Consider the following 43,829-nt stretch of genomic DNA (forward strand, 5'->3'; position numbering starts at 1 on the left):
GATGACCTCTGCGAGATGCTCGCCGAGCAGACGCCGGCATGTGGCCGCGCGCGAGAGGCCCTGCTCTCGGGAGGCGCCTTCGATGTCTGGGAGGGCCTGGTCCCCGCCGACCGGCACTTCCACGCCTACCGGACCCGCAGCCGGGTCGCACAAAGGCACGGGCAGGTGACCCTCGGCCTCGATGAGACGGTCGACATCCGCGAAGGCGCAGGGGACAAACTTCTTCGCAGCGGCTTGATCAGGTCGGCAGATCGGGTATGGACGTTCACGCTCTTTCTCAACGCCGCCGCCACGACGGTGCTGGCCTGTGCTGGCGTCGCCCGCACTTCACACGACGGGTACTGACGGAAGCTGAACGATCAGCTGGCCAACTACAACGCTCAGTGGCCAAGTAGAACGCTCAGTCACACGGGTGACCTGTCTCAGCGAAGTTTGGTGAGTCTCATCGAAGTGTGACCATCAGGGTGGAGCGGTTTGTCCTGGCCGGGTACAGACGTCATGATCGCGGGATGGCTGAAGAGATGGTTGTCGAGAAGACCTGGCGGCTCATGCTGGAGGGGCATCCCACGGCGCGACGGGGAGAGCCCGCAGTCATAGAGGCCGCCTATGCCGAACCTCGGCTGCGGGCCTTGTTCCCGTTTCCGAGCCACGGGGCGCTCACCTTTCACCGCAACACGCAGTTCCCATGGAGCAACGACCTGCCGTTCATCGTCGGCGACGCGCAATCGTGCATCGTGTACGCGCCACTGGGTGCGTCGCCGCGTGTCTTGGGCGAGTCACTCACACCGAATGAGGCGGCCGCGTTGGTGGTGGCCCACCTGCCGCACGACTGCGGGCCAGCCTTCGATGGACCGTGGCCCCCAGCGGAGAGCTCCACCAACTGAACCAGCCGCAAGGCAGCAGCCGCCGTTCCGGTCAAACTTCGATGAGACGGGTCAACAGGACAGGGTCGATGAAGGCGTGGGCACTCGCCGAGGAAATCGAACACGTGTTTCACTGGTGGGGTGAGACCACCGTTCCGCTTCCCCGAGGATCTGATCACGCTCCGACGGGCGTGGCAGCAGACGTACGCCGAACTCGCGCAGGTCCCCACCGGGGCCGGTACGACCGCGCTGCGGCGTCGGCTGATCGCCCTCTCCGGAACGCTGTGCACCCATCCCCACTGGGCGGCCCCCGCCGCCTGGCGGACCGGCGGCGTCGAGCTGCGGCGCGCCGCCCACACCTCGATATCGACAGAAGGGGAAGGTGCAGCATGAGCGAGCAGACCACTACCAAGCCCCGCCCGCAGGTCGCCACCTGGGCAGCCGGCCAGACCGGCCCCTGCGCCCGGTGCCACACCTCCACCTGCCGCTACGGGGTGGGCGGGAACCCGCTCTGTGCGCCCTGTAAGCAGGCCCGGCAAGAGCTGCTGGCCTGCTCCTGACCGTGTCCGATGCCTCTCCGTCGGCCCCGATCACTTTGGTCCTGCCCGACGGGCAGGCCATCGAGCGGGTCCGGCTCTACGAACGCCAGCAGCTCGACTCCGGGCTATGGATGTACCGCATCGGCGTCCCTCTGTGGCAGACGGCCGCCGGGGGCGGCGTCGAGCCGGCCGAGTACGGCACCTGGGTCACCTCCGAGCAGCTGCGCCCCCTCCCCGGGGTCGATCTGGGCGGCATCCCGGCCCACCCGCGCACCCGTACCTCGGCGCCGACCCGGTGGGCATGGCTGCTCGACGGCCGCACCCACGGCCAGCCCGCCACCGTCCACGCCGAAGGCTGCTCCGGCGCCACCGACCGCGCACACCCGCTCGGCACCACTCAGGCACTCGACGTGCTCGCACGCCCCGGCACCGTCGCCTGCACCGTGTGCGACGCGGCCGAGGCCCTGCTGCCGATCCTCACCCACGGCAACTACTCTGACCCCGACGGGGCCCAGACCGTCGGGGACCCGCTGTAGTCGTGGCGCACGTAGCCGCGGCCGTCGCCGTGCCAGTCCAGGAACAGCACCGAGTCGCCGAGCGCGGCCGCGCCGGCCCGGTGGCTGATGGTCGCGGTCCGGTAGGTGCCGGTGTGCTTCCCGCTGGACGTGCTGTCCTCCAGCCGCGCCTCCAGCTGGGGAAAGTCCCGCTCGGCCAGCACGGGGTCGGTGCCCTCGCGGGACTGTTTGATCTGCACCCGCAGCTTGGCCCCGTCGAAGATCGTCGGGGTCGTCCACGGGGTAGAAACTCGCCCCGTCCCAGCGCACTTCGGCGTACGCGTACACGGTGCCTGTGGACCAGGTCCGCGCCAGCCAGCCGCGGGCGCCACCACCCGAGGACCGCCGGGCCCGTCACCGCCGCCGCGACCCCGGCGGCCGACAGGACACCGGTGCCGGCGGCCGCCACCGACCACCAGCCGCTCCAGGCCGCCACCACGGACGCCGGGACGACCAGACGAACCGACGCACGGGCCACGCCAGGCCAGCAGGATCACCGTCCGGCGCCGGCCGCGATGGTGCGCAGCACCATGTGCTGCTGCTTCCCAGGGGCATCCCGGGCTCCGGCGGCGAGCTCGGCGGCCGTACGGTCACGCACCACCTCCTCCCCCGCGCACCACCAGCTGGCCGACGAGGAGGGGTCACTGGGCTTGATGTCTCGGCCAGCCAGTAAGCGCACCAGCACCGCGTCCCCGGCCCGCCGCGGCTCCGACACGTCGGACCGGCCAGAGCGGGCCCGGTCCTTCTGCCGCTGCTGCGCCAGCGCACCCGCCACGAATGCCGACCATCACGGCCGGCGCTGCCGCCTTCGCCAGTTCCTCGGCCGCCCACGCCCACAGATCCCCGTACACCCGCCGCCCCGCCCTTCCAGCAAAAGGACAGACCAGTCCTCATTCAAAGCAACGAGGGCAGACCGCAGCAGAAACCCCCGTGCGTCGAGGCGACCGGGGGTTTCCGTGTACCAGTCAGGCAGCCTTACGACCGACGGCTCGTGGGCGCGAGCCGGATATCACCGCGGCGCCTGCCTCATGTCTGCACGGCATACAGCATGTTGGACCCGTCGGAGAGGTACGCGACTCCGTCGGCGACCACCGGCGAGGACGCCGGGCTGTTACCTAAAGGGTGGACCCAGTGCTGTAGCCCGGTATCCGCCTGCAACGCGAAGAGCTGAAAGCCGAAGGCGACGTAGACGATGCCGTTGGCCACCACAGGCGAGAGCACCTCATTCAAACCGATTTCGTAGGACCAGCGTTCGCGTCCCGTGGCCGCATCAACCGCATACAGCTTGGGCATCACGTCCCTATCTGTGATTTTCGCGACCCTTGCGCTTGCGAGGTAGACGATGCCATTGGCCACCGCTGGCGACGAGCGCAAGCGGGCCTTGGTGTGGAATGACCAGCGCTCCCGCCCGGTATCCGCGTCCACCGCGTGGAGCTTGCCGTTGTCACTGCCGACGTAGACGACGCCGTCGACCACCGCAGGCGACGAGCGCACCTTCCTGCCCGTGGCGAAGGACCAGCGCTTCTCGCCGCTCCTCGCGTCCACCGCGTACAGCCCACCGTCGTCACTGCCGAAGTACACGATCCCCTCGACCACCGTCGGCGACGAGCGCACCATTCCACCGGTGGTGAACGCCCAGTGGGGCTCCCCGGTTTCCGCGCTCACGGCATGGAGCCCGCGGTCGTCGCTGCCGACATAGACGACTCCGCCGACCACCGCAGGCGACGAGCGCACCGTTCCACCGGTGGTGAAGGACCAGCGCTTCTCACCCATCCTCGCGTCCACCGCGTACAGCCCACCGTCGTCACTGCCGAAGTACACGATCCCCTCGACCACCGCCGGCGACGACCACGCCCTGCCGCGGGAGGTATAGACCCAGCGCTGCTCCCCACTCGTCACATCCACCGCATACAGGGCGCCGCTGCTGCAGTAGACCAGGCCGTCGGACGCGGCTGACCCCCGGTACCTCTCCCTAGGGGTGGCCCAAAAGCCCGTGGGGGTGCAGGCGTAGGACCACTTCCTCGAACCGCGTAGGCGCCGGCCGGGCCCCCCAGGCACGGTGGCCCGTGTGTCCGGCACGGGCGAGGGGGGATCGTTCCGCTGAACGAGCTGGGCGATCTGGTCAGGCATCCAGCTTGGCTCTGTGAGCAGAAGTGTGGGGCGGAGGGGCTGCCCCTTTCCGTCCTTGCCGCGAGAGCCGGTCAGCTGGTCGAGCAGTGTGGCCACGGTCGGACGCTGATCGGGCTCCTTGGCCAGGCAGGCGGCGACGACATCACGAAGTTCACCAGGGAGGGCATCAAGGCTGGGCTCTTCCTGGACGGTACGGATGCACAGCGCGGTCGAGCTGCCAGAACCGAACGCGTTGACGCCAGTGGCCGTGTAGGCCAAGACCGCTCCCAGGGCAAAGACATCGCTGGCCGGGGTCACCGCCCGGTCGAGGAGCTGTTCCGGAGACATGTAGCCGGGGGTGCCGATCAGCACGCCGGCCCGGGTCAACGTACTGGCCTCCATGGCGACCGAGATACCGAAGTCGATGATCCTCGGTCCGTCCGCGGCGAGAAGCACATTGGACGGCTTGAGATCACGGTGGATGACCCCGGCCGCGTGGATGACCTCGAGTGCCTCAACCATGCCAGCGGCCAGGTCGAGCACCGAGTGAAGTGGCCATGGACCGTGAGCGGCGAGTGCCTCACCGAGGGAGGGGCCCGGCACATAGACGGTCGCCATCCAAGCTGGCGAGCCGTCCGGGTCGGCGTCGATCACACCGGCGGTGAAGGCGCCATTGACCCGTTGAGCCGCCGTCACTTCTCGCTTGAAACGTCGCCGGAACTCGCCATCCCCAGCCAGCTCCGGACGCACTACTTTCACGGCAACCGGGCGCCCGCCGGGCGAGCGCCCGAGGTACACCCGGCCCATTCCTCCGGAGCCCAGACGCGCCACGATCTTGTAGCGCCCCACCTGCTGCGGGTCCTCCGGGCCCAATGGGTCCAACGCTCCCACCCCACACCCCCTTCAGGCTCCCCCTTGGGAGCCGCTGTCCGACCCCGCCACCACTTCCACACAAGACGCAGTCCGTTGCCTGGTATATCCCTGACGGTGTGCACATCAAGCGATGAAATTGTTGGCAGCAGCCGCACGGTGTCTCCCCCTCCGAGTGCTGTCTCACACCTGCCCTCGACCCGCCCCGTGGGCCCTACGGGCGGGAGATCTGGAGGCACTCGGCATAGACAAGCCCCCCCCCTGCAGCGTTGCGCAGGGGGCCGGATGGTTCGGGTGGGTGGTGGTGTCACCAGCCGTGGATGAAGGCGGCGGCCTCGGCGGCGTTGTCGGCGACTCCGACGGGCAGCCATTCGCCGGACTCGTCGTCGAGCTCGAAGAGGACGCGGGGGGGCGTCGGGGGCGAGGTGCGCGGCTCGGCCGCGAGCCGCCGGGTCCAGGGGTTCGGCGCGGCGGCGTCCTGTGATCTGCCTGTCGGACTCGCGCTGGCGGTCAGGGATGCGCCCGCATCCGCAGCGCGAAAGCCATCCGCTGGGGCGGACGCTTCCTCACCGACGCAGCCTGACCCCAAACCGGTGAACCTATGCGGTCAGAGCACTAGAGCTGGGCACGGCAGCCAAGAAGCGGGATCGGCTGCGGCCGCCGCAGTTCTGGTCCTACGGTGGCCAGGTCAGCGCGAGCATGCGTCAGGTGCAGGTACGTAGGGGTGGGTGCGGTGGATATTCCTCTGGTGGATGCGGTGGCTGCGGTACGCGACGAACTGCTGTCGGCGGCGGCTCAAGTCGGCGCGGATCCTGGGGTGGTATTCGCGGTGGGTCCGGTAGAGATGGAGTTCGAGGTCGAACTGCGGGCGGACGCGAAGGCGAAGGCCGGGTTCAAGCTGTGGGCGGTCGGGGCGGAGACCGAGGCCGGCCTCTCGCGCGGCCGTACCCACCGCGTCTCCTTCACTCTCACCCCCAAGCGTCCCGACGGCGGCGACCTGCTCGTCAGCTCCGCGCAGGAGCGCCCGGAGGGGCCCGGCGACGTGTCGGGGCGCATCCCGGACTGACGGTGGCGCGGTCCGGTCGGCACGACCGGACCCAGGCGGGGTGGTCGGGACCAGGTGTCGGGACCGGGGTGGGGTAGGAAGTGGAACAGCTGAGGGTGACCGCGGTGACCGGGCCGAAAGGCCCGGGGTCGGGGTACGCGGTCGGGGGCCGCCTGGTTCTGACCTCCGCGCACGTCACCGGCCCGGCTGGTGGCCGCGTGCAGGTGTTCCACCCGGGTGGCGGCGGCAGCGCGGGCGGAACCGTGGTGTGGGCCGGGACGCCGGGCGGGCGTGACGACGCGGCGCTCGTCCTCGTCGATGGCTCCCCGCACTGGCGGCCGCCAGCCGCGCCGGTCCTGTGGGGGCGCCCTGACACCAAGCGCCCGGGCACCTCCTGTGAGACCTGGGGTGTGCCGGACGAGGCCCAACGCCCAGGCAGGCCGGTCGAAGCCGCGCACTTGCACGGGGAAGTGAACCCCGGCAGTGGCTTCGTCGGCAACCAATACGTCATGGACCTGCGCACCCCCGCCGCCGGATGGCCGGGCGACGGAACCTCGCCCTGGTCGGGCCTGTCGGGGGCGGCTGTGTTCTGCGACCGCTACCTGACCGGTGTCGTCGCCTCCGACCGCCAGCACTCCGACCACAGCCGGCTCAACGTCGTCCCCTCCTTCGTCCTCCACCACGACCCCGCCTTCCGTACGGCTCTGGCCGATCATGGCGGCGGCCCGCAGGTTGCGCTGGAGGCGGTGGAGTTCCAGGACCTCGCCGACCCCACCACCCGGCCCGCCGCTCGGCCGGCCCTGGTGACACCGGCGGCCCTGCTGGAGGCCGGACGCCACCCCCGGCACCAGCCCGTTCAAGCTCCTGCTCCTGGCCCGCACCGCCGGCGACTGGTGGCAGCAGGCTGCCACCTCCACCCGCCAGGCCGAGGACCATCTCGCGACCGCCCGCACCAACCTCCTTACCCCTCTGGAAGACAAGCCCGACCGGCGCGCCGGCCACTACCTCGACGCCGCCCGCGCCCTCGCCACCGCACTCCCGGCTGTCCCAGGCCTCGCCGGCCACGACTGGACCGCGGCCGCCACAGCCCTGCAGCCGCCACGGCACCTCGGCGAAGACGACGCCTACGGCAACGCGCTCACCCTCCACATGACCGCCCTCGCCGACCTCCTCGACACCGCACGGACCGAACCCGCGGACAGCACCGCAGGAGAAGAGGACGTACGGGACGTCGAGGACCGGCTGCTCGGCCACGAAGCCCGGTACTGGCAGGCCAGCGCCGCGGCCCGCAGCCTCACCCCCGGCCTGGGCATGGACACGCTGAAGACTGCGCTCGCAGCAGCCCACCTCACCGGTGCCGCCGACCGTGAACACGCCGACGTCCTGTGGCAGCGTCTGCCCGCGCTCGCGGACCAACCCCGCGACCGCCGCAACCAGGTCACCGCCTGGCTCGCCGCCCTCTACCCCGCCACCACGTCGCGCAACGGTCCACCGTGGGGCGCCCTGCAACCCGACCGCCTCGCCGAACGCCACACCGGCCGCACCCTAGACGCCGACCCGTACCTCGCCGACCAGCTCCTCGACGGAGTCGGCGGCACCCAGGCCGAACAACTCCTCACCGTCTACAGCCGCGCCGCCGCTCACCCCGCCTTCCGAGGCAGGCTCGACACCCACCTCACCGACCTCTGTATTCGCCACCACCGGCAACTCAGCCCGCACATCGTCACCACCGCCACCCGCACCGACCACCCCACCCCACTCACCAACGCCCTCGACACCATCACCACCGACCCCGCAACCACCCTCGACGACCTCAACGCGCTGCACGGCCGATTCCCCCGCACCAGCCACCGTCTCGCCACCACCGCCGCCCGCCTCGCCACCACCCTCACCCGCCGCTACCGCTCCCTGGCCGAGGCGAACCCCGACGCCTACCTGCCTGACCTCGCCAGCGCCCTCAACAATCTCTCCGTCTGTCTGGGTGCGGTGGGGCGGCGCGACGAGGGACTGGCCACCGTCCAGGAAGCCGTCACAATCCGCCGCTCCCTGGCCGAGGCGAACCCCACCGCCTACCTGCCCGACCTCGCCAGCGCCCTCAACAATCTCTCCGTCCGTCTGGGTGCGGTGGGGCAGCACGACGAGGGCCTGACCGCCGCCCAGGAAGCCGTCGATCACTACCGCTCCCTGGCTGGGGCAAACCCCACCGCCTACCTGCCCGACCTCGCCATGACCCTCAACAATCTCTCCGTCCGTCTGGGTGCGGTGGGGCAGCACGACGAAAGCCTGACCGCCGCCCAGGAAGCCGTCGATCACTACCGCTCCCTGGCCGAGGCGAACCCCGACGCCTACCTGCCCGACCTCGCCAGCGCCCTCAACAATCTCTCCATCCGCCTGGGTGCGGTGGGGCGGCGCGAGGAGGGCTTGACCGCTGTCCAGGAAGCCGTCACAATCCGCCGCTCCCTGGCCGAGGCGAACCCCGAGCTCTTCGGACCAGCCCTGCAACAGTCCCTGGACACGACGGCCTGGCTAGAAGGGCTCGAACCGTAAGCCCGGAGTCGGTCGCAAGGCGATCACCTTCTCAGGGAGTCAGGTGGTGCCCCCGGGGCGCCCTCCCCGGGGGTGCTCCGCTGCTGCGGCAATGGCGTCGACCAGCCTCCAGAGCGGGAGCAGCGGGGGCGACATGGAGCAGCAGGTAGGCGCTTCCACCCTCCAGGGGTGTACCAGTTTCCCGACGTAGACGGTGTCATCCGCGTCGGGCACGGCGGCCCGTACCCACTCCTCGGTTCGGGGGATCCACGCGAGGCTGGCGGCGAACTCCAGCTCGCCCTGGTGGGGGATTCAGCGGCGTTCTTCGTGCGCGGCGAGCAGGGTCGTGGCGTATCGCTCCACTACCCGCCATGCGAGGTCGGCGGGTCCCATGTCCGTCTTCCCCCGGCTGGGCTGGCCGGAGTGGCAGGGCTAGCGCAGGTCGACCCGGCGGGGAATTCCGGAGGCCGGGTGGAAGGTGACCGGAAGGATCGGAATCGGCGAGGACTGGGTCTTCGCCCGGGCACGGGTGGCAGTGCGGGGCGGCCGCAACCAGGCGGAGCGCCCTGGCACCGGGCATGCGGGAGATCGGGGTCTTCACCGGTGTCGAACGACCGTAATTCCCACTGGTGAGGTGGATGCCGTCCTCCCCGTGGAACCTGACGAAGACGCAGAGTCTGTGCCAGCTCTCCATGTCCTCCACCGGGGCCCCTGTGCTCCCATTCCAGATCCACGGCATCGGCCCTGTGCTTGGTCGCCGTGGGGAGCAGTTCCCCGCTACGGGTCTCGACCACGGCTGAACACCGGTTGGGCCCCGGGTCGGGCCCAACCGTGTTCCGCGCCGTGGCATCTCGGGTTCAGGCCAGCCGGGATCCGAGGCGGAAGCGCATCTCCCCTGCGGCACGGCGTACCTCCTCGGGCTGACCGTCATTGTCGAGTACTCCGAGGAGGACCATCAAAGCCCTCGCCTCGTCCCCGCTGATCAGCTTCAGGCGCGGCTCGGTGACCCCGTCGAGGAGCACGTCCAGCATCTCGTCCATGCCCGGAACAACGCCGGGCCGGCTGGGGCGTCACCCCGACCGGCCCAACACCGTGACGCCCCAGAGGACCTCGTAACCGCGTGCCGCGTGCGGGGGGCCGTCTCTGCGCCGCCGGCGTCCTGCGCTACACGGCTCCCGCCTCCCCGGTCAGCTCGTCTCCTCCTCCTCGTTGTCGGTGCGGGCGGCGTTGCGGGCGCGCCGGATCTCCAGGCCGACGCTGAAGGCCGAGGCGAGGATGGTAAGGATGTCGGCAGCGGCGGACAGGGTGTCCATGGGTATCTCCCCCTTGGGTGTCGGCACCACGGTGGTGCGGCACGGAGCAGACCTTGGGGGCGAGTTGGGTTGTACGGACCCCGTGGGCCGAACAACGCAGGTAGATTCCGGACAGGACGGCCGTTGTCCCGAACGGACCGAACCGGGGACCAGCAGATCGGCTCAAGGGGTGCGGGTGGCGGGGAAGAAGCCGGGACGTAAGTGGCGCGATCTGCCTACGACCACCGCTCCGGAGGTGCGCCGGCTCGCCGAGTTCCTACGCGCCCGGGTGGACGAGTCGGACAAGACACTCAGAGACCTTGAGCCTGCGGTCCAGAACTCGTCCTCGGTGATCAGCACATATCTGGGCGGGAAGATCCCCACCCAGCGTTTCGTCACCGCCCTGGTCGCCGCGACGGCCCCGCCGCAGTTGCGGGAGAAGCACACCGGTGAGGCGCTGCGGCTGCTGGAAGCCGCTCTGCATCCACCGCGCCGCCCGGCCGGCGGCCCGCAGACCGGCTCTGTGCCGGGGGCAGTGATAGACGTCGCTGCGGTCCAAGCCCAGCATCTGGAAACCTACGCGCATCTGACGCGGGCGCTGGAGCAGCACAATGAGGTGCGACAGGCAGCCGCGAACTCCGAAAAGCTGGTGTGGGTGCTGTACGGGATGGTCGGCAAGCTCCAGGAGCGCGTCATCCATCTCACCGAGGAGCGGGACCGTTTGGGCGAGGGGTCCGAAACCTCCGAACGCAAACTCACCCGGGCGCTCGGACAGCAGGACCGGGCCGAGCGCGAACTCGCCCGGGCCCGGGAGAAGCAGCGCGAGGCCGAGGAACTCGCCGCCCGCCTGCAGGAGAAGATCGACCAGCTGACCGGGGAACTCGCCCGGCTCCGCCCCGACACCCTGGAGCAGCTGCCCGTACTCGTTTCCGTCCCCGCCGGGGATCCGCCGGACGGCGAGGACCCCGAGGGCGACGATATCGAGGCCGCGCTGGCCAGGGCTTCGGCCGTGAACGACAACGACAGCGACACCGTCGCCCGGATCACCACCGCACTCGAAACAAGCGCCGTCCCGAACAACGCTGTGACCAGCCCGAACGCCATGAACAACTACGCAGCCACCCTCGCCTCCCGCCATGAGCAGGCCCGGATGATCGGCCGGGCCGGAGACCCGCAGACCGCACGGGACCTCCACTTCGACCTCGTCACCGACGCCACCCGCGTCCTCGGCCCCGACCACCCGGACACCCTCCAGGTCCGCAACAATCTGGCGCACTGGACCGGCGAGGCCGGAGACCCGCAGACCGCACGGGACCTCTTCACCGACCTCATCCCCGACGACACCCGCGTCCTGGGACCGGACCACCCGGACACCTTGTTCGCCCGCCACAACCTGGCGCACTGGACCGGCGAGGCCGGAGACCCGCAGACCGCACGGGACCTCCACTCCGACCTCATCCCCGACCGAACCCGCGTCCTCGGCCCCGACCACCCGGACACCCTCGCCTCCCGCCATGAGCACGCCCGGATGATCGGTCTGGCCGGAGACCCGCAGACCGCACGGGACCTCCACTCCGACCTCGTCACCGACCGAACCCGCATCCTCGGCCCCGACCACCCAAACACCCGCATCTCCCGCCACAATCTGGCGCACTGGACCGGCGCGGCCGGAGACCCGAAGACCGCACGGGACCTGTACTCCGACCTCGTACCCGACAACACGCGCGTCCTCGGCCCCGACCACCCGGACACCCTCAATGCCCGCCATGAGCACGCCCGGATGATCGGTCTGGCCGGAGACCCGAAGACCGCACGGGACCTCCACTTCGACCTCGTACCCGACGACACCCGAGTCCTCGGCCCCGACCACCCGGACACCCTGATCGCCCGCCACAACCTGGCGCACTGGACCGGCGAGGCCGGAGACCCGCAGACCGCACGGGATCTCCTGACCGACCTCATCCCCGACGTCACCCGTGTCCTCGGCCCTGACCACCCGGACACCCTCGCCTCCCGCAATGAGCACGCCCGGATGATTGGCCGGGCCGGAGACCCGCAGACCGCATGGGGCCTCTTCACCGAGCTCGTCACCGACCGAACCCGCATCCTCGGCCCCGATCACCTGCACACCCTGATCGCCCGCCACAACCTGGCGCACTGGACCGGCGAGGCCGGAGACCCGCAGACCGCACGGGGCCTCCTGACCGACCTCATCCCCGACGTCACCCGCGTCCTCGGCCCCGACCACTCACGTACCCTCCTCGCCCGCCAGGCGTTGCTCCACTGGGGTAGTCGGGTCTGACAGCCGGGGCAGCGCCCCGTGCTCGGAGAGCCCCGGTCCAGGGGTCAGCCGTCGAGCAGGCCCGCCGTAGAGGCCCCACTCATCGAGGCCGCCGTAGATGCGAGCTTCAAGGCATTGAGGTGCTCAAGGCTGACGGCCTCACCGCGGTAGAGGGCGATGAGTGAGTCCGCGCTCCGCCACCGGGTGTCAGTCATGCGCTGAATCTCAGGTACTTGCTCGTCCCCGTCGAGGTCAAGGGAGGCGACGGCCTTGCCAGTGATTCTCGTGATGGTCTTGGCCCAGCGTCTTGCATGGGTGGCCAGGGCCAGCGATTCCACCCTCCCGTCCGTACTGGCATGCAGCGGTGCCCAACGGGACGCGTGGATGCCGGACTCGCCACCGGGTCCGATGACGAATCCGTATCTTCCGCCGGAAGCCACAGGGTGAGGAATAGCGCGCAGCTGAAGTGCCGCCTCTCCACAAGTAGAACCAGAATGCGAGGGGGGTAGTGGCCGTCTGACATGCGCAGTCGCCGTGCGCTGCCATGGTTTGGTGCCGCCGCCGTGGCGATGATCGCGGCGGGGATCACGTGCCCCCTTACGACTGTGCTTCTGAGAGGCCACAGGTGATGCGCCAGACCTCGCTGGGGCCGATTGCCCTGGAGTCGGTGCGGACGGGCTCGCCTGGGAGGCTGCCACCGCCGTTCACACCGGTGAGGTAGTAGCCGTTCCAGGTCCTGATGGCGTACAACCCCTGCCCGCCGGTCGGCACCAGCGCAAACAGTTCCCAGTCGCGGACCGCTGTACGGTCCGCGTACATCGCTTTGGACGACAACCCGCCGCCGCTGACGGCTCCGATGTAGTGACCGTTCGCCGTCTTGATTCCGTAGTTGACGGTCGAGGAGTCGTTGCTGGGCGCGGCCACGAGTGTGAAGCGCTCCCACGTGCTGGGGACCGTGGCGCCGAGTTGCAGCGCGTTCATTTCAAGGCCCCCGCTGTTGACGGCCCCGAGGTAGCCACTGGTGGAGTTCGACTTGATCGTGCAGTACGGCGACGTGTCGATCACTGCGGTGGTTACCGGTTGGGCCGTGTCGCTGGGGTGATGTGACTGCGCGGCCACGGCCCAAGCAACGCCGCCCGCGACCAGGCACCCGATGGCGAACGTTGCCGTGAGTTTCAGGGCGCGGGCGCGGATCTTCGGTTCTGAAGGGATCTCGGGGTCATCGGGTGACACTCGCACGACGGGGTCGGCCTCGTCGGGCGGCGGCTCAACCGGCGGGGTTGCCATCAGCGTCTTCTGGGCTTCCCGTCCGGCCAGCAGCGCCTCGGCCTCCACGAGGGTCAGCCGCTGGTCCGGGTCCTTGTCAAGGAGTCCCGTGATCAGCGTCGTGAGCCGGCCAGCGTTCACCGGGGCTGGCGGCTGGAAGGCGTTGACCGCGTTGATGGTCGCCATCAACGAGTCTCGACGGAAAGGGGACACGCCCTCGATGGCCTGGTACAGGGTCACACCCAGGGACCACAGGTCTCCCGCTGGTAACAGCTTGTCATCGAACCGCTCGGGAGCCATGTACTGCGGGGCGCCGACCACGGTACCGGTGAATGTGATCTTGGTGTCCGTCTGGTGCTTGGCGATGCCGAAGTCGGTGAGCCAGATGTGACCGCCGTCGTCGATCATGATGTTGTCAGGCTTCACGTCCCTGTGGATGATTCCGGCCCCGTGGGCGGCCCGTAGGGCCGCAAGCACGCCTTCGGCGATGGCGACGGCACGCTCGACCCCGATCGTCCCGTCGCGTTCCAGCACTGCAGCCAAGGATCGGCCCCTCACCAAATCCATGACTATCCACGGTACGCCGTCATGCACGACGACATCGTGAATCGCCACGATGTTCGGGTGGGAGCGCAACGCGACCGCGTGCTGGGCCTCCTTCTTCGCATACGCGAGCGAGACGTGAATCTGCTCGGGAGTCGCCTGCGGGTCCAGGGTGACCTGTTTGAGGGCGACATCAACCCCTAAGTTGGTGTCACGGGCATGCCAGATCTCTCCCATCCCGCCCGCAGCGATGCTCCGGATGAGGGCATAACGCCCGCCGATCAGAACACCCTCGGATACATCCCCCACGATCCCCACCCCTTAGGTATAGAACGCTCACAGGGTAGTCATCGCGGGCCCGTGCGGTCCCGTCCACGTCAGCTCCTCCGCCGGCGTTGCCGACTTCCTCCAGCATCGGTCCGGGCGTCACCCCGAATGCGATGCGATCCTTTGCCCCGCCCAGACCAAGGGGACGCGTAGCACAACGCTGGAATACCGCCTCTTCACCAGTACGGGGACTGCGTGGAGGCGGCCGAGTACGGCACGTGCGTCACCGCTGAGCAGCTGCGGACGGGGTCGCGCCGTGCGGCGATGGCTAGGTAGTGGGGAGGAGGTCGGCGACGAGGACGGCGAATTCCTCGGGGTCGAGGATGCGGATGCCCAGTTCTTCGGCCTTGGTGCGCTTGGAGCCTGCCTTCTCGCCCGCCACCACGAGGGTGGTGCGCTTGGACACCGACGACGATGCCTTGCCGCCGGCCCGCTCGATCAGCTCGTTCATCTCGTTCCGGGACAACACCGCAAGGGCGCCGGTCATGGCCCCGGTCACCACGACGGCCTGTCCAGCCAGCGGGCCGCCCGCCAGGTCCTCGGCGTCGTTCCCGTCGGTCGCGGGCTTCTGCGGCTCGGTGACCTGCGTGCCGACCTGCTGAGCCTGGAGCCTGTCGAGGAGCGGAACGAGTTCGACGAGCTCGGCCGCAATGACGCGGGCCTTTTCGGTGCCGATGCCGTCGACCCCGGCCAGCATGTCCGCGTCGGCTGCCCGGATCGCGGCCATCGAGCCGAAGTGCGCGGCGATCCGGCGGGACATCGTGCGCCCGGTGCCGCGGACCCCGAGGGCGCAGAACACGCGGCTCAAGGCAGCCCCGCGGGCGGTTTCGATCGCGGCCAGGAGGTTGGCGGCGCTGGTCTCACCCATCCGCTCCAGACCGAGGAGCTGCTCGCGGGTCAGTGTGAACAGGTCGGCGATGTCCTTGACCAGGCCGGCCTCCACCAGCTGGATCGCGCGTGTGCCGCCGAGGCCTTCGATGTCGAGCTGGTCCCGGCCGGCCGCGTAGATCACCGAGGCCACGGTCTGGCAGCTCCGGCCGCGTACGCACCGCCACCGCTGCTCTGAGGTGTCGATCGCGTCGCCGCAGCGGGGGCATTCCTCGGGGAAGGCGATCGGGATTTCGGCGCCGGTGCGCTGGTCGGCCAGCGGTGCCTCGACGCGGGGGATCACGTCGCCGGCCCGGTACACGAACACCTGGTCGCCGATCATGAGCCCGCGGCGGGTGATGTCGGAGGGGTTGTGGAGCGTGGCGTAGGTGACCGTCACCCCGTCGATGATCACGGGCTCCAGGACGGCGCGCGGGGCGATGATCCCGGTCCGGCCGACGTTCCACTCCACCGCCAGCAGACGCGTCACCTTGTGTTCGGCCGCCAGTTTCCGGGCCACCGCCCACCTCGGGGCGCGCGAGCCGTTGCCGGCCTGGCGCTGGTCCTCGGCCGTGTCGGCCTTGACGACGACGCCGTCGATCCCGAACGGCAGGTCTGCTCGCAGGCCCGCGATCATGTCGATACGTTCCTGCACCTGCTGCACAGTCTCGCATCGCGTCGGGGCGGCGGCCGTGCTGGCGGCCGTGTTCGCGCCGAGCGCGGCCAGGTTCTCCAGCAGGGCGACGTGGCCGAGGTCGTCCAGGCCGATCGCGCCGTAGGCGAAGAAGGTCAACTCGATCCGGTAGGGGCGGTCCTTGGCCCGTAGGGTGCCGGCCGCTCCGCTGCGAGGGTGCGCGAACGGTGTGGCCTCGTGGGCGAGCCGGATCCGGTTGGCTTCCTCGAACTGCGCGGTCGTCAGCAGCACCTCGCCGCGCAGCTCGACGTCGATCGGCTGGGCGAGTACCGGCGGCAGACCTTGGACGGCGTCGGCGGCGTGGGTGATGTCCTCGCCGGCCAGGCCGTCGCCGCGGGTGAGGACCTGAACGAGCCGGCCACCCCGGTACCGGGCGGCCACCGCGAGCCCGTCGAGCTTCGGCTCCACACACCACCCGGCCACAGGGCGCCCGAGCCGCCGTTCCAGCCCCGCGGCCCACTCGGCGAGCTCGTCGGCGTCGAAGACGTTGTCGAGGGAGAGCATCGGCACCGAGTGCGGCACATCCCCCTGCACCGCCCCGCCCGCCACCTTCCCGGTCGGCGACTCGGCAAGCACCTCGTCCGGGTGCGCATCCTCGTAGGCCGCGATGGCGCGCAGCAGCCCGTCGTACTCGTCGTCACCGAGCGGGGTGGTCCCGTCGCCGTAGTACGCGGCCGACGCCGCCACGGCAGCAGCCACGGCCTCCACATAGGCGGCAGGAGAATTCAGGGCACTGTTTTCGGTCATGAAGGTCATCATCCTGCCCCGCACTGACAACGCCGCCAGTGCGTCGGTTCAGCAGACACGGACGACCGTGGCCACTGCGTGCCGCGTCGTCCCGCCCGCCACTTCGGCCACCAGGCCGGCGGCGGCCTGCTGGTACGGCCCTCCGTCCACGGTGCGGGCCCCGCGCTACCGCCTGCCGCCCTACGGTACCGGGAGTGGGGGTTCAGCGGCGGTGGGGCGGTTGTCGCCTGGAGGGGAATATCGGTGACAGTCCGCAGCTCGGCGTCGGGCGGCCGGTGTAGTGGGAAGTCGAGGCACTCGACCCCGCCGAACTCCAGCGCCTGTCCTCGCCGCTGTCGCTCCCTATGTCGATCAGGCTGTGCTCGATCGCGGAGGAGGAACTCCAGCGGGGCTGGCTCAAAGCATTCACCGAGGAGCGGCAGGCCGGGCGGCCGCGAAGTGGCTGACCGCCTGCCGAGGAGAGCAGGGGTACGTCTCGCCGGACTCAGCTCCGAGACCGCCGAGGACGGTTGGGGCGGTGCGGGCGACGCTGTCCCGGTACGGGATCAGGTGCGGCCTCAGGTGATGAGAAGCCGCCCGGCACCGCGGCGCGCTGCGCCGGCTGCTCCACGGAAGGGGCCGTGGAGGTGGGGCGAGCTGGCTTGCCCGTGGCCAGGATGGTGATGTGTGGAATGTGCCGGGCGCAGGCCTGGCAGACCTCTGCCAGGGTCCAGACCTGGCCGACGGCCGGGTTGTGGACGAGCACCAGCAGGCTGGTACCGGCGCAGTGGACGGCGGTTTCGTGGAGGGTGCACTGAGCGCTGCCGCAGCTGCAGGCGGCGTTAGGGCGGGCGCTGGCGAGGCGTCCGTGGGCTTTGACGTGCTCTGCGGCAAAGCGGCGCATGCTCGCGGCGTCCTTCGAGCGGGGCGGCATCTTGCACTCGGCGGTGCTGCAGGTGACGGACACGGTGTGGTCGGGGTGGCCGGTGAGGCGGACCGTCCAGGTCCGTCCCGGCACGCGTGCTCCGGGCATCAGGGTCAAGTCGGGGTCCCGTCGTTGGGCTGGTCCGTGCCGGCTTCGTGCCGGGATCGTGCAGGGGGACGCCGTGCCGAGGGGGACGTCCCATCGGCGGCGGGGCGCTCTGGTTTTAGAGCGCGCGCAGGACGGCGACTACCTTGCCGAGGATAACGGCGTCGTCGCCGGGGATCGGCTGATGGGCCGCGTTGTGCGGCATGAGCCAGACCCGGCCGTTCTCGCGGCGCAGGCGCTTGACGGTGGCTTCGCCGTCCAGCATGGCGGCGACGATGTCGCCGTGGTCCGCGCTGTCGGCCTTCCTCACGGTGACGATGTCGCCGTCGCAGATGGCGGCCTCGATCATGCTGTCGCCGACCACCGTCAACGCGAACAGCTGGCCTTCGCCGACCAGGTGCCGCGGCATCGGCAGGACGTCTTCGACGAACTCCTCGGCGAGGATCGGCGTCCCGGCCGCGATGCGGCCGACGAGCGGGACCTGGACAGCCTCCGGCGTCATGCCGGCCGGGGCGTCTGGGATGTCGGCGTGCTGGTCACTGCGGACGCGGTAGGCACGGGGACGGTGCGGGTCCCGGTAGAGGAAGCCTTTGCGCTCCAGGGCCATCAGCTGGTGTGCGACGGAGGAGGTGCTGCGCAGGCGGACGCCTTCGCCGATCTCCCGCATCGAGGGCGGGTAGCCCTTGCGGGCGACGGTCTGCTCGATGAAGGCGACGATGGCCGCCTGGCGGGCGGTGAGTCCGTCCGGGCCCGGGCGGGTGACACCGGGCGGACGCCCGGGGCGGGCTTCGGATTCGATGACGTGCATGTGGTGCTCCCCCCTGAAGGGATCTTGCGTGCAGGGACAGTAACCCGCATACCACCCGAGACGGAACATCTTTTCGATAACAGGGCGTGCCGGTGTCGCCGCGGGTGGTGAGGGAGCCGGGCGGCGGCGGCCGTCCTCGGTCTCGCGCGGCTTGCAGCGGGGAAGCGCACCGCTCATGATCCGCATGTGCCGTTCCACGTCAGGCTGCGCTTCGGTCCGCCGTCCTCCCCCGCCGTCACCGGCACCTGGGACAGCGAGGCGACCGCGGAGAGGAAGTTCCGGGGGTTCATCGGCCGCTACGGCAGCCGAGCCGACGTGCGCATCGAGCTCTGGTCCGAGACCGGCGGGAATCGGGAGCGGCTGCGGACCTGGACGAAGGAGCGCGGGCTGGAAATCCACCAGGAGACGTAGGCATTGCCAGCCAAGGACGCCTCACCTTGTCCGACAACTGAGGAATCGAAAGGGCTGCAGCGGGATCCCAGGCTGCGGCCCCCGAAGAGTGCGCAGCCTCGTGGGGCTGCTGTGGATACAGCCGATGAAGCAACGTCTGACATGCGGTGACGCCCGCCACCGCATGCTCCTCTGTCGCAAGTTCCCGGATCACTCCAGGTCATCCCATGTCCAGGGGACAGCGGCACTCCCATCGGGTTCCCGCCCGAACCTGAATTGCTTCTCATGATTGCCCACCCCGATGAACACATCGAAGCACCCTGTGGCAGGAAGCCGTTCGGCGAAGGCCACCACCTGCTCCTGCGCCCCGGCCTTCCGCATCGCCTCCAGCAGCCGGGCTGCGGTGTACGGGTTGTCGAGGGAGACGTGCACGGTAGCCCGCTCCGCCAAGGCGACCGCCTGCTCCAGCATCCAGGCCTCCCGCATTGCGTCCAGTAGCGCGGCGACGGCGATTGGGGTGTAGAGGGAGACGCGCGCGGTGGCCCGCTCCGCCAAGGCGACCGCCGACTTCCGCCCCCCAGCCGTCCGCATCGCCTCCAGCAGCTGAGCCACGGCGTACCATTCATCGAGGGAGACGTGCGCGGTGGCCCGCTCCGCCAGGGCAACCGCCGACTTCCACCCCCCAGCCGTCCACATTGTCTTCAGCAGCTGAGCCACGGCGCGCGGGTTGTCGAGGGAGACGTCCGTGGCGGCTCGCTCCGCGAGGGCGACGGCCGGCTCCTGCGCCCCGGCCCTTCGCATCGCCTCCAGCAGCTCTGCGACGGCGCACGCGTTGTCGAGGGAGACGTCCGTGGCGGCCCGCTCCGCCAGGACGACCGCCTGCTCCAGCACCCCGGCCCTTCGCATCGCCTCCAGCAGCACTGCGACGGCGCACGCGTTGTCGAGGGAGACGTCCGTGGCGGCCCGCTCCGCCAGGACGACCGCCTGCTCCAGCACCCCGGCCTCCCGCGTCGCGTTCAGCAGCAGGGCGACAGCGTGTGGGTCACGGGGGAAGTCGTGCGCGGCGGCTCGCTCCGCGAGGGCGACGGCCGGCTCCTGCGCCCCGGCCCTTCGCATCGCCTCCAGCAGCTCTGCGACGGCGTGCGGGTAGTCGAGGGAGACGCACGCAGCGGCCCGCTCCGCCAGGACGACCGCCGACTCCTGGGCACCGGCCTCCCGCATCGCGTTCAACAGCAGGGCGACAGCGTGTGGGTCACGGGGGAAGTCGTGCGCGGCGGCTCGCTCCGCGAGGGCGACGGCCGGCTCCTGCGCCCCGGCCCTTCGCATCGCCTCCAGCAGCTCTGCGACGGCGTGCGGGTAGTCGAGGGAGACGCACGCAGCGGCCCGCTCCGCCAGGGCGACCGCCTGCTTCTGGGCCCCGGCCTCCCGCATCGCGTTCAACAGCTGGGCCGCGGAGTCTGGGTAGTCGAGGGAGACGCGCGTGGCGGCTCGCTCTGCCAGAGCCAATGCCGGCTCCTGGGCCCCGGCCTCCCGCATCGCGTTCAACAGCTTAACCGCGGAGTCTGGGTAGTTGAGGGAGACACGCGCGGCAGCCCACTTCGCCAGGGCGACCGCCTGCTTCTGGGCCCCGGCCTCCCGCATCGCGTTCAACAGCTGGGCCGCGGAGTCTGGGTAGTCGAGGGAGACGCGCACGGCGGGGTTACGAACCAGCCAAGCTGCCGCCTGCTCCTGCGCCCCGGGATCACGCATGACGTCCAGCAGCCAGGCCAGGTACGGGTCGTCGGCAACGTATGCGGCGGCGTGGTGGGCGGGGCGATGGTCGGTGGGGTGCAGGGCGTGAAAGCGGATGACGAGCTCGGCCGCGGCGCGAGGGTTGCCGTGGGTGGTGGCGTGTTTGTGGAGTTGGGCGGCGTCGCGGTACAGGCCGCGTCGCCATGCTGCGTTGCCGAGCGCGGTCAGGTCAGCTGGGTGGGCGTGTTCTGCTGCTGCGGTCCAGAAGTCGATCGGGGGGATCGTCTCGGCGCGGTGGCGGCGGCCGTGCTGGTCAAGGTAGTCGGCCAGCCGGTACAGCGGTCCCTGCCCGGTAGTGGTGCGCTGGTTGCGCTGGTTGCGGGGGGTGCCGGTCTTGACGGGGCTGAGGATGCCGGGGATGCCGTTGCAGGGGGTGGTGACGTAGTCGAGGGCGTGCTTGAGCCAGTCGTCGCCGGTGTGGTCCCACTCGGTGTCGGTGAGATAGCCGGGAGCGGCCTTCGCCAGCCAGGCCAGGGAGTTGCGGAGCCCGGCGCCGAGGCGACGGGCGTCCATCGCCGCGTGGATCAGCGCCCGGGTGGCGGGCGGGGCGTTGTGGTAGCGGTCCAGGAGGACCGGTACCCCGGCCAGGTACTGAGTGATCTGGCCGTCCGTGGCGAGTTCGGCGGCCTCGCCGAGCCGGGGATCACTGCCTGCGGTTTCGGCAAGCGCGGCCAGGTCGCGGCCTGTGAAGGCATCCGGCACGGTGATCCTGTGCCCGTCGAGTAACTCCCGGGCCTGGGCGTGCACGTCGGGGTGGATGCGGGTGGTCAAGGTGTCCCAGTGATCCGGCCAGAGGGTGGCCAGCACCAGCGCCGGGCCCCGCCCCGGGTTGCGCAGCAAGGCCCGCAGGCCTGCAGCGACCTTCTCACCGTCTCCGTCCGGTTCCAGGTAGAGCTGGGCCTCGTTCAACCACACAACCGTGTACGGGGCAAGGTCGGCCAGTTCGGCCAAAGCAGCCCCGGAGCGGGTGGGATCGATGGGATGCCACAGCCGCCAGGGCTCATCCCTCTCACGCAGCAGATGAAGGGCTTCCCAGCAGGCTCGGGTCTTGCCTGTGGAGGATCCGCCCACCAACACCGCGATCCGGTTCTCCCCGGCGGCGGCCTGTGCCACCACCTCCGCCAGCGCTTGGTCGTGCTGGCGCGGCACATACGCCGGAAGCACCGGAAGTGGCATCCCGCCTGACCGGGGGCCGGTGTCGATGGCGCGATGCACTTCCAGGCCGAACGCGAAGGGGTCGGTCACCTCCGACAGCAGTCGGCCCGGCCGCATCCGCTCCAGCACCGCCCGGCTCTGCCCCGCCTCGACTGCGCCACGCGTTGCATCGGCGCGCCGGCGGGCCTCGTCTTGGTACGCGCGCCGCCACCGTTCCGCATCCAGTACAGCGGCAGCCGTCGAGTCCCCAGCCAGCCCGGCGCCTGCTGCCTCGGCCCGCACAGCCCGCACCAGCGCCAGCAGTGGATCGATCTCCTGGGGGAACCGGTTACCGCGCAGCCAGTGCCCGATCGTGGTCGCGCTAACCCCGGCGGCCTCGGCCAACGCGCGGTCCGACGGCCGGCCCTGCAGACGGCCCGAACGGAACACGGCCAGCCCGGCGACTAACGCCGCGTACTCCGGGTCCAGCGACCCCAGCCCCGTCATCACGCGCTTCGCGCTCCCCCTGGCCTGTGCGCGGGTGTCCACCCCACCCCTGGACACCCCGGTGGACACACCCCGGCCGTGGCGTGAACCCTAGCGGCCCACCAGCCGCCTTCAGAGCGAAGTGTCCAATCCGCAGCCGGAATCCTGCGGGACGCCCCCCTTGGACAGCCAGCCTAAGACGCATCCCGCACGGCCCGCCACCACCACAGAAAGTTCCCACGATGAGCCCGCTGCAGATCCTGTCCCTGCTGCTCGCCCTGTCCACCGCCCTCAACATCGCCATCACTGCCAGCCTGCTCGCGCGCCGAACCGGTGCCAGCGTCCCCCAGGCCATGCTCACCGGCGCGGGCGCCGCAGCCACCAGCCTGGGCATCTACTTCACGGCCGTCGCCGCCTACACATGACCGCGCCGTACGATCTGAGGCCCCAGGCCGGCACCACTACCCACTCTCCGCACGCCCTGCAGCAGCATGCTCAGACAGGTCCGGACAACCGCGGTCGCCTATGCCCTGGCGTTGCACCAGGACTCGCCTCCGGCCCGACGCCGAGTGAGCGCCTTGGTCACCCGGGCGCCCCCTCAGGCCTCACTAGCGAACCGTCTGGAGATCGCCTACGCGTCGAGCCTCGACAGCTCTCCGACGGGAATAGCGCAGGTTCGGAATACTGCCTCTCCACCAGTGCTGATCGAAGAGGGGCCCGAGGGCGAGCACACCGTGCGTTCCTGGACGCGGGAGCGCGGCGAGGTGGAAGGGCCCTGATAGGGCCCTGGAGCGCTCTTCCTCATCACGCCGGGAGGCGCTCCGGGCCCGGTGTATGCGGGTCCGGGCTGGCGTTGCCCGTGGGGGTGATCAGGCGCAGGGTGGGAAGGCGCCGAGTGACACCGCGGTGAAGGGTGGTGCGGGCGATGGCCAGACCGGTGTGGACGGGGGTTCTGGGGTTCGGTCTCGTGAGTTCTCTGAACTAGCGAGCTTCGGCGCACGCCGCTCCAGCCGCCATCCCGGCTGGCGTGGCATCTCGACAGCCCCATTCCTGGCTGTGGAAGAGGGATGGAGCGTTAGGAACCAGGGCGCCCCAGACTGGGAGAATCTGGCCCAATGAGGACCGTGGGACGTGGCGCGCTGGTCGAGCGTGCGGCAGTGCTTACTGGAAGCGGGGGCGTTGTGTCTCCGGTGGGAGTTCGACGGCACCTACATCGCCGCCTCGGACAGCAAGACCGTGCCGTGGGAGCGGACCTACTGGACCGACGACAACGGCCGCCTGGTCGGCAAGGCCAAGGGCCACCCCGGCCAGAAGCGGACCGTCGCCCCCTGGGAGCCCAGGAAGCCGGCCCCGGCGGAGGCCGACATCGCCGACGTCTACCTCACCGGCTACTTCGGACCCCTCGCCAGCGTCCTGCGCCGCCTGTAGCCCCCGGCCCGGCCTGGCAACCAGGGAATATCCGGGTTCGTGCGCGGCACAGGCCACGCACGAGCCCGGCCAGCACCCGGAGCCGCACCGATCGGGCGACGGATCAGCCTCTGCCTCACCTACCCCTCGACACCCGCATCGGGCCCGCCGCGTACGGAGAGATCCGGAACGAAGAGCACGAGCTTCGCGGATAGGGGCGGTGACCCATCGGCCGGATGTCCGTTCTGAAGATCAATCCGCCGACTCCAGCTCAAGGCACCGCGACCTGGCTATGTGCGGGCGGGGATCTTGCCAAGCTCTACGGCCTGTACCGGCTGCTGCCGCTGTGAGTGAGGGCCTCGGCGAGCTGGTCGTGGGTCATAGTGGAGCGCCCTTCGATCCCTGCGGCTGTGGCCTTCTTGTACAGCTCGGCCTTGGTGAGCTCCATGAGCGGCCTGCCGGTGCTCGCCCGCTTCTTCGGGACCGCCTTGCGGGCGTCCTCCGCGGAGACGCCCTCGCACTTGGCGCGGACGGTGTCACGTGTGTAGTCGAGGAACGTGGTGAGCTGCGTGCGCTCGTCCCACGCGGGCGGCGTGTCGTCGATTCTGGTCATCGCGCGAAGCCTCGCCGATCACCGCAACCGCTGTCGAACGATTTCCCGACGGGCCGGCCGCCCCCGGCTCAGCCGCGGCAGGGGGCGCTGACGCCGATGTCCTTGAGGTAGCGGTCGTACTCCTTCGCCGGCAACGAGCCCGGAGTCAGGGCGCATAGGGCTTCACGCCAAGGGGCGCTCTCGATGACGCGGTGGAGGAGGGTGCCGTCGGGGGCGTAGACGAGGACACCGCCGCCGCTGCTCGAAACGATGTGCGGGGCGTCCTTGGTCGTGGGGTCGGTCGGCTCCGCCAGGTCGAGTGGCCAGAGGGCCAGCGGGTCACCCGTCGAGGCGTCCCAGATCTGAAGGGCGCTCTGTGCGCCGTCACCGGAGACCTGGGCCACATGGAGGGAATCGGCACTGAAGACGACGTAGTTTGCCAGCGGCTGCTCCGCCCCCGCCGTGGTGACCGTCCGGCCCGTGGCCACGTCGATGATCGAGACGCGCCGGTCCTCGTCCACGAGGGCCACCTTTGACCCGTCGTTGCTGACCATGAGGCTGCCCTCGTTCTCGACCGTCGCTCCGTTCCCTACCTGCTCGACCCGTCCGTTTCCCGACCAGCGCCATACGGCGATCTTGTCGGGTTCGTCGTGCAGGCGGCCAAAGGTCAGCGTGACCAGCGATTTGCGGTCCACGCTGATCGCGATGCTGCTGCCGGTGAGGCGCTGCGTGATTTCCCCGGACCGGACGTCAATCACCAACACGTCGTGCTCTGCCGCGAGTACGACGTGGAAGTCGTCGCCCAGGAAGGAGAGGGCGGACGGAACCACCCAGTTCTCGGTGCCGTACCGCGACGCCGAGATACGGCTCCCCGTGCGGGGGTCCCACACTGAGAGCTCGCCTCGGTATGTCAGTGCCACGCGGGTGCCGTCGCCGGTGGCGGCTAGGTCGTACCCGGTTTCCGTGAACTCCAGGGGTATCCGCCCGAGCTTCCGGGGGCCTTTCGTCGGATCGTCAACCGTCCAGATCTCGGTGCCGCCGTCCTTCATGCGCCGGGTGCCGAGCCGGCCGGCGGAGGTGATTTCAGCGGCTGTCAGTCCGTCTCCGTTGGGCACTGTGTGCCCGCTGCGGCTCGTCCGGCCGAAGAGGCTGATGGACCCGTCGATCGAAGCCGCCGCAACCCATGTGCCGTCGCCCGACGCGGCGACGCTGGTGACATCCCGGCTGAAGGAGCCCAGGGTGCGCTTCTTGCGCAGGCGGGAGTCGTAGAGCGACAGGGTCGGCCCGTCGGCGCCCACGATCAGCTCGGAGTTGTCAGGGAGGAGCAGGGAGGTCCAGGCGGTGCGAGGAGCACCGGTGGCGAGGCGCCGGCCCTGGGTCAGGTCCCACAGCTCCTCCTGGCCCGAGTCCGACCCGGTGGTCAGGGCACGGTCACCGGACGCCGAAACCACGGTGGTGTAGTCCTTGGCGCGGAAGCCGGGCAGGGTGCGCGTGCTCCAGGAACGGGACTGTGGGGTGAGGGTGCGGATCTGGCCGGTTGCCGGGGTCATGAGGGACAGTCGGCCCGAGCCGTCGAAGGAGATGGCGGCCCCGACGGTGGTGCCGAGGGATTCGCCGCTCACCACTGGCGTCCCGCTCGTCAGGTCCCAGACGTCGAGGAGTTCTCCTTCTCCCTCGCGGGAGGAGTGGTAGACGGCGGCCAGCCAGTGTCCGTCCCCGGACAGGGCTGTCGTGACGCCCTCGATGGCGCTGAACAGGTATCCATTTTTCGCGACCAGCTGCCGGGTCAGGCGGGCTTGCCGTACGTCCCACACTTCGAGCTGGTTGTCGTAGTTCTCCACGACCAGCGTGCCGCCGTCCGAGCTGAGCCGGAGATCCGCAAGGCCGTGGTCCGGCCAGCCCTTGGTGGGGAGGGAGGGCAGTGGCTTGCCGACGCGGAGGTCGTAGAGGTGGATGTAGCGCTGCGAGGTCGGCGGGTAATCGAGCTTGTCTGCCTCAGCGTTGTAGTCCGAGTAGTAGGCCAGTACGCCCCCGTCCCGGCTCACCGCCACCCGTGTCATGGGCCCGTGGTTGGGGCCGCGGTGAACGTTCACCCCCTCCGCCCCGCCCTGGACGTGCCGGGCCGTGTACTCGTTCGCCACGACCGCCTGGGCCAGGGCCCGGTCGGACTCGCCCGTGTGTCCGGCCTGGTCGGCGTACAGGGCGAACGAGGCGGCCTTGGCCGGGTTGACGGGTGCCTCCTCCAGGGCGCGGGCGGCGAGGGCCTGGGAGGCGGAGATGCGGGCGCGTGTGACGGCCTCGTTGCGCTGCTGCCAGGCCAGGCCCCCAGCGGCCAGGGAGGTGGCCAGCAGCAGGGACAGGGCGGCGACGGCCCCCCTGAGCATCCGGACCGCGGTGCGGCGCTGGCGGAGGTCCTCGCTCTCGACCGCGTCCTTGGTCAGGCCGCGCAGCGGGGCGAGGAGCGTGGCGACGGCGTCGCGGAAGGGTGCGTCGCGTAAGGAGTACCGGGCGGCGAGGCGGACCCCCGTGAGGTCCACCCAGAGCGGCTCCCGCGCGAACGCGCGCCGCATGGAGTCGGGGAGGCAGGTCGTCCGGCTCCAGTCGAAGTCGTTGGCGCGGCGGTCCCAGGCGATCGTGCCGTCGCTGACCGCGATGAGGAAGCGGTCCATCGGGCGGTTCCGGATCCAGAATGTGATCTCCTCGCCGACCCAGCGCGAGCGTGCGGCAGCCGGAGAGGCGACGTAGATGAAGTACTCGGACCGGCCGAGTTCCTTGAGGATCGCGCCGCCGAGATCGCTGCTCGCCGCGAGGCTGGTCGTGTCGCGGAACACGCTCACCGTCGGGCGCCGGGTCCAGGGCCGGCCGAGCCTCTGCAGACCCCGCTGGAGGGCCTGGGCGAGCGGGACGTCCTGCTGGTGGCTGTACGAGATGAAGGCGTCGCGTCTGTACGTGCGTTCGGGCATGGCTGACCCCCCGTTTGCCTGGCTCCCCTTGTGCAATCTTGGGTAACTCATAGGGTGGCAGGCGTGGTTGACGACCGGGGGAGGTTCGCGGGATGGGCTTGCGGCAGAGGTTAGGACGAAGGCGCGGCGGCGGCCGGTTCAAGGCGCAGGAGATCAACGTCAAGCTCGGGATCCCCTTCGTCGGGGAGATCAGCGGCACGTGGGAGCCCTCCGACGCCGAGCGGCAGGCCGCCTGGGAGCTGTACGTCGAACTCGCCACCCGCATCTCGGTCGTCGAGCTCGGCGAGGACGAGGGGCTGCTCCGGGAGGCGCTGTCCTCGCTCTACACGGTGTTCGCGACCACGCGGGAGATCCTGCGGCGGTACGGGCCCGCGGTCGCGCCGCGCGTCGCACCGGGGAAGGTCACCTTCGGGGCGCTGGCGGTCAACGTCCTGAACCTCTCCATCCGCCCGCTGCTCAGCCGCTGGCATCCGCTGCTGACCGCGTACGAGGCGAAGCGCGGGGAGCAGGTCGACCCCGTCGCACACGAACGGCAGTGGGACCGGGCGGCGGAACTGCGGGCGGAGATCGAGTCGGTGCGGCAGGTGCTGCTGTCGCTCGCACAGGCGCTCAACGAGGTGGCCGGCGTCGGCGACCTGATCACCGTACGGGTTCCCCAGCAGGCGACGCCGGAGGAGGCGACCTCGTAGCGCGCCCGCCCCCGCCCCGGCCCCGCCGGGCGGGAAACCCGTTCGCGGGGGCGGGGCGGCGGGTGGCAGGGTCGGGGTATGGCACCCCAGTTCCAGGTCCGGGCCGATTACGACGCGCGCGAAGAACGCCGAGACCGGCTCCACCCTGTCCCCGGCGGCGTCCAGCAGGACGTACGGCTGGGCTGGGTCGGCCACCTCGACCAGGGCACCGGTCTGTGGCAGCACGAAGTTGATCAGATCCCGAGAGGGATCACCCGTCTCAAGCATGAGCGGAAGCTAGCAGAAATGCCGTCTGACCTGCGGTTATTCGTCAATTGGTTCAGTCAACACCACCCTTCCCGTGGGCCTGTATACGGCGACGGACAGCCACACGATCCACTTCCACCAGCTCCAGCGCGGGACAGCGGACCGGATCCGGAACCGGCGCGTGAACGAGCGCACAGGCGACGAAGTGGGCCTCGCGGACATCGTTAAGGGCTACGACACCGGTGGCGAGTACGTGATCGTCGAGGCGAAGGAGCTCGACGAGATCGCTCCCGGCCGGTCCCGGTCGATCGACGTCGCCGGGTTCGTCGACCTGGACACGATCGACCCGGTCTTCTTCGACAAGACGTACTTCCTGGGGCCTCGGGGAGCCCAGTACGGGAAGGTCTATGCCCTGCTGGAGCGCGCCCTGGCCGAGTCGAACAAGGCGGGCATCGCCACGTTCGTGATGCGCGGGCGGGAGTACCTGGTCGCGCTGAAAGCTGAGGAGGCGGAGGGCCTGCTCACGATCCACACCCTTCACTGGGCCGACGAGCTGCGCGATCCGCACGCCGAGGTGCCCGACCTGCCGGGGAAGGTCGAGGCGACGGCGGCTGAGGTGAAGATGGCCATGCAGCTGATCGATGCCTTGGCCATGGAGTGGGAGCCGGAGTCGTTCCACGACTCCTTCCGCGAGAAGGTCGAGGCCCTGGTGAAGGCGAAGGCGGCCGGGGAGACGGTGGAGAAGGCCGAACCGGCGGCGCAGCCGACCGGCGCCGTCGACCTCATGGAGGCCCTGCGCGCCAGCGTCGAGCGGGCCAGGAGTCCCAAGGACACCGGCGACAAGGCCGCCTCCCCCGGCACCCGGGCGGCCGGCGGAAAGAAGGCGCCGGCCGCGAAGAAGCGGGCGCGCTCCGGGCCGGCGCACAAGGGACGGGAGCTGATGTCGCTGACCAAGGCCGAGCTGTACGAGAAGGCGGCCGCGGCCGGCATCCCGGGTCGCTCGTCCATGAACCACGACCAGCTCGCCGACGCCCTCTCCCACACCGGACGCCGCCGCAAGGCCTGACCCGCCCCGGGGCGGGCCGTCCTACGGGGTGCGGTCGTGGTTCAGGCCACCGTGACGCGCAGGACGTACGGCTCGCCCGCCAGTGCACCAGCGGCCGGGCGACTGGCAGCAGCGCCATGTCGACCGCCGAGAACAGCGGGACGACCGTGACGCCGCCGTGGGACTTGTAGTCGATCTCCACCGTGCCGACCGGGGAGACGAAACCGAGCCGCAACCGCGGCGTCGAAATCGACCCTGCGGACACCGAGCCGGCGGGCAGCCTGGTCCGGGCCGAGAGGAACGTGCCGGTCGAGCAGGGAGGGCCGGTCCCGGCGGCGCGCGAGCGTATCGACCTGGTCCGGGTGGACGTCGGGGAGCTCGACTTCGCCACCAAGGTGACGAGGAGCCCGGCACGGACCAGGTGACCGACCGCCGCCACCGTCACCCCCGGCCGGCACTGCGGCAACGGGGTGCCGAGCGCCTCCGTCAACCGGTCCGCCGCCCACCCCGCCCCCACCGGGCCCCGCAGCACGGCGCGGACCGCCTCCGGGTCGGCGGCTTCCTCACCCCTGCGGGGGGAGGCGGACCGGCCCCGGACGCACGGGAGCGGGGGCAACCGCAACAACCCCCGCCCCTCCCTCGGACGGCCTACAAGTAGTCGGCCGACTCCGCGGCGTAGGTGCCCGAGTGCGGGGCGCCGGGCAGGAGGGTTTCCGTCAGTAGCGGCACGGCGACCACGGAGCCCGGCGGCTCGGAACTGCGGAACGGCTTCGTGTATCCGTGCATGCCGGGGGGTGTACCAGCGGGTGATCTTCTTCATGACCTGCGCCCTTCCGAGGTCAAAATCCCGATGGCTCGGCTCACCCCTTCGCCGCTCTCAGTGGCTGACGCTCTCGGGGATCTTGAAGAACGCCAGGTTCCCAACCGATCACCGCCGCCGGAGGCGTCGTCCCGCCCGACCTAGGTCCTCGATCCGGACGGCGCGGTCGGGGGCGGCTAGGCGTAGACGCTGCCACCGGCGTTCGCGTTCGGCGAGGTGTTGCTCGCGGGTGTGCTGTTCGGCAGCGTCGAGGCGTTCGGCGGTGACGCCGAACAACGGCGATGCCCACTCCTGCCAGGCGATCCAGCGGTCTTCGTGGTCGTCGTAGCGGCTGCGGGCGAGTCGGCCGCGTTGGCCGGTGGTCTCCATCTGGCGGTAGGTCTCCTCGGCCATACCGAGCTGTCGGGCCATGGCGGACCGACTGCGGCCGGTGAAGATTCGCAGGTGCGCGAGCGTCTCGTGCTCGACGGTGCACAGCGCGGCTGGGTCAGTGCCAACGGCCTTCGCGAGCTGCATCAGAATTTCTGGGCGCGGGGTGCGGGTGCCAGCCAGGTAGAGGCTCACGGCGCGTTCGCTCACCCCGGTTGCCCTGGCGATCCGGGCAACAGAGGTTCCGGCGGCGGTCCGTGCTACGCGGAGCTTCGCCGCGTCGAAGCCGTACGGGGTCTCGCTCACGCCCTGCTCCTACCCACCAGGCGGGTGGTTTGTTCGGGGTGAACGGACCTTCGTGGGGTCGCGGCTGTGAAGGCTTGTTCAGGGTGAACGAACCGTGACCCTCCGGAGAGGCTCGGGGTTCGTTCACCCCCCTCAGCGTGTGGGTCAGCCAGTGACGGGCATCCGCCGCCTCCTCCTTCGATTCCTCATCCGCAAGGTCACCGGCTCTGAGAGCTGAGATCAGGCGGAGGGCGAGCAATTCCTGGAGCGGGTAGGGCAGGGCCATCTCGCCGGTGACGGTGTCAAAGGCGAGGATCTCCCGTCGTACGAGTACCTAGCGGGTCCTGGCGGGCGAGGTGCCACTCGGTCGAGGGCGTGGGCATGTCCTGCCCGGTCTGCTGGCTGGCGATGACGGCTTCGAGGTCGGCGATCCGCCGTTTCGCCCGGCTCATGGCCCAGTTCCACCTCCGCTCCCATGCCGCTTCCTCCCCTGCTTCGGGAGGCCGCGCACCAGCGCGCCGAGGAGATCACCGTCCACCGACGGGATAATCCAGCGGTTCGGGCAAGCTCTCCATCTCATGGCCGAGAACTGGACCGTCGTCCAGGACCTCGCCGCCCGCCCCGGCACCCCCTACGCCCTCGGCCGGCCTGCAGGGTCGAGTTGCAGAGCGGCGCCGGGCCAGCGACGCTCGACGTGCGCGGGTCGGGCCCACCCTTGCTGTGGGCCCGACCCGTGTCCCTTCCGGTCAGTGCCGCCCGGCTCCCGACGCCTTCCGGCCCCTTGCCGATGCCGTAGACGCCTTGGATTTGGCCTTCGCGATATCCGCTGCGGCCTGTGATGAGAATCCTGCCTCCTCCAAGAACTGCATCGCGGCGAAGATGTCCTTGCAGGTCTTGGTGAGCAGCATGATCGACAGGTCGCTCTGTGCCTCCGGCGGAAGGTTCGCCAGGGAACACTTATAGACGCGCACGGCCGCCTTGTGCAGTGACTCCAGCCTCGAAGCCGCGTACAGCTTGGCCTTGTCAACATCGTTCGTGGCCGCATAGCGGCCGTGAACCAGGGTGAAGTTGGTCTTCTTGTTCCCGCATTGGTGGTCGCGGATCCACGACTTGCCGCGCTCGAACTGGGAGGACGTGTTGCGGCCGATCGCGTCCTTCCGCTCAAGGCCGTCCTCACCGGCGTCGACCACCCGGTTCCAGATGTCCTCTCCACTGTCGTGCGCCGCTTGGCGGCGCTGTGTGGCCATCGTTACTCTCCTTCTTCGTCCTCCAGCAGGCTCGCCAGCGCCTTGTCCATGTCGGTCCGGCCTGTCTTGATGGCGCTCTCGCACCAGTCGAGGAGCATGCGCGCCTTGTGGACGTTGTCGAGTACTGCTGCCTTCGTCTCCTCGTTGTAGTCCTGGGCGTGGACCTCGGGGATGATCCGCTGCATGGAGACGAAGAACGATGCGAAGCTCCCGATCAGCCGAAGAATCTCCAGGGGCGCCTCCTTGTAGTCGACCGCCGGGGCTGCTGTTTCCTCGGCAACCTCCTCGACCTCTTCAGCATCCTCCGTGGGGGCGAGCTCAGCCTCGGCCTCAATCTCGTGATCGACCTGCTGCCAGTGTTCGTACTGGGCCTCACGCAACAGATTTCGCGAGCGCCGATCGGCGACCACCCGGCTTCGAACCTCCGGCCGTGTGATCATCTCCTTGACGACCTCGGCTGCGTCCTCATCGCTGTGCAGGAGCCGTCGGGTCCGGGCCAGCCGTTCGTCCTTGTTGCTGGGCGTGTCAAAGGCGCGGTTTGCGACCTTCTGCGCCTCGTTCACGGTCCAGCGGTTCTCCTTCGAGATGGGGTCGAACGGATCCTTCCTGATGAGGATGAAGCGGCTTCGAACATAGGCAAGCTCCCTGTGGACGGAATAACAGACGTCCTCGCGGCGCTTCTCTTCGGGCCACTGCGATGCAATCTCGTAGTGGGTTCGGAGAGTGCCCGCGTTGATGCCGATCTGGTGGGCGAGGAGTTCGATGACCTGCGCCACCTCGCCGTGTCCACGTGGATGACCGGCCAGGGCATCGATCACGAGATCGCCCAGCGCGAACTGGATGCTGGAGTTCTGCTTGATCAGCTTCCGACCCTTGCGGACGATCGCCTCCCATTCGGCCTTCGTGTAACCAGGAGGAAGAGTCAGGGTTGCCACGAGGAGCCTCCTCACTCGTGTGCCGGGCGCGTGTTCCACGCAGCCCGCAGTGGCTCTGAGCACCGCCTACGAACCAATCTACTCCCGGAGGCCACCGCCCTGCGGAGGGCCAGGAGCGGCATGCTTCCACCCCCTCCAGGAAGGCCACAGGAGCGATGCTGGAAGTAGAGGCGCGCCCCTACGACATTCGATGAGGTGTCCTCATGCGCGAGCAGCACAAGGACCCCCAGCGTGACCCTGCCCAATGGGAGGAGCACACCCGACGCGGTCGGCGGCTGGTGAGCGAGAAGCGCCGGCTGCAAGTCAGCCTTGGTGATCTCGCGCTCAGTGCTCTGGGGCCGCGAGCCAGGGACGACGAGGCGCTTCGGAGCCTTGCACGCCAGATAGGCATAAGCCCTACCACCGAGGATCGCGCCGCCGTCCCGCCTCCAGCCCCCTCAGTGCCGCCCGGACGGCGCCCGTCACCTGAGAACCGAGGAGGTGACCGTTGAGCCATGACCCGCCGCAAGCTGATCCCAGAGGTCTGGTACTGCAAGTACTGCTACCACCGTCGGCGGATCGACATCGGCCCGGACGGCAGCCTGATCGTCTGCACCGTGTGCGGCTACGGGCTCGCTCCGTTGGAAGACGTCATCGCTGCCGGCTCCGTGCGCACCTGGTACGAGGGAATATGCGATGCCTTCTACCGCAAACTCGAATCTGACCCCGAGTCCGACGAATGGCCTCAGTAGAGACCGGAGCAAGATCCCTCTCAGCGGTGAGCAGAAGTTCGGACTCGGCGACATCATCCTCTCTCTGACCGAGCACGGTGCCTGTACCCGCGGTCAGCGCCGCGCCGTGATGATCCGCTTCGCTGAAGAGATCGGGCTTCCGGTCCAACGACTGGAGCGGTACCGCAGAGTCGCAGCCGCCTGGCCGCCGGAGAAGCGTCACCCCGAGGTCTCATGGACGGTCCACGAGATCCTCGCTCCGTACCCAGGCAGGTCCAGGCTTCTGGACCAGACAGGGAATCCACTCTGAGAGGCACCGGCTCGCATCGCCTCGACGATGTCCGCCCAGGTACTCGGGGGTCGTCACCCCGGTGGCGGGGAGCGTCTACCGGCTCCAGCTGGGCGACGCGGCCGAGCCCCTCGTGCTGAGGGTGGCGCCGCCCGCCGAGCGGCACTTTGGCTCCGAGGCGCACCTGATGCGCAACGAGTACGCCTCCGTGCCGTGGCTGGCGCCGATCGCTGCTCTGATGCCGAAGGTGCTGGCCTCGGACTTCACCGGCACGGTCCTCGACAGGGACTGGATGATCCAGTCCTTCCTGCCCGGCTCCCCCGCGCCGCAGAGGCTGGGCTCGTTCCCGAAGGACACGCACGGGCTGTTCTTCCGGCAGCTGGGCGAGATCACGGCCGCCGTGCACGCCGTGGTGGGCCCGTACTTCGGGCCCGTCGTCGGGCCCGGCCACGGATGCTGGAGTCAGGCCGTCGTCGCGTCGCTGCGGCAGATCGCCAACGATATGGAGGGCTGCGGCCTGGACGCGGTCGACCTGCGCCAGGCCGCCGACGTCGCGCAGGACGGCGCCCACCTGCTCGACGAGGTTGGCGAGCCCCGGCTGCTGACCGGGGACCTGTGGACGGTGAACACCCTGCTCGCGCCAGCGCCGGTCCCAGCGATCTGCGGTGTCCTGGACATGACCGAACCTGGTGGGGTGACCCGGAAGCGGACTGGACGATGCGGATGGCCCGGGCCAAGCAGGACGAGCGGCTGTCCTTCTTCGACGGCTACCCTGCGCGGGCCGACACTGAGTCCGGACGTTGGCGGCGGCGTGTGTACGAGGTGCGGCACCTCGGCGCACTGCGCCTGGAGCGGCACCGGCTAGGCAACGAGGCCGGCGTCAAGGACTCCTACCGGGCAGTGGCCGAGGAACTGACCCCACTGATCTGATCTGCGATCACGAGGAGGGTGTCACCAACGCTGTGGCGCCCCTCCTACTTGTCGTCGAGGCGGCTTGGCTCCGGGTGTTGGGCGATCAAGCGGCGAAGGCGATGTACGTGCCGAGGGTGAGGCCGGAGAAGGTGATGAGCTGGCGGGGCTTGAGGCAGGTGAACGCGGCGTGCATCGCGATACCGGCGGCGACGGCGTACGGCATGGTCTGCTCGATGAGCAGCGCGGGGGGCAGTGCGAGCTCTGCCGCGATGACGGTGGCCGCGAGCGTGCGCCACAGGCGGATGTCACGGTCGGTGAGATTGCCCGCGTGGCGTCGAACGATGGCGGGGACGGCGTACTGGCGCCGGTAGGGCAGCCGGTCCCTGACCTGGGCGTAGGTGTGAATCCACTGGGCGAGGTAGAGCCCGCTGCGGAACTGGTTGCTGCGGATTTTCTGCCAGGCGGAGTTCCAGTAGATGTCGGTCGTGATCAGTACGAGGAGGCACTGCGCCCACGTGTTCGCCGTGCTGGCGCCGTGCTCGATGTGCAGGCTGTGGCCGAGATCGTTGGCAAGTAGGAGGCAGGTGCCTGTCAGCAGGGTGTAGCGGACCGCGTTGGGGCTCTTGAGGTAGGCCAGTTCCATCGCGGCGCCGGCCAGGACCAGCAGCAGCGCAAGCCGGGGCACGAGTCCGGCGCCCAGGCTGAGGGCAGCGGCCGTGCGAACGATCAGCGCGGGCCGGTAGAGGGTGATCAGGAGGCGGGAGCGGGCGGGGCCGAACCGCTGCTCGGCGAGGTGGGCGCTGAGCGATCCGGGGGCGAGGCGGTCCCAGCCGCCCTGCCCGAAGGAGAGCACGAAGCGTACGGCGACCACAGACGCGAAGACGATCCGGAACAGCTGGAGGCGGCCGGGGTCGGTGGGGTGCTGGAAGCCGGAGGTGACGGCGTCAAAGAACCACATGGCCGTCCCTCACTTCCACGTGCTGCTCCCCGCGGGCGGACAGGACGCGGCCGGCGCCGTCAATCCGTTCGTACCGGCCGCTGCGGGTGAGGTGGTCCAGGATCGCCTGGAGCTGGGGCGGGCCGAGGATGAAGCTGCCGGGTGAGAGGTAGTCGTAGACGTTCACCGGCTCGGTGCGGCCGTCGCTCGTGGTGCCGGTGAGCGAGATGATCGTAAAGGTGGCCCGGCAGAACATCTTCCAGCGAAACCAGCGGCCGCGCGCCGGGGTGAAGCCGGTGATCATCCACGCCACGAGGGCGAGGGCGAGCGTGGTCTGGACAGCGGACAGCGCCGATGGGTGCATGGTGAGAGCCTCCGTGTCGGGAGGGTGAAAGTGGCGGCGGTCGGCCCCGTGAACGGGGCGTCCGCGGGGGTCAGCGCTCGGGCTTGGGGGGCCGCTGCATCAGCGCGGCCGCGGCCTGGTCGAGGGTGACCTTCTCGTGCAGCAGGTCGGAGATCACTTCCGTGATCGGCATCTCGACCCGGTGGGCGTGTGCGAGGGCGAGGATCGCCTCGGCGCTCTTGACGCCCTCGGTGGTCTGCTTCGTCGCGGTGGTGGCCTGCTCGATGCTCAGGCCCTGGCCGAGGTGGGTGCCGAAGGTGCGGTTGCGGGAGAGTGGGGAGGAGCAGGTCGCCACGAGGTCCCCCAGACCGGCAAGGCCGGCCAGGGTCGCCGGGTGGGCTCCCATGGCCACGGCCAGCCGGGTGGTCTCCGCCAGGCCGCGGGTGATGAGCATGGCTTGCGCGTTGTGGCCCATTCCCATGCCGGAGGCGATGCCGACCGCGAGGGCGATCACGTTCTTCACGGCGCCGCCGAGCTCGCAGCCGGTCACGTCGGTGCTGGTGTAGGGCCGGAAGTACGAGGTGTGGCAGGCCTGTTGGACGCGGTGGGTGGCGTCCTGGTCGGGGCAGGCGATGGTCGCGGCTGCGGGTTGGCCGTTCATGATCTCGCGGGCCAGGTTCGGGCCGGACAGCACCGCGACCCGCTCGGCGCCGATGCCGGTCACTTCGGTGATGACCTGGCTGGCCCGCAGCCCGCTGCCGACCTCGATGCCCTTCATCAGCGACACGATCACGGTGTCTGTACCGATGTGTGGGGCCCAGGCCGCCAGGCTCGCCCGCAGGGACTGCGCGGGGATGGACAGCACGAGGAAGTCGGCACCGTCAAGGGCTGCGGCCGGGTCGGTGGTGGCCGTCAGGTTGTGCGGCAGCTCGATGTCCGGGAAGTAGCCGGGGTTGCGGCGGGTCGTGGTGATCGCGTCGGCGATCTCGCTGCGCCGCGCGTGCATGACCACGCTCGTGCCGGCGTCCGCCATGATCTTGCCCACCGCGGTGCCCCAGGATCCGGCCGAGAACACCGCCGCACGGACGCGGTTCTGGGTCACTGCGGGGTCCTCTCGATGGACGCGGGCCTGCCGGGCGGGTGGCTGAGCTCGGCCATCCTAGCGGCCGTTTCCGGGCTGTCCGGGGTGCGAGGAAGGCGCCGCAGGGTCAGTAGGACCGCCCGCCGTCTGGGCAGGGTGGGAAGCACCTGGTGCGCCTCGTGGAGCATCGCCTCGGCGGCCGCCTGGCCCAGCTCGCGCCGCAGATCGTCGCCGTGGGCGATCCACAGCCGGTAGAGCCGCTCCCACACCGCGGGTTCCTGGGGCCTCTCATCCAGGTGCTCCTGGGCCAGCCCGGCGGCTGCCACCTGCTGGTGCCATGCCGGTTCCGCACCGCGCCGCAGCGCCCGGGTGACGAGCAGGCGGCCGCCGGGGGTCAGGGCGCGGCCGAGTTCGCGTAGCGCCGCCCCTCGGTCGGCCGCGCGGCCGAGGGCGTCCACGCACACGATGCCGTGGGCGTGAGCGGTGGGCAGGCCGGTGTTCTCCAGCTCGGCGACGCGGAAGACCGCGCGATCGGCCCTGGCGGCGAGGAAGTGGGAGCGACGGGCGGCGGCTTGGGCGACGGCGACGGGTGAGAGGTCGAAGCCGTCCAGGCGGACGGCGAGAGCACGTGCCAGCCACAGACCGATACCGCCGGTGCCGCATCCGGCGTCCACGAGGAGCTGGCCGGGGCTCATGCGCAGGCGGGCGGCCATCAGCCCCAGCAGGGGCCAGTCGCAGGAGCTGGAGGCCGCAACCTCGGCCGGGTAGTCCTCGCCCATCGCCTCGGCGTACAGGCGGGCAACGAGATCGGTGCGGGCCCGAGCAGCATGGAAGGCGTCGTACTGCGACGAGCGCGTCGTACCGGGCGCGAGCGGCGCCACAGCCGTGGCGTGTTCGGTGTTCACCGGGGCATCAACCTTCCGATCCGTGAGCGGGTGCCTGGGCAGATCACCTGCACGGCGTGAACGAGACCGCCGGTGGCCGACAGGTCGAGGACCACCGGTTCGTGCCCGGTGACGTGAGCTATCCGGCGGGCCACGGCTCTGGCCTGCTCGGTGAAAGTGCCGCCGACTGGGGCGAATCGGGCCGCCGCCTGCGGCCACGGCGCAAGCCCTGCGCTTGGTGCCGGGCGGAAGGCGATGGCGTCGAAGCTGCCCGGGTCGGAGGGGAGGTCGTCCCGGGTCCCCGCGATCGCGGCGAGGCGCGACTGCGCCGCCTCAGTCACCGCCCGCGTGAACGCGATCGCCGGGCTGCCGTGGCAGCCACCGCCGGCGAAGACGACCGGGTAGTCCTCCGACCACAGGTACGCCAGACACACCGGCAACCCGTACGGACCGTCCACCAGCGAGATCTCCAACGACATGCCCGCAGCCGCCAGCCGCCCGATCACCTCCCGGCCGTGCGGGTCCTCAACCGTCCCGGGCGCGATCAGGGTGCGCTGGCGCCCGCCCACCTGCCCGTCCCGGTACAGCACGTCGCGCTCCACCACCTCGAACAAGGCGTGCAGCAGTGCCTCGTCCCGGGTATTGCCGCACGCGAGTCCGGTGCTGGTGGCGCGCCACACATCCGGGGTCCACGCGGGCCGCTGCGCCCGGCGACGGACCAGGTCGACCGGCAGCAGAACCGTCGTCCCGCTCACCACAGCGGTGCCGGCTGCCCAATCCCATCGCATCCGGGTCAGGGCACGTTCGGGGTACGGGGCAGTCTGGGGGAGCGCGGCCAGCGGGCAGCCGGGGGCGACTTCGGCGGCCGGGCCGTAGGCGATGACTGGCAGCGGCTGCTCGACGTGCCACAGCTCGATCGCTTCCATGACGGCCGACAGCTTCGCCAGCAGAGGCGTGGCGCCCTTGCCCTGCGCGGTGGTCAAGGTCCGCGATGCCGGGCGGATCGTGGTGAAGACCGGAAGGCCGATGCAGTCCAGGCCGGTCAGGTCCGCGACCCGGGTAATGCCGAACTCGGGCAGGTGCCCGGCCACAGCGGCCCAGGTCTTCTCGGGCATCCGGGCCCGCACCGTGCCGGGCAGCGCCAGCGTTTCCTCAACGTACGACACCGGCCGCCTCCCTTCTCGTGGTCTCCTCCAGGAATCCGGGCACCAGCCGTTTGGCTGCCTCCACGGCACGCGCCCCGCACACCAGCCCCCGCGCGGACGCCTCCACGTCGAACTCGCGCTCCAGGCAGCGCCACACCCGCAGCAACAGGGCGCGTGCGGCTTCCTCGCGCACCGCTGCTGCCGAGAACCCCGGGCGCTCGCGCCGATACCGGGCGAGGGCATCGGCATAGCAGGCGACGGCCTGGCGGTCGTGTACGGTCTCGCCGGCCAGGAGCACCGCCGTGGTCCGTTCGTTGCGCAGGTCGACTTGCGGATGGAAGACGCGGTCGGCCGGGAGATCCCCGTCCGAGACCCGGGCAAGCCGTTCGGGCAGAGTTAGCCCCGGCCCGCCGTCGGCGGGATGCTGTGAGAGGTGTTCGAGGTAGGCCGTCCACTTCTCGCGGAACGTGGGGTCGAAGACCTGCTGGTAGACCAGGCGGTCCTCGGTGGACAGCGCGGTCCCGTCCAGGCGTTCGCGGGCGAAGGCGTTGGACCAGCGCCGGAAGTAGGCCGTCTCCCACACCGGCGCGGGGCCGGAGCCCGAACCGGTCGTCGGGCCGGAGCCGAGCGCGGTCCGTACGGCGGCGAGCGCGTCAACACGCTTGAGGTCACCGAAGTACCGGTCCTGCTCCCGCTGCCTGGCCAGCCAGTCGACCAACGCGCTCTCGCCCTCGCGCTGGCACACCGCCCGTACGGCGGCCCACGTGCGCTGGGGGTAGTAGATCGCGCGCAGCGCCGCGAGGAGCGTGGTAGCCCGCTCGGCATCGATGACCCCGGCGGATTTGGCGAGCGCCAGGACGTGCCGCACGTTGACCAGCGGCCACGTCAGCGCCGTCGACGTCCCGTCCGGGGCCTGCCCGACCGCCACCTCGTCATCGCCGTCGATGTCCCCGCGGACGTAGGCGGCGTAGACACTGCCGACGCCGAGCATCCCGTACGGCGCGAGCTCGGCCGCCCGCAGCGCACCGATGCTCGCGGCACCGATCACCCGGACTCCCCGGCCCATCGCCTCGAGGATCTCCTTGTGCCGCAGCGCCGGCGCCTGGTGATACACCCCGTCGATGATCAGCGCCGTGTCGCCTGCGCGAATCGCGCTGTCGAACAGGTCGCCGTGCCGGACAGGCGGCCACGGCCGTACGCCGGGTAGGGCAAGCTCGGACCGTGGCAGGGTCGGCCCGACGAACACGTGAATCACTGCAACCTCCAGACGGGTCAAAGAGCGAGGGGCGCCCCTCCCCGGGCCCCAACGGGGCCGAGGGGAGGGGCGCCAGGTCAGGACGCGGGAGAGGAGACCTACTCCTCGTCCTCGACGTCGACGGCAATCACCACGGGGCCGGTGATCTCCTCGATGTGCTGCGCGGGCGCCGGGATGCTGGCTGCGGCGATACCGGACTTGGACTTCTCCATTGGGCTCTTCCTTCCTTGCCGATTCCGGCACGGGCCCACTGCCCGAACCGTGTGGTGCCGCGGACCGCACGGGTTCTCCCCCGGCGGCCCGCTTGCCCGCCCCTGGCCGGGGCGGGAGCTGTGGAGTTCAGCCGCCGGTGAGGGGGCGAACCTCGTGTGCTTGTGCTCCGGACCGTGACCGTGGGGACAGGCCGCTTACGGGGTGCTCTGCCTCCAGCCGATCCAGTGCGCCGTACAGGGCCTGGAGGAGGCGGGCGCGGTTTTGCGCGTGGGCGAGGTCACCGCACGGGGATGCCGCCGCCGGCGACAGGCGACGGTTCGCCTCGCCCAAGGAGTAGGTGAGGAGCTGGCGAAGTTCGCAGTCGTCCGGCAGCCGCCCGATCCGGTCCGCGAGTTCGTCACGCAGCAGCCGCGCGTGCCCGGTCAGCTCCAGCACGGCGAGCGCGGTATCCGCCACCGGCGGCACCGTTTCCGGCGTCCAGGCCAGGACGGACGCGGCCAGCCGGAAGTGCGGTTCGCGGTCGAGCGGCAGCTCGTGCCCGAGTCGCCCGTCGGGATCGTGTACGACGCTGTGGAAGCCGCTCATGGGTGTGTCACTTCCTTTGGAGAGACTCCGACGGACAGTTCGGTGGGATCGGTGGCCACAACGAAGAGGCCGTGCCTCAGCAGCCACGTCCACTCGCGGTTCCAGTCAGCCCACCGGTAGCCGATGTGGGCGAAGCACGGCACGACGAGCCCGGTGACCGCCTGGGCCTGAACCGTGCGCCGCACCCGCAGCCACCCCGACCGGTTCAGGTCCGCGCCGAGCGGGCCGACGTCCACCGCCGCGCAGCCGGCCGGAACGTGCCAACCCTGTCCGGCGGCGTAGGACCGCAGTTCGTCCAGTACCCGTAGGGAGTCGGCCTCGGACGGGACGACGGCGTACACCGCCACGGCGCCTATCGGTGCCGCCCCCACCCCGGACGGCACGAGGGCGCTGAGAGCGGCAAAGGTGTCCGGCATGAGGGCCTCCCGAGGCTGGCGTTCGTGTCCCAGGTCCACGCAAGCAGCCGCCGTACGGCGGGTTCGACGCCGCGGCGATGCAAGAGCGATGTAATTGCCGCCCAGGCGGGGTGAAATGGGCCCGACTGGCGGGCATGTCCTGGGCGGGACCGGTACGGTCTCGGCATCCACCCGCCTGGATATGGAGATGGAGCATGGCCGGCAGACGGCATCCCCCCAACGCCCAGCTGCGTTCCGTACGCGAGCTGGACTTGCAGATGTCCCGAAGCGAGTTCGCCAAGTTCGTCGTCGACACCGGAGCGAGCATGGGGGAGAACGTCGGCTGCACCGCGCGGCTGGTCGCCGCCTGGGAGGACGGGGACGTGACCTTGCCCCGAGCCGTATACCGGCGGATCCTCACCCAGATCAGCGGCCGAGCGATGTCGGAACTGGGCTTCACCGCCACACCGGCCCCCGCCACCGCGACGACGAGCCACCTGTCGCAGGCCTCGGTGGACCGCCGCGATTTCCTGCTCGACGGCGCCGGTGCCGCCCTGGCGCTGCTTCCTCTGCCCGCGGAACGGACCGGCCGGATCGGGGCCGCCGACGTCCGCACGGTCTCGCGGACCGTCACCGCCATCTACGCCCACGACACCGAGCACGGATCGGCGCAGCTGCGCCGGTCCGCGTCCACCGCGATGCACACTGCCTACCAGTGGTTACAAGACGGCAGCTACACCGAACGCACTGGGCGCCAGCTGCGCATCGCCACCGGCCATCTGTCGGTCGCGGCCGGATGGCTGTCCTTCGACTCCGGCCGCCCCGCTGACGCGCGCAGCCTGTACGGCGAAGCCCTCGCCGCGGCCCGTATCGCTGACGACCTCGCCCTTGAAGGCCACGCGTTCGGGTGCCTGTCCCTGGTCGCCAAGGCATCCGGGCGCCCCCGTGAGGCCGTAGCCGCCGCCCAAGGCGCCCAGAGCGCGGTACGCACCTACGGATCCGCCCGCATGCTCGCCCTCATGGCCATGCGCGAAGCCGGAGGCTGGGCGCTCCTCGGCGATGCCGACGCCACCGACCGGGCCATCGTCCGCGCCCACCACCTCTACGCCCAAGGCCCCGCAGAAGCCGACCCCGACTGGCTCACCTTCTTCACCCCCGCCGAGCTCGCTGGCCTCGAAGCCCTGGCCCGTGCCGACCTCGACCAGCACGAGCGAGCCGCCGCCGGCGCCGAGCAGGCCGTACTTCTGCACGGCGACCAGTTCGCCCGCAACCGCGCCCTGTATCTGGGCGACGTCGCGATCCAGCATGCAGTGAGGTCCAGACCCGAGCCCGAAGCCGCCGCCGAAGCAGCCCACCGCGTCCTGAGCTACCTCCCCGACGTCCGCTCCGACCGGCTGCTCCGCCAGCTCCACAACGTCGCCGGCGCCTTGCAACGGCACACCGCCGTCCCAGCCGTCGCCGACTGGCTCGACGCCTACCGCACCACCACGGCCAGCAGCTAGGAGGACAAGGTGACCACCCCCAGCACCAGCACGGACACGGTGATCCGCACCTACGGCCCGGGCCAGGTCCCCGCCCTGCTCGACGTCGCCGCCGACATCTGGGCCGACGCCCACCCCGAACTCGTCAGCAACCCCCAGGCTGCCACCGCCGGGCTGTCCGTCCCCGCGCTCCGCCGCCAGATCACCGGCCACCTCCGCCACGAAGGCATCACCCTGGTCATCGCCTACTCCGGCGGCACCCCCACCGGCATGGGCTACGCCTTCCCCTGCACCGCCACCTACTGGTTCGGCACCGACCTCCTCCCCACCGTCCCCGAAGCCGCACGCACCGAACGGCTGATGGGACTGTGCGAGCTGGCCGTCCGCCAGCCTTGGCAATCCCAGGGCATAGGAACCCGCATGCACCAAGCCCTCATCACCGCCATCGCCCCGAACTGGTCCTCCCTGCTCGCCCTGCCCACCAACGACCGAGGCCGCCAGCTCTACACCCGCCTCGGCTACCAGTACGCCGGCCCCTACCGCAACACACCCGACGGCCCCGAGTTCGACCTGCTGCTGCTCCACGTCGAGCCCGCCTGAGCCAACAGCCTCCGGCGCCTGGCTCTCTTCACATCGCAGGGCCTCTGGACAGCCACCGTGTAAGCACAGCTGCAACCGAGGCCGCGCTGGCCGACAGCTATGTCGGATGTCAGCGCAGGAGGAGGGCTTCGGCAGCAGGGTGCTCAACAGCTGGGCCGTCTCCGCGTCCTCATTCCCGTGATCGACAACCACGGCAACGCCAGCACCTGACGGCAAGGCCCTCGCCGCACTCCAGCGCACATGGCCCTACGGTCTGATCA

Annotated in this window: 43 protein-coding genes and 1 pseudogene; 18 read left to right on the forward strand and 26 right to left on the reverse strand. The window is 70.2% G+C overall.

Annotated features, from left to right (window positions below; genetic code table 11):
* The 5 genes from Sspor_RS00005 to Sspor_RS00025 all read left to right on the forward strand — a co-directional run.
* Window positions 1–345, forward strand: a 345-nt coding sequence (locus Sspor_RS00005) for a hypothetical protein (protein ID WP_308445505.1), incomplete at its 5' end; no start/stop codon positions are given.
* 164 nt (window positions 346–509) lie between these two features.
* Window positions 510–884, forward strand: a complete 375-nt coding sequence (locus Sspor_RS00010) for a DUF6193 family natural product biosynthesis protein (protein ID WP_202197086.1) — start codon at window positions 510–512, stop codon at window positions 882–884.
* Between the two features lie 120 nt (window positions 885–1,004).
* On the forward strand, window positions 1,005–1,256 hold the full coding sequence (locus tag Sspor_RS00015; protein ID WP_202197087.1) for a DUF8825 domain-containing protein: 252 nt from the start codon (window positions 1,005–1,007) through the stop codon (window positions 1,254–1,256).
* Complete coding sequence (locus Sspor_RS00020) at window positions 1,253–1,423, forward strand: hypothetical protein (RefSeq protein WP_202197088.1); 171 nt, start codon at window positions 1,253–1,255, stop codon at window positions 1,421–1,423. The genes Sspor_RS00015 and Sspor_RS00020 overlap by 4 nt, the downstream gene beginning before the upstream one ends.
* A gap of 2 nt (window positions 1,424–1,425) precedes the next feature.
* The gene (locus Sspor_RS00025) at window positions 1,426–1,938 is read left to right on the forward strand and encodes a DUF6233 domain-containing protein (protein ID WP_202197089.1); all 513 of its coding nucleotides are present in this window, start codon (window positions 1,426–1,428) and stop codon (window positions 1,936–1,938) included.
* On the opposite strand, the gene Sspor_RS00030 is transcribed toward Sspor_RS00025, so the two are convergent.
* The 3 genes from Sspor_RS00030 to Sspor_RS00040 form a co-directional block, all read right to left on the reverse strand.
* Window positions 1,893–2,156 (reverse strand): hypothetical protein, encoded by a 264-nt coding sequence (locus Sspor_RS00030; protein WP_202197090.1) that lies wholly within the window; start codon window positions 2,154–2,156, stop codon window positions 1,893–1,895. The two genes, Sspor_RS00025 and Sspor_RS00030, sit on opposite strands and share 46 nt — an antisense overlap.
* A 293-nt stretch (window positions 2,157–2,449) precedes the next feature.
* Complete coding sequence (locus Sspor_RS00035; protein WP_202197091.1) at window positions 2,450–2,731, reverse strand: hypothetical protein; 282 nt, start codon at window positions 2,729–2,731, stop codon at window positions 2,450–2,452.
* A 251-nt stretch (window positions 2,732–2,982) separates the two neighbouring features.
* A complete protein-coding gene (locus Sspor_RS00040; RefSeq protein ID WP_202197092.1) occupies window positions 2,983–4,914 on the reverse strand; it encodes a serine/threonine-protein kinase in 1,932 nt (643 codons plus the stop codon).
* Between the two features lie 754 nt (window positions 4,915–5,668).
* Between Sspor_RS00040 and Sspor_RS00045 the strand changes: the two genes are divergently transcribed.
* Together Sspor_RS00045 and Sspor_RS00050 are read left to right on the forward strand one after the other, a co-directional pair.
* Window positions 5,669–6,001 carry a trypco2 family protein gene (locus Sspor_RS00045; RefSeq protein ID WP_202197093.1) on the forward strand — a complete coding sequence of 111 codons (333 nt, stop codon included), beginning with the start codon at window positions 5,669–5,671 and terminating at the stop codon, window positions 5,999–6,001.
* A 1,128-nt stretch (window positions 6,002–7,129) separates the two neighbouring features.
* Window positions 7,130–8,527, forward strand: coding sequence for a tetratricopeptide repeat protein (locus Sspor_RS00050; RefSeq protein ID WP_202197094.1), 1,398 nt, complete (start codon window positions 7,130–7,132; stop codon window positions 8,525–8,527).
* An 836-nt stretch (window positions 8,528–9,363) separates the two neighbouring features.
* Here Sspor_RS00050 and Sspor_RS00055 read toward each other — a convergent pair.
* Complete coding sequence (locus Sspor_RS00055) at window positions 9,364–9,546, reverse strand: hypothetical protein (RefSeq protein WP_202197095.1); 183 nt, start codon at window positions 9,544–9,546, stop codon at window positions 9,364–9,366.
* Window positions 9,547–9,693: 147 nt separating this feature from the next.
* Window positions 9,694–9,819 (reverse strand): hypothetical protein, encoded by a 126-nt coding sequence (locus tag Sspor_RS40970; RefSeq protein ID WP_272934799.1) that lies wholly within the window; start codon window positions 9,817–9,819, stop codon window positions 9,694–9,696.
* Window positions 9,820–9,994: 175 nt separating this feature from the next.
* Here Sspor_RS40970 and Sspor_RS00060 point away from each other — a divergent pair, with 175 nt between their 5' ends.
* Entirely contained in the window at window positions 9,995–12,100 is a 2,106-nt protein-coding gene (locus tag Sspor_RS00060) for a tetratricopeptide repeat protein (RefSeq protein WP_202197096.1), read from the forward strand.
* A gap of 44 nt (window positions 12,101–12,144) precedes the next feature.
* Here the strand turns inward: Sspor_RS00060 and Sspor_RS41410 are convergent, their stop codons facing one another.
* The 5 genes from Sspor_RS41410 to lexA form a co-directional block, all read right to left on the reverse strand.
* Entirely contained in the window at window positions 12,145–12,294 is a 150-nt protein-coding gene (locus tag Sspor_RS41410; RefSeq protein ID WP_373318721.1) for a hypothetical protein, read from the reverse strand.
* A gap of 382 nt (window positions 12,295–12,676) precedes the next feature.
* Window positions 12,677–14,197 (reverse strand): protein kinase domain-containing protein, encoded by a 1,521-nt coding sequence (locus Sspor_RS00070; RefSeq protein WP_202197097.1) that lies wholly within the window; start codon window positions 14,195–14,197, stop codon window positions 12,677–12,679.
* Between the two features lie 286 nt (window positions 14,198–14,483).
* Window positions 14,484–16,532 (reverse strand): NAD-dependent DNA ligase LigA, encoded by a 2,049-nt coding sequence (gene ligA, locus Sspor_RS00075; protein ID WP_202197098.1) that lies wholly within the window; start codon window positions 16,530–16,532, stop codon window positions 14,484–14,486.
* A 475-nt stretch (window positions 16,533–17,007) separates the two neighbouring features.
* The gene (locus Sspor_RS00080; RefSeq protein ID WP_237403551.1) at window positions 17,008–17,520 is read right to left on the reverse strand and encodes a hypothetical protein; all 513 of its coding nucleotides are present in this window, start codon (window positions 17,518–17,520) and stop codon (window positions 17,008–17,010) included.
* Between the two features lie 130 nt (window positions 17,521–17,650).
* Window positions 17,651–18,340: a transcriptional repressor LexA gene (gene lexA, locus Sspor_RS00085; protein ID WP_202197100.1), complete on the reverse strand. Its 690-nt coding sequence runs from the start codon at window positions 18,338–18,340 to the stop codon at window positions 17,651–17,653.
* Between the two features lie 186 nt (window positions 18,341–18,526).
* Between lexA and Sspor_RS00090 the strand changes: the two genes are divergently transcribed.
* Window positions 18,527–18,751, forward strand: coding sequence for a hypothetical protein (locus tag Sspor_RS00090; protein WP_202197101.1), 225 nt, complete (start codon window positions 18,527–18,529; stop codon window positions 18,749–18,751).
* Window positions 18,752–18,940: 189 nt separating this feature from the next.
* On the opposite strand, the gene Sspor_RS00095 is transcribed toward Sspor_RS00090, so the two are convergent.
* On the reverse strand, window positions 18,941–22,162 hold the full coding sequence (locus Sspor_RS00095) for a hypothetical protein (RefSeq protein ID WP_202197102.1): 3,222 nt from the start codon (window positions 22,160–22,162) through the stop codon (window positions 18,941–18,943).
* 221 nt (window positions 22,163–22,383) lie between these two features.
* Here Sspor_RS00095 and Sspor_RS00100 point away from each other — a divergent pair, with 221 nt between their 5' ends.
* A complete protein-coding gene (locus Sspor_RS00100; RefSeq protein WP_202197103.1) occupies window positions 22,384–22,566 on the forward strand; it encodes a hypothetical protein in 183 nt (60 codons plus the stop codon).
* 706 nt (window positions 22,567–23,272) lie between these two features.
* Entirely contained in the window at window positions 23,273–23,569 is a 297-nt protein-coding gene (locus Sspor_RS00105) for a hypothetical protein (RefSeq protein WP_202197104.1), read from the forward strand.
* Window positions 23,570–23,984: 415 nt separating this feature from the next.
* Here the strand turns inward: Sspor_RS00105 and Sspor_RS41245 are convergent.
* Both Sspor_RS41245 and Sspor_RS00115 read right to left on the reverse strand, forming a co-directional pair.
* Window positions 23,985–24,161, reverse strand: a pseudogene (locus tag Sspor_RS41245) (mini-circle protein); the annotation flags it as partial.
* A gap of 68 nt (window positions 24,162–24,229) precedes the next feature.
* The gene (locus Sspor_RS00115; protein WP_202197105.1) at window positions 24,230–27,103 is read right to left on the reverse strand and encodes a toll/interleukin-1 receptor domain-containing protein; all 2,874 of its coding nucleotides are present in this window, start codon (window positions 27,101–27,103) and stop codon (window positions 24,230–24,232) included.
* Window positions 27,104–27,195: 92 nt separating this feature from the next.
* On the opposite strand from Sspor_RS00115, the gene Sspor_RS00120 reads away from it, so the two are divergent.
* The 3 genes from Sspor_RS00120 to Sspor_RS00130 all read left to right on the forward strand — a co-directional run bounded on the left by Sspor_RS00120 (window position 27,196) and on the right by Sspor_RS00130 (window position 29,508).
* The gene (locus tag Sspor_RS00120) at window positions 27,196–27,792 is read left to right on the forward strand and encodes a hypothetical protein (RefSeq protein ID WP_237403552.1); all 597 of its coding nucleotides are present in this window, start codon (window positions 27,196–27,198) and stop codon (window positions 27,790–27,792) included.
* A gap of 313 nt (window positions 27,793–28,105) precedes the next feature.
* On the forward strand, window positions 28,106–29,104 hold the full coding sequence (gene ku, locus Sspor_RS00125) for a non-homologous end joining protein Ku (protein ID WP_272934802.1): 999 nt from the start codon (window positions 28,106–28,108) through the stop codon (window positions 29,102–29,104).
* Between the two features lie 182 nt (window positions 29,105–29,286).
* Complete coding sequence (locus Sspor_RS00130; RefSeq protein ID WP_202197107.1) at window positions 29,287–29,508, forward strand: hypothetical protein; 222 nt, start codon at window positions 29,287–29,289, stop codon at window positions 29,506–29,508.
* A 223-nt stretch (window positions 29,509–29,731) separates the two neighbouring features.
* Here Sspor_RS00130 and Sspor_RS00135 read toward each other — a convergent pair whose 3' ends face one another.
* From Sspor_RS00135 to Sspor_RS00155, 5 genes are all read right to left on the reverse strand, one after another.
* Window positions 29,732–29,869 carry a hypothetical protein gene (locus Sspor_RS00135; protein ID WP_202197108.1) on the reverse strand — a complete coding sequence of 46 codons (138 nt, stop codon included), beginning with the start codon at window positions 29,867–29,869 and terminating at the stop codon, window positions 29,732–29,734.
* Window positions 29,870–30,011: 142 nt separating this feature from the next.
* A complete protein-coding gene (locus tag Sspor_RS00140; RefSeq protein ID WP_202197109.1) occupies window positions 30,012–30,578 on the reverse strand; it encodes a helix-turn-helix domain-containing protein in 567 nt (188 codons plus the stop codon).
* 281 nt (window positions 30,579–30,859) lie between these two features.
* Window positions 30,860–31,009 carry a hypothetical protein gene (locus tag Sspor_RS00145; protein WP_202197110.1) on the reverse strand — a complete coding sequence of 50 codons (150 nt, stop codon included), beginning with the start codon at window positions 31,007–31,009 and terminating at the stop codon, window positions 30,860–30,862.
* A 294-nt stretch (window positions 31,010–31,303) separates the two neighbouring features.
* Window positions 31,304–31,804 carry a hypothetical protein gene (locus Sspor_RS00150; protein WP_202197111.1) on the reverse strand — a complete coding sequence of 167 codons (501 nt, stop codon included), beginning with the start codon at window positions 31,802–31,804 and terminating at the stop codon, window positions 31,304–31,306.
* Between the two features lie 2 nt (window positions 31,805–31,806).
* Window positions 31,807–32,739 carry a DUF6192 family protein gene (locus tag Sspor_RS00155; RefSeq protein WP_202197112.1) on the reverse strand — a complete coding sequence of 311 codons (933 nt, stop codon included), beginning with the start codon at window positions 32,737–32,739 and terminating at the stop codon, window positions 31,807–31,809.
* Between the two features lie 494 nt (window positions 32,740–33,233).
* On the opposite strand from Sspor_RS00155, the gene Sspor_RS00160 reads away from it, so the two are divergent.
* A complete protein-coding gene (locus tag Sspor_RS00160; RefSeq protein ID WP_202197113.1) occupies window positions 33,234–33,470 on the forward strand; it encodes a hypothetical protein in 237 nt (78 codons plus the stop codon).
* A gap of 350 nt (window positions 33,471–33,820) precedes the next feature.
* Window positions 33,821–34,603 carry a phosphotransferase family protein gene (locus tag Sspor_RS00165; protein ID WP_237403554.1) on the forward strand — a complete coding sequence of 261 codons (783 nt, stop codon included), beginning with the start codon at window positions 33,821–33,823 and terminating at the stop codon, window positions 34,601–34,603.
* Window positions 34,604–34,753: 150 nt separating this feature from the next.
* Here Sspor_RS00165 and Sspor_RS00170 read toward each other — a convergent pair whose 3' ends face one another.
* The 8 genes from Sspor_RS00170 to Sspor_RS00205 all read right to left on the reverse strand — a co-directional run bounded on the left by Sspor_RS00170 (window position 34,754) and on the right by Sspor_RS00205 (window position 41,509).
* Entirely contained in the window at window positions 34,754–35,608 is an 855-nt protein-coding gene (locus Sspor_RS00170; RefSeq protein ID WP_202197114.1) for a hypothetical protein, read from the reverse strand.
* Window positions 35,595–35,951, reverse strand: a complete 357-nt coding sequence (locus tag Sspor_RS00175; RefSeq protein WP_202197115.1) for a hypothetical protein — start codon at window positions 35,949–35,951, stop codon at window positions 35,595–35,597. Before Sspor_RS00175 ends, Sspor_RS00170 begins: the two co-directional genes overlap by 14 nt.
* Window positions 35,952–36,021: 70 nt before the next feature.
* Window positions 36,022–37,032 carry an NAD(P)H-dependent glycerol-3-phosphate dehydrogenase gene (locus Sspor_RS00180; protein ID WP_202197116.1) on the reverse strand — a complete coding sequence of 337 codons (1,011 nt, stop codon included), beginning with the start codon at window positions 37,030–37,032 and terminating at the stop codon, window positions 36,022–36,024.
* On the reverse strand, window positions 37,029–37,916 hold the full coding sequence (locus Sspor_RS00185; protein WP_237403555.1) for a class I SAM-dependent methyltransferase: 888 nt from the start codon (window positions 37,914–37,916) through the stop codon (window positions 37,029–37,031). The genes Sspor_RS00180 and Sspor_RS00185 overlap by 4 nt, the downstream gene beginning before the upstream one ends.
* Window positions 37,913–39,061, reverse strand: coding sequence for a YcaO-like family protein (locus Sspor_RS00190; RefSeq protein ID WP_202197117.1), 1,149 nt, complete (start codon window positions 39,059–39,061; stop codon window positions 37,913–37,915). The genes Sspor_RS00185 and Sspor_RS00190 overlap by 4 nt, the downstream gene beginning before the upstream one ends.
* Window positions 39,048–40,154: a TfuA domain-containing protein gene (locus Sspor_RS00195; RefSeq protein WP_237403556.1), complete on the reverse strand. Its 1,107-nt coding sequence runs from the start codon at window positions 40,152–40,154 to the stop codon at window positions 39,048–39,050. Before Sspor_RS00195 ends, Sspor_RS00190 begins: the two co-directional genes overlap by 14 nt.
* Window positions 40,155–40,634: 480 nt before the next feature.
* Window positions 40,635–41,093 carry a DUF6415 family natural product biosynthesis protein gene (locus Sspor_RS00200; RefSeq protein ID WP_202197119.1) on the reverse strand — a complete coding sequence of 153 codons (459 nt, stop codon included), beginning with the start codon at window positions 41,091–41,093 and terminating at the stop codon, window positions 40,635–40,637.
* Window positions 41,090–41,509, reverse strand: a complete 420-nt coding sequence (locus Sspor_RS00205; RefSeq protein WP_202197120.1) for a hypothetical protein — start codon at window positions 41,507–41,509, stop codon at window positions 41,090–41,092. The genes Sspor_RS00200 and Sspor_RS00205 overlap by 4 nt, the downstream gene beginning before the upstream one ends.
* A 194-nt stretch (window positions 41,510–41,703) precedes the next feature.
* On the opposite strand from Sspor_RS00205, the gene Sspor_RS00210 reads away from it, so the two are divergent.
* Both Sspor_RS00210 and Sspor_RS00215 read left to right on the forward strand, forming a co-directional pair.
* Window positions 41,704–42,990, forward strand: coding sequence for an NsdA family TPR-like regulatory protein (locus Sspor_RS00210; RefSeq protein WP_202197121.1), 1,287 nt, complete (start codon window positions 41,704–41,706; stop codon window positions 42,988–42,990).
* Between the two features lie 9 nt (window positions 42,991–42,999).
* On the forward strand, window positions 43,000–43,569 hold the full coding sequence (locus Sspor_RS00215; protein ID WP_202197122.1) for a GNAT family N-acetyltransferase: 570 nt from the start codon (window positions 43,000–43,002) through the stop codon (window positions 43,567–43,569).
* Window positions 43,570–43,829 lie beyond the last annotated feature (260 nt).

The sequence above is a fragment of the Streptomyces spororaveus genome (assembly GCF_016755875.1).
Taxonomy (GTDB): Bacteria; Actinomycetota; Actinomycetes; order Streptomycetales; family Streptomycetaceae; genus Streptomyces; species Streptomyces spororaveus.

Coding starts and splice junctions, on each gene's coding strand:
- Sspor_RS00010 (WP_202197086.1), top strand. CDS start 510: ATGGCTGAAGAGATGGTTGTCGAGAAGACCTGGCGGCTCATGCTGGAG.
- Sspor_RS00020 (WP_202197088.1), top strand. CDS start 1,253: ATGAGCGAGCAGACCACTACCAAGCCCCGCCCGCAGGTCGCCACCTGG.
- Sspor_RS00050 (WP_202197094.1), top strand. CDS start 7,130: ATGACCGCCCTCGCCGACCTCCTCGACACCGCACGGACCGAACCCGCG.
- Sspor_RS00055 (WP_202197095.1), bottom strand. CDS start 9,546: ATGGACGAGATGCTGGACGTGCTCCTCGACGGGGTCACCGAGCCGCGC.
- Sspor_RS40970 (WP_272934799.1), bottom strand. CDS start 9,819: ATGGACACCCTGTCCGCCGCTGCCGACATCCTTACCATCCTCGCCTCG.
- Sspor_RS41410 (WP_373318721.1), bottom strand. CDS start 12,294: ATGACTGACACCCGGTGGCGGAGCGCGGACTCACTCATCGCCCTCTAC.
- ligA (WP_202197098.1), bottom strand. CDS start 16,532: ATGACCTTCATGACCGAAAACAGTGCCCTGAATTCTCCTGCCGCCTAT.
- lexA (WP_202197100.1), bottom strand. CDS start 18,340: ATGCACGTCATCGAATCCGAAGCCCGCCCCGGGCGTCCGCCCGGTGTC.
- Sspor_RS00095 (WP_202197102.1), bottom strand. CDS start 22,162: ATGACGGGGCTGGGGTCGCTGGACCCGGAGTACGCGGCGTTAGTCGCC.
- Sspor_RS00100 (WP_202197103.1), top strand. CDS start 22,384: ATGAGCCCGCTGCAGATCCTGTCCCTGCTGCTCGCCCTGTCCACCGCC.
- Sspor_RS00115 (WP_202197105.1), bottom strand. CDS start 27,103: ATGCCCGAACGCACGTACAGACGCGACGCCTTCATCTCGTACAGCCAC.
- Sspor_RS00120 (WP_237403552.1), top strand. CDS start 27,196: ATGGGCTTGCGGCAGAGGTTAGGACGAAGGCGCGGCGGCGGCCGGTTC.
- Sspor_RS00135 (WP_202197108.1), bottom strand. CDS start 29,869: ATGCACGGATACACGAAGCCGTTCCGCAGTTCCGAGCCGCCGGGCTCC.
- Sspor_RS00145 (WP_202197110.1), bottom strand. CDS start 31,009: ATGAGCCGGGCGAAACGGCGGATCGCCGACCTCGAAGCCGTCATCGCC.
- Sspor_RS00150 (WP_202197111.1), bottom strand. CDS start 31,804: ATGGCCACACAGCGCCGCCAAGCGGCGCACGACAGTGGAGAGGACATC.
- Sspor_RS00160 (WP_202197113.1), top strand. CDS start 33,234: ATGACCCGCCGCAAGCTGATCCCAGAGGTCTGGTACTGCAAGTACTGC.
- Sspor_RS00170 (WP_202197114.1), bottom strand. CDS start 35,608: ATGTGGTTCTTTGACGCCGTCACCTCCGGCTTCCAGCACCCCACCGAC.
- Sspor_RS00175 (WP_202197115.1), bottom strand. CDS start 35,951: ATGCACCCATCGGCGCTGTCCGCTGTCCAGACCACGCTCGCCCTCGCC.
- Sspor_RS00200 (WP_202197119.1), bottom strand. CDS start 41,093: ATGAGCGGCTTCCACAGCGTCGTACACGATCCCGACGGGCGACTCGGG.
- Sspor_RS00205 (WP_202197120.1), bottom strand. CDS start 41,509: ATGCCGGACACCTTTGCCGCTCTCAGCGCCCTCGTGCCGTCCGGGGTG.
- Sspor_RS00210 (WP_202197121.1), top strand. CDS start 41,704: ATGGCCGGCAGACGGCATCCCCCCAACGCCCAGCTGCGTTCCGTACGC.